The following is a 54145-nucleotide window of genomic DNA, read 5'->3' on the forward strand; positions in this document are numbered from 1 at the left end:
GCGGCGGCGGCGGGGGAGGCGGCGGCGGGGGCGGGGGCGGCGGCGGCGGGGGCGGCGGCGGAGCCACACCGAAGTTGTAGGTCAGCGTGCCCATCAGCGAGTGGCTGCTAACCCGATCTTCGAGGCTGTTGCCAGCCAGGTCGACGATGTCGACGCCGGTCGCATTGAAGTAGCGATAGCGCAGGCCCACGTCCCAGTTGTCGCTCAGCGGAGCGCGCACACCGGCCAGAGCCTGCCAGGCGAAGCCGCTGTCCGAATCGTCGAGCGCCGTGATGCCGGAGCCGCCAACGTCGACGCTGGTGCGAGCCACACCGGCGCCACCACCGACATAGCCCTGAAGGCCGTCATCGGGACCGAAGTCGACCAGGCCGTTCAGCATGAACGAAAGGATGCTGGTCGAACCGGGAGCTTCATACTGGCCGGCAGGCACCGAAGTGCCGTCACTCAGCAGACCGCCGAGCGCGCCGACAGTGACGGTGTCGAGATCGGCTTCGCGATAGCTGACTTCGGCCTCGGCACGGAATGCACCGAAATCATAGCCAACGAAACCGCCGAAGTCGTAACCGGGTTCATGATCGAGCGTGACGATGTCGTCGTTCGCTACGCCGCTGCGATCGAAGTCGATATCTTCAACGATCATTACGCCCCCTTCGAGGCCGACGTACCAGGCGTCGTCCTTGGCGAGGGCAGGCGATGCAAGGGCCGTAGAGGCCATCGCCATGCCTATGACGAATTTCCGCATTATAGTTTCCCCTTTTTGCGAATAAGATCCACCGAGTGCAATATCTCTAACTTTTCACCCGAAAGGTGGCAAGCGGGCAATGCCCGCAAACTGTTGCATTTATGCCGCTCTTACGAACTGCTCCGTGCAAATTTACAGAAGATGATCCCTCCATGCGCCCCGAAACGCCGAAAACCGCACCGGGTTCCCGGATCAGATCAGACGATTAGGCCGGCTTGCCGAACGGCCGCCAGCAATGAGTCGACGGCGGCACGAGCTTCACTATCGATCACCGACCCGCCGGTCGGAGAGGCAACCGTCGGCACGCTCGTCCAAACCCTGGAAAAGTGGCGCTTCGCACCGGTCGAAAGATCGTGAACCGCGAGCCCATCCCGGGGGCTCGCGAAGGTCCACCGCGCGCCGTCCCAGCCGGCGATCGCGTCGTCCTGCCCGGCCCATGCATCGACGGCCCCGGCCTCGACGATCCAGCACTCTCCTGCTGCCGGCGAACCGGGCGGAGTGGCCGCCGCGCCCATCACCACCGGGTGCATCAGCATGTCGATCAGCGCGAGGCTTTCGTTCACGAACAGCTCTTTTTGCGCTTGTCCCGCAGGCATGGCTATGTTGCGGACCGCGCAGGCTTTCGGGCTCAGCCGCCGAATACAGGTAAGCCGTCGCCCCGTTCGGCCAGGTCAGCCGCTTGAGCGAGGGTTCGTATTCCGGCCGGTAGTTGGGCGGGCAGATATTCAGCACGCCGCTTTCCCCTTCCACCATGATCGCGCGCGCTTCGCCGAGCGAGGCGGCCACCAGTGCGATGCGCGCCTCGGGATCGAGGATTGCAGCCTGCCGCACCCACTCCGCGCCCGCGCGCGTTTTGCCGAAGCCGCGCCCGGCGCAAATCAGCCAGGTCGACCAGTCGGGATCGGCAGGCGGCAATTGCTCATGCCGCGCCCACAGATACCAGTTGTGGACGAGCACGCCGCGTTCGTTATCCTCCAGCGCGTGCATCAGTTCGACACGCACGCGGTATTCCTGCCGCCGCAACCACTCGAGAAATCCGCTACTCAGCATCGGAGAGGTCGCCATCAGGGGGCGCAATCCGATAGGTGCCGTCTTCGGCCAGCGCGGCCTGCAAGGCTTCCTCGTTGCGCCGCATCGCATCGAGCTTGGCATTCAGCGAGGCGAGCACGCTGGCCTCGTCGCAATTTTCCAGCTTTGCCCGCTTGCGCGCAGCGGTCTCGCGGTGCAGGGCAAGCAGGCGCAGCGCCGCTGCCGTGTCGAACTTCGGCCCGTCGGCCGCCACCCCATTGCGAAGCCGCTCTAGTGTTTCGAGCTCCAGGTTTTCATAACCTTCGAGGAGGGCGGCGGACCAGAGCCGGGCGAACTCGGCATTCTCCCGGCGCAGGCGATAGACCCGGTGGGGCTGCGTGCCTGCGTCTTTCGCGGAGGCGGAGACATTCGACGTTTCGGCCAGCGCCTCCAGAAAGGGCTTGCACCATTTCGGCAGGCCGCCCGAACCGCGAGGCTTCGTCAGCGCAGAGCTACCTGCTGCGACCAGCGCCGCCTTGCACCGGGCATCGAAATCGGGATGGCGCTTGCGACGATCATTGACCGTGCCCCGCGATATTCCGACAGCCCTTGCTGCCCGGTTGATTTTCCCACCTTCACGCAGCTCTCGCAGAAATGGTTCGACCCACTGCGGCTGAGCAGCAGTTGTGTCTGTCATGGCGGCCCTCCCGATCCCGGCGACAGGCGAACGCAAAAGCGGCCCGCCGACCGATGGGGTCGTGGGCCGTATGCTCCAGCCGGGTGGCCAGTGAATCACACTATCGCGATGTTCCGTTTATGTACCCAAACAACGTGACGATGTCAATGAAAAAGTGCCAAATAGGTTCGCGCCGAGATTATTGCCAACAGCGCTCCGCTCGCCTAGTCCGGCGCTTGTCGGAAACGCCTGGGGTCCTGCCAACATCATGCTCATGAAACCGCTGCGCGGTCTGTACGAATGGACCATGGAAAAGGCCTCGCACCCGCATGCGGAATGGTGGCTGGCGTTCTTCTGCTTCGTCGAATCGAGCTTCTTCCCGATCCCGCCGCATCCGCTGCTCGGCCTGATGTGCCTGGCGGAGCCGAACAAGGCGATCCGCTTCTCGATCATCGCCACGCTGTCCTCGGTGGCGGGCGCGCTGCTGGGCTATGCGATCGGCTGGGGGCTTTACGATACGGTCGGCGTCTGGCTGATCGGCTCGCTCGGCCTGACCGAGGCGTTCCCAGTGGCCGCCTGCCATTTGCGCGAATATGATTTCGAGGCGATCCTGATCGCCGGCGCGACGCCGGTGCCGTTCAAGCTGCTGACGATCACCGCCGGCTTCGTCGGCATGAACCTCGTGACCTTCGTGCTCTCCAGCCTGTTCGCGCGCGCGCTGATCTTCATGACCGTCGGCATCCTGTTCCGCGTCTTCGGCGCCCCGATCAAGCGCGTGATCGACAAATACCTCGGCACGGTCACCACGGTGTTCGTCCTGCTGGTGGTCGGCGGCATCCTGGTGCTGACCCAGCTCGGCGGCAGCGAGGACGAAGACCGCGGGCCTTGTGCGAATGCGAGCGAGGTCAGGGCAGGGCGCTGAAGGGACGACCCGGGAGTCCGCTGCATTTTACGGTCCAGCGCGTATCCATGGTAGGATACTGGCGATAACGCCCGATTGGCGACACGGAGATCGCATTCCATGAAAATTCTCGACCGCCTCGACATGATCACCATCGCCCGCATTCTCGTGGCGATCGGCCTGCTGCTGGCACTGGCGAAGTGGTTTCTGGACATGGACCGGATCGGGAACTGGACGCTGGTGTTCCTGATTCCCGGCGTGATCCTGACCTTTCTGGGCAACCGGCGTGCGACGCGCAGCTCTGATGATTAGGCTGTCTGAGCCTGGCAGCATCACGCTTGACTCCTGAGTAACCCCAAGGTTACATGTAACCTGTGAGTTACAAGGAGCAGGCGGTGAACGACGATTTCGAAAAAGCGGAGCGGTTTTCGCAAGGCCGCGCTCTGGCGGCGCCCTTCCTCGGTCTGCTGGTGTTGCTGGCGCAGCAGGGCACGCTCTATGTCTTCGACTGGGGCAGCGACTCGCTGGTGCAGATTTTCGTCTGGCTGGGCTTTGCCATCGTCATGCTGGTCCTGCTGCTGACCGGCGGGGCGTGGATACTGCCTGCGCGCGTGCGGCGCATCGCCGATGACGAAGTTTCGCGCGCCAATCGCCAGGTCGCGATCGTCACGGGCTATATTGTCGCGATGGTGGTCTGCCTGCTGGTCTGGGTGATCTCGCCGTTCGAGCCGCTCCACGCCCAGCGCGCAGCCAATATGATCGTTTCCACCAGCCTCGGTACCGCCTTCGTTGCCTACGGTCTCAGGGAAGCGCTGGGCAATGCCGCTGGAGATTGAGAACAGCATTCGCCGCTATCGCGAGGAAGCAGGGCTGACCCAGGCCGAACTGGCGGCACGCATGGCGGTCAGCCGCAAGACGGTGAACACGGTCGAAAACGGAGTATTCCAGCCCTCCGTGGCAGTTGCGCTGAAATTCGCGGCGGTGCTGGGCCAGCCGGTCGAAGCGCTTTTTGCGCTGCTGGAGGAGGAAGCGCAGCGCTGACGCTGCGCGTGGCGTGAAGCTGGCGATTCACTCAAGCGCGAACAGCCCTAGCGCTGCGCGGTCGGGGATCGCGAGGCTGCCGTAGCCGCGTGTCACCAGCTTGCGTTTCTGCAATTCGCCCAGCGCGGCGTTGGCGGTGGCGCGGGTGATGCCAAGCAACTCGGCGAGTTCCTGCTGGGTGATGGCGACGCTCGCAGGCCCGTCTCCCGGCCCGGCCATATTGGCGAGCAGCCCCGCCATGCGCGCCGGATTGGTCCCGCGCCGCATCCCGGCCAGCTGGCCCAGCGTATCCTGCAACTGCTCCGACAGCGCGCCGAGCAGCGCGCGCATCGAGGCGGGATAATTGCCCAGCGCGTCGAGGAACGCCTTCGCGCCGATCAGCCGCAAGCGGCTCTCCCCGCGCGACACCGCGTCGACGATCCGCGGCCGCTTCGCGAAGACCGCCAGCTCGCCATAGGAATCGCCCGGGCCGAGCAGGGCGACTGCGCGAAAATCGCCGTCGCGCCCGAACTGGCCGACCATGACCGCGCCTTCCTCGATCAGCCAGAAACCGTCGGCCACCTGACCGCGCTGCTGGATGATCTGTCCGTCGGCGAATTGCCGCAGCCGTGCCCCGCGCTTCAGATGCGCCTGAAGCCCCGTATCGAGGCTGGCGAACAGCATCGGTGCGGCCAGCGATCGCCGAGTCGCGGAAGATTGTAAAAATCCCGACATTCTTTCGCTTCGGTAAAGGTTATCCCGGGAATCGACAAGCACACGCAATTTTGTCGGAGACCCGCAATGCCCACCTCCACCCTGGCGATCGTCGCGATCTATTTCGGCTATGCCGCGCTCGAACTGTGGCGCTCGAACCTGTTCGGCAAGGCGGAGCAGACCCGCGACGACGGGATCGTCGAGGCGGTCAGCATGACCGTGCTGCTGGCAATCACCCAGCCCGCGGTATTGTTCGCGGCCGGCGCCATCGCCGACCTGATCGCCCCAAGCTATGCGGGCGCGCTTTCGGGACTGAATGTTTTCGCCGCGATCGCGCTGTTTCTGGTCGCGGACGATATGCTGCAATACTGGTGGCACCGCGCGAGCCATTCGACGCACTGGCTCTACAACCTCCACCGCGCGCATCACAACGCGCGCTACATGAGCGTGCGGCTCGTCTACCGGAACAACGTGATCTACTACGCCCTGATGCCGAGCCTGTGGATGTCGGGCGTGCTGATCTGGCTCGGGCTAGGCTGGGTCTATGCAGGCTATATCGTGGTAAAGCTGCTGGTGATCACCGGCGCGCATTCGGATGTCGTTTGGGACAAGCCGCTCTACCGGATCGGCTGGCTTTCGCCCGTCATGTGGGTGGTGGAGCGCACGATCTCGACCCCCGCCACGCACCACGCCCACCACGGTCGCCATGCGGACGATCCGGCGGTGCAGTACAAGGGGAATTACGGAAACCTGCTGTTCTTCTGGGACGTGCTGTTCGGCACCGCGAAGATCACGCGCACCTATCCGCAGAGTTACGGCGTGGAAAACCTCGCCCCGGCGACGCTGGGTCAGCAATTGCTGTGGCCGATCTTCCCGGAGAACAAGGGCGAGATGTCCGAACCGGTTGGAGAGGAGGCGGCACCAGAGGCCGCCTGACTAGCGGCCCGGCCGGACGGACGTCGCCTCCGGCCGGGCCATACAGCAATCAGCCTTCGAATTTGGTCTCCAGCGTGATCTCGGCATTCAGCAGCTTCGAGATCGGACAATTGGCCTTGGCATCGGCGGCCAGCTCCTCGAACTTCGCCTGGTCCATTCCGGGCACCTTGCCCGTGGTGGACAGCGCCGATTTGGTCACCGTGAACCCATCGCCGTCCTTTTCCAGGCTGACTGCGGCGCTGGTGGTGACGCTGCCATCGGTATGGCCTGCTTCCGCCAGCTTGAACGACAGGGCCATGGTGAAGCAGCTGGCATGGGCCGCCGCGATCAGTTCTTCCGGGTTGGTTCCGGGTTTGTCCTCGAAGCGGGTCTGGAAACCGTAGGGCTGAGCGGCGAGCGCGCCAGAGCCGGTAGAGACGTGGCCCTTGCCGTCCTTGCCGAGGCCTTCGTAAGTGGCGCTGCCGTGTTTCGTGATGGTCATGATTGGGAAACTCCTTTCGCCCTCCCTAGCGAGCGGCAGGGGATAGGGTTCCGCCTCTTCCTGCATGATCATCCGCACCTTCATCCTGCAATTTAGAAGACCGGCCAAAAGAAAAGGGCGACCGCGATGGCCGCCCTTTTTGCAGTGTTCGATCAATCGTCGTCGCGGCGGCGATCCCGGCGCCTCTCGCGCCGATCGCGGCGTTGGTCCCTGCGTGCCTCCTGTCGGCGATCGCGCCGGGCTTCGCGCCTGGCATCCTGTCGGCGGTCCTGTCGAGCCTCGCGCCGAGCCTCCTGACGGGCACGCTGCCGGGCCTGCTGGCGAGCTTGCTGACGCTGCTGCTGGCGGACGCGTTGCCGCGCTTCCTGGCGTGCCTCGCGGCGGCGTTCCGCGCGTTGCTGCTGGCGATAATCCCTGCGTGCTTCCTGACGGCGTTCGCGGCGGACTTCGCGGCGACGTTCGGCTCTGCGCTCCTGCCGGTAATCGCGCCTACGATCCGCACGACGTTCGGCGCGGCGTTCCCACCGGTCCCAATTGCTGCGCAGGCGGCGCTGGTCGCGGATCTGGGCACGGCGGGCCAACCAGTAGCGTTGCTGGCGCGCATTCCAGCGATGGCGACGGCGGTCCCGGTCGTACACGTAGTATCCGGTGCCCGGATAGTAGAAGTCGTCGTACCAGCCGTAATAGCCGTCGGTATAATAGCGATCGTCGTAATAGCCGTCGCCGTAATATCCGGCGCTACCGACCGACAAGCCGCCATAGGATCCGACGCTGCAGGCGCCGAGCAAGGTGGTGCCGGCGGCCACTGCCAGCGCTGTTCGTTTGGATAGTCCCATCCCGTAATCTCCTGAATTCGTTGGAGACGGTCTAGGGGGCGGGCATTGAACGCGTTGTGAACCCGCGGTCAGGCGCGGTTCATGCGGGCCGAACGGCTCAGATAATGCCGACCTGCTTGCCTGCTTTCTCGAAGATCGAGAGGATCTCTCCGACCTCCTCCTCGCTGTGTTCGGCGCAGAGCGAGCAGCGCAGCAGGGTCATATTGGCAGGCGTCGCCGGGGGTCTGGCGAGGTTCACGTAAAGCCCGCCTTGGATCAGCGCCTCCCACATCGCGGCGCCCTGCTGGAGGTCGGGCATGATTACTGCGATGATCGCGCTCTGCGGTTCTTCGGTGCCGAGCTTGAAGCCGAGGTCCTTCAGGCCCTTGTGCAGCGCCTTCGAATTCTCCCACAGATGCGCGCGCTTGTTCGATCCGTGCATCAGCTTGCGGATCGAGGTGCAGGCGGTCGCCACTACGCTGGGCGGCAGCGAGGCGGTGAAGACATAGGGGCGACAGACGAGGCGCATGATCTCGAACTTGGGATGGTTCGAAACGCAGAACCCGCCGACCGTGCCGACGCTCTTGGAGAAGGTTCCGATGATGAAATCGACATCGTCGATCACGCCCGCATCCTCGACCACGCCGCGGCCGTTTTCGCCTATGAAACCCATCGAATGCGCTTCGTCGACCAGCACCATGGCACCATATTTCTTGGCGACCGCGACCATTTCCTTCAGCGGCGCGACATCGCCGAGCATCGAGTAGACGCCCTCGAGGATCACCAGCTTGCCCGCGCCTTCGGGAATGCGCTTGAGGCGCTTTTCCATCGCCTCGATATCGTTGTGCTTGAACGGCACGACTTCGGCCTGGCCGAGCGCGCAGCCGTCCCAGATGCTGGCATGGCTGTCGATGTCGAGGACAATGTAGTCGCCCTTGCCGGCGATAGTGCTGATAATGCCGAGATTGGCCTGATAGCCGGTCGAGAAAACCATCGCATGGTCCATCTCGTAGAAGTCCATCAGCGCCTGCTCGACTTCCTTGTGGCCCTGGTATGTCCCGTTCAGCACACGGCTGCCAGTGGTGCCGGTGCCGAAATCGGACAGCGCCTGCTTGCCCGCCTCGACCACGTCGGGGTCGAAGGTCATGCCCATGTAGTTGTAGGTGCCGAGCAGAATGGTATCGCGCCCGTTGCAGATTGCACGGGTGGGCGACAGGACCTTTTCCATGACCAGGTTGAAAGGGTCTTCCTGCCCGCTGGACAAAAGCCCTTCGCGTAGAGCGATCACGTCGTCGAACTTCGAGAAAAGGTCCTTGCCCTCGCCCTCGAGCGCCTGCGGTTGGTCCGGCTGGCTGATACCTTCGCTCATCAGTCGGCCTGCAGCTTGGTCACGGCGTCCACCAGCTGGCCGTAATTCTCGATTTCGGCCTGCTGGTTCATCGAGATGATGATGTCGAATTCGTCCTCGATCTCGGCCACGAAATCCATCACCGTCAGGCTGTCGAATTCGAGATCGTTCTGGAAGGTCGTCTCGTCCATGACTGCGATGCCCTTCTTGTTGAACGGCTCGATCAGAGAGCGGATTTTGGTGTCGACTTCGGCGCGGTCCATGCAGGTGGTCCAGTTCTGTTGGTGGGCAGCGTCAATGCTGCAAGATAGACGCGCGGCAAAGCGGTCTAAGGGGGTCTTTGTCAAGGTTTCGGGCGCGCCGGAAGACGCGGATCAATCCGCAATCAGGCCGCGCACCTTGGCCATGAACGGCGTGATCGAGACCGGTTTGGCCAGGTAATCCGCCGCACCCGCCTCGCGAATACGTTCCTCGTCGCCCTTTCCCGCATAGGCAGTGACGGCGAGCACGGGGACCTCCGCCATCGCCGTGTCGCGTTTCAGCTGGGCGATCAGGTCGACCCCGCTGATATTCGGCAGCTGGATGTCCATGATGACGAGGTGGGGGGTGAATTTCTTCGCCGTCGCCACCACGTTGGATCCATCGGCGACGGGAACGACTTCATAGCCGTTGGCTTTGAGGACATCGCAGAACAACTTGCGATTGAGATCGTTGTCCTCGACAACCAGAATTCTCTTAGCCACGCGGCGTTGCCTCCTTGCCTTGCGGCCGCGCCATATGGAAAACGACAGGACGTGACAATCATTCGCGAGACATCGAACAGACATGGCGAAACCCGCGCCCCCGAAGTGCTGGCGCTGGAAGCGCTCGGCTGGGCGCTGGCCGACGAAGCACGGGCGGACCGGCTGCTATCGCTGACCGGCCTGACCCCGGAGCATCTGCGCCACGGGATCGAGGATCGCGCCGTTCAGGCCGCCGTGCTGGAATTCCTAGCCAATCACGAACCCGACCTCGTGCTGGCGGCGGATAATCTGCAGACCACGCCCGAAGCCCTCATCGCTGCACACAGGGAGCTGTCCGCGTGAGCCGCCCGCTGATCATCTCCGACTGCGACGAGGTCCTGCTTTATATGGTCTCGCCTTTCCGCGACTGGCTTGCCCAAACGCAGGGCGTCGAATTCCGCATGGAGGGCAACGACTTCGGCAGCGCGCTACGCTGGCAGGATAGCGGCGAGGTGCTCCCGCAAGAAGAGATCTGGCGCAAGCTGGGCGGATTCTTCGATACCGAGATGCACCGCCAGACCGCGATCCCCGGCGCGATCGAAGGCCTCAACGCACTGGCCGACCACGCCGATGTGGTCGTGCTCACCAATCTGGTGGACAAGCGGCAGGAGATGCGCCGCGAGCAGCTCGCCGATCACGGGCTGGAAGCGCGGGTGTTTACCAACCAGGGTCCCAAAGGGCCGGCGCTTCAGGCGATCCTCGACGAATACCGGCCGAGCAAGGCGATCTTCATCGACGATCTGGCGCAGCACCACCGCTCGGCGCGCGAAACGCTGGACGACATCACGACCCTCCATCTGTGCGGCGAACCGATGATCGCGCCGCATATCGACTGCGCGCACAAGTCGGGCCACGCCGACGCGCGGATCGATACGTGGGAGCATGCGCTGCCGTGGCTGATGGAACGACTGGAAAAGGAGCCTGCATGAGCATTGCCGAACGCCTCGAGGAACTGAAGATCATCCTGCCGGAAGCTGCCGCTCCGGTGGCCAGCTACAAGCCGCTCGTCGTTCATGGCGGGGTGGCATACGTCTCGGGCCAGCTGCCCTTCGTTTCGGGTGAGGTCGTAACCGGCAAGCTGGGCGCGGAAGTCGATCTTGAGAAGGGGCGCGAGGCGGCCCGCGCCTGTGGGCTGATGATCCTCGCCCAATTGAACGAAGCCGATTTGCTCGAGAAGGTGGAGCGCGTGGTGAAGCTCGGCGGGTTCGTCGCCAGCACACCCGAATTCACCCAGCAGCCGCAGGTGGTAAACGGCGCCAGCGACCTGATGTACGAAGTGTTCGGAGACTGCGGCCGCCATGCCCGTGCCGCTGTCGGCGTGCCGGTTCTCCCGCTCGATGCAGCAGTCGAGGTCGATGCGATCATTGCTCTCAAGGCTTGATCAGCGCTTCGTCCCGCAGCCCGACCTGGCAAGGGTCGGCTGGCTGGCCGAATGGACTTATGCCCATCGCGGGTTGCATGGGGCGGGGCGCGTCGAGAATTCCGCCAGCGCCTTTCGCGCCGCAGTCGCGGCGGGCTTCGGGATCGAATGCGACATCCAGCGCAGCGCCGACGATGTCGCCATGGTGTTCCACGATTGGGACTTCATGCGCCTGATCGGACGGCCTGAGAAATCCGCCAGCCTGACCGCCGCCGAATGGAAGACCCTGAGCTATCTGGAAGGAGAGGAGCCGCCGATCGCTCTCGCCGACCTGCTCGAACTGGTGGACGGAAGGGTGCCGATCCTCATCGAGATCAAGTCGAAGCGCCGCTACGACGTCGGGCGGAGCTGCGAGGCGGTCGCCGAATGCCTCGAAGGCTATGAAGGCCTGCATGCCGTGATGAGCTTCGACCCGCGCGTCTCGCGCTGGTTTCGGAAGAATTGCCCGCAGACGGTGCAGGGGCTGGTCATGCGCGAGGATGACAAGGGCTACACGCAGAAAGCCTGGCAGCGGCGCTTGACGCTATGGGCGGCGAGGCCCGAGTTTCTCGCCTATCATGTCGAGGCGCTCCCCAATCTGATGGTGTCGGCCTTGCGGGAAGCGGGCCTGCCGATTGCGACATGGACCGTGAGCACTCCGGCACTGGCAGAGCGTGCGCAGGCCAATTCAGACGCGCTGATTGCAGAGGGCGAGGGCATCGGGTGAGCGAGGGCGATATGGAGCTTGCCGCTCGCGTTGCGGGCTCGGTCGGGGCGTTCGACAAGGCGGAGTGGAACGCGCTGGCAGGCGACAATCCTTTCGTCAGCTACGAATTCCTGACCGCGCTTGAAGATTCAAGCAGCGTCGGTGCGGGCACCGGTTGGCAGAGCGCGCCCATCGTCGTTTCGGCGGAAGGCGGCCCGCTGCTGGCTGCGATGCCGGCCTATCTCAAGAGCCACAGCCAGGGCGAATACGTCTTCGACCATAGCTGGGCCGATGCTTACGAGCAGGCAGGGGGCAGCTACTATCCCAAGCTCCAGATCGCCGCGCCGTTTACGCCCGCGACTGGGCCTCGTCTCCTCTTAACTGACGACGCGCTTTCGGGGCCGTTACTGTCGGCCGCCGAGCAACTCTGCCTCCAGAACGGCTTCTCCTCCGCCCATGCGACCTTCATCGAGCCGGACCAGCATGCTTTCTTCGAGGATGCCGGCTGGATGCTGCGATCGGATATCCAGTTCCATTGGTACAATCACGGCTTCGCAGATTTCGACGAATTCCTCGCCAGCCTCGCCTCGCGCAAGCGCAAGGATCTGCGCAAGGAACGCGCTGCTGCGCAAGGCGAGGTAGAGATCGTGCGCTTGCAGGGCGCGAAAATCGCTCCCGAGCATTGGGACGCCTTCTGGTATTTCTATCAGGACACCGGCGCGCGCAAATGGGGGCGACCCTATCTGACACGCGAAGCTTTCGACCTCTTCTCGGAGCGAATGGGGGACCGGCTTTTGCTGGTGCTGGCTCTGCAGGAGGGTCAGCCGGTTGCCGGTGCGCTCAATTTCATCGGGGGCGATGCGCTCTACGGCCGCTACTGGGGCTGCTCGCGCGATATCCGCTTCCTGCATTTCGAGCTGTGCTATTATCAGGCGATCGATGCGGCGATCGAGCTGGGCCTCTCGCGAGTGGAAGCCGGCGCACAGGGCGGCCACAAGCTGGCGCGGGGTTACGAACCGGTCGAGACCATTTCAGCCCACTGGATCGCCGATACGGGATTTCGCGAGGCGGTCGCCGATTTCCTCAAGCGGGAGCGGGCGGGCGTCGCGGCGGACCGCAACTATCTCCAGAACCGCACGCCCTTCAGGAAGGGCTGAGCGTCAGGCGACCTTCCGCTGGCCGTCTGCCAGCCACTCGCGGGCGCGGCGCTGCGCTTCGGCGATTTCGCGTGCGGTCATCTCATCGGAAACGTCGGCGCGGCACCAAGCGGCCTCTTCGTGGCCTTTCGATGCGGCGATGTTGAACCATTTGTGCGCTTCGATCATGTCGCAGGTGCAACCGTGGCTCCCGGTCGAGAAAGCCACCCCCAGCGCATAGAGCGCGTCGATATTGCCTTTGCTGTAGGCCTCGAGCGAGCGGGCGATCAGGTTGGTCGCCTCCGCGCCCTGTTCGATCCTGCCAGCGCCACCTTCGATTCCGATAAGTGCCATCGTTATTCCCCCATTTCTTCTCCGGCCCCCTGCCGGTTTCCATGGGTTCGCGAATTATGGTCAATAAAAGGTTAACGGACACGCGAATAACTGCGCGCCGCAAGACGACGAGTGCGCTTTTGCACCGCCTGATCGGCGAACGGCGGATACGTCGGGATTGCTGCTTGTGTGCATAGGGGCGCTTGCCTATAGGCCGCGCCCATCGGGACGGCGAGGCACCGGAAACATCCGGGCCTGCAGGACGACGGCGATCCGAGTGCAGTATTTGGGTGAGAAAGCGAATGGCCTCACTGGCTAACAGCGACACGGAAAAAAGGCTCGCGGAAGCGAAGGCCGCGATCGGCGCAAACTATACGCCGAGCGAAGACGAAGAATACATGTCCGAGCGCCAGCTCGACTATTTCCGCGTGTTGCTGCTCGACTGGAAGAAATCGATCCACGATGCTGCTGGCCAGACCTTGCAGTCGCTGCAGGACGGCCCGATCCGCGAACCCGATCTCAATGATCGTGCCTCGTCGGAGACCGACTGGGGTATCGAACTCAGGACTCGCGATCGCCAGCGCAAGCTGATTTCCAAGATCGACTCCGCCCTCCGGCTGATCGACGCAGGCGAATATGGCTATTGCGCGGTGACCGGCGACCCGATCGGCCTGAAAAGGCTGATTGCGCGCCCGGTAGCAACCATGACCGTCGAAGCGCAGGAAGCGCATGAACGGCGCGAAAAAGTTTCCCGCGACGACTGAGTTTCGCGGCCAATTCTTTGCGGACTGTTAACCGTTGGCGCTTATCCACCATCGACCGGCATCCGATGTCGGCGATCAAGCGCAAAAACGGAGTCGAAACCAGCAATGCAATCGGTGGAAACCAGAAATGTCGGCCGCGACAGCCTGTTTCTTTTTGCAGAACTGGAATTCGAAGGCCGGGCCGATTCGGTCCGGGTGAAAGTGCGTAATTTGTCTGCCGGTGGCATGATGGCAGAAGCCCCGATTTCGACAGCTCGCGGCGAACGGCTCACTATCAAATTGCGCAATCTGGATGCGGTGAAGGGCACCGTCGCCTGGGTTCAGGGGGACCGTTTCGGGGTCTCTTTCGATACCGAAATCGATCCCCGCGTCGCGCGCGCTCCCGTCGGTAGCGCGGAGGGAGCCAGCAGTCCGCGGTTTACCCGGCCGATTGCCGCCGTTCCCAAGCATGGCGATGGGCCGCTGCGGGTCGTCTGAGCGGGTCCGTCACTTCCCATCAGGCCGCGCGAAACTCGCGGCTGACGCAATGATCTCTCCCTGCTAGGCGGAAGCGATGCGCTCCGTCTTCGCTCTCTTTGCGACAATTCTCCTCGCGGCTTGTTCGAGCGGGATCGATGACGGTGTCGTCGATGTCGCATTTATTTCGAGCGAGGAGGAACTGGACGCCGAAGGGCTGCGGCTCGGGCCCGCCGCGCAACATGTTCGCGCTGCGCAATCGCAAGGTCTGGTCACCCTGTCCGCCAACGGGGCGGTCGTTCCGGCGATCGCCGAACGCTGGATCGTCACCGACGACGGATCGAGCTACATCTTCCGCATTCGCGAATTCGACCTGCCCGACGGAACCCGCCTGACCGCTCAGGCGGTGCGCGACAATCTCGCCTCGACCCTGCGCCGGCTCGAAGGCACCTCGCTCGGGCTCGACCTTGCAAAAATCCGCGAAGTGCGCGCGATGACCGGGCGGGTCATCGAAATCAGGCTCCGTGGTTCGATGCCGGACCTGTTGCAGCTCCTGGCCCAGCCGGAACTGGGCTTGGTGCTCGACGGGGCGCAGGCAGGGCCGATGAGGGTGCGTGGCGAGGATGGCGGCGTGCTTCTGGAAGCGATGCCGCCCGAAAGCCGCGGCCTCCCGAGCCAGCCGGATTGGGACGAAGGGCTTGCGGCGGTGAAAATTTCTGCCGTCGATGCTCGCGCGGCGACCCAGGGTTTCGCCGAGGGGCGTTACGAGCTGGTTCTGGGTGGTCATCTGGCGTCGCTGCCGCTGGCGGATGTCGGACCGCTCAGTCGCGGCACGATCCGGCTCGACGCAGCGCTCGGCCTGTTCGGCCTCGACGTCCAGCGTCGCAGTGGCTTTCTTGCCGAGGCTGACAATCGCGAAGCACTGGCCATGGCCATCGACCGGTCCACGTTGATGAGCGCTTTCAATATCGGCGGCTGGATTCCGACGACGCGGATCGTATCGCCGGGCCTGCCGGGCGATACGGGCACGGTGCCGGAACGTTGGGAGGGGCAGTCCATCGACGAGCGTCGCGGAACGGCGTCCGCCCGCGTCCAGCAGTGGCGCGCTGGTGGAGAGGACGCGCCGACGGTGTCGATCTGGCTGCCGGAAGGCCCCGGCTCCGACCTGCTTTTCGAAGCGCTGGCGCGGGATTTCGCGATGATCGGAGTGGCCAGCACGCGCAGCGCGAACCGGCGCGAGGCTGACCTTGCCCTGCGCGACCGGGTGGCTCGCTACGGCGCAGCGCGCTGGTTCCTCAACCAGTTCAACTGCCGGGTTTCCGCCGCGGTATGCCTCGAAGATGTCGATTATCTCGTCGGGCTGGGGGTCGATGCGCGCAATCTGGCCGAAGAGGAGTCCTATCTCGCCGAAGCCGAGACGGCATTGCTCGCGGCCAATACCTACATCCCGCTCGGTGCGCCGATCCGGTGGTCCCTTGTGCGCGGCGAGGTCGACGGGTTCCTGGAAAACCGCTGGAACGTCCATCCCTTGTTCCCGCTCACGCGCGCTCCCATCTAGAACGCATGGCCGATGGACCTGAACCCCTGCGCCCGATGGGCATCGAACTGCCGACGGGCAACGACCCCGTGTCGATCCGCAAGCGGATCGAAGCGATGGAACACCTGCTCGAACGCAGCTTTACCATCCCGGGCACGAAATACCCTGTCGGACTGGACTCCATCATCGGACTTGTCCCGGTCATCGGCGACGTGGTCACGGCTGCCATGGGAGCCTACATCGTCTGGGAAGCCCGCAATCTCGGCATTCCGAAGTGGAAGCTGTGGCGCATGGCCGGCAATATCGCGTTCGACAGCGCGGTGGGGGCTGTCCCCCTCGTCGGCGACGCCTTCGACCTCGCATTCCGGTCGAACACACGGAACCTGCGAATCGTGAAGAAGCATCTCGACAAGCACCATCCGCACACCATGGTGATCGACCGGTAGTTTCGCCCCCACAGTTTCGCACGCCGCGAATGCGCGCTAGGGCGAAGGGATGGCGCAAGACGTTACCTATTCCGGCTATCTCGATCTCGACCGCATTCTGGCGGCGCAGCATCCCGCTTCCGATGCGCATGACGAAATGCTGTTCATCATCGTCCATCAAGCCAGCGAATTATGGCTGAAACTTTGCCTGCATGAGCTGGAGGAAGCGCGTGCCTGCATCATCGCAGACCGGCTGCGCCCGGCTTTCAAGATGCTCGCCCGCGTGGCGCGTGCCCAAGGGCAGCTGATCCAGAGCTGGGACGTGCTCAGCACCATGACCCCGCATGACTATTCGACCATCCGCCCGCATCTCGGGAGCTCCAGCGGCTTCCAGAGCGCGCAGTACCGGATGATGGAATTCATGCTCGGCGGCCGGAAGCCCGACATGGTGACCATGCACGAGGCGACCCCGGAGGTCGCGGCGGAACTGCGCGAGGAACTGGCGCGCAAGAGTATCTATGCCGAAGCGGTAGCCCTGCTGGCGCGGCGCGGCTTCGAAATACCGCAGGACGTACTCGACCGGCCGGTGGACGAGGCGTGGGACCATTCTCGCGAGGTCGAAGCCGCGTGGGCGGAAATCTATCGCGATCCGCAGGAGCACTGGGATCTCTACGAGCTGGCCGAGAAGTTGGTCGATCTCGAATACCACTTCCAGCGCTGGCGCTTCGGCCATTTGAAGACGGTCGAACGCATTATCGGCTTCAAGAAGGGCACCGGCGGGACGCCCGGCGTGCCTTATCTGGCAGGCGTGCTGAAGGCCGCCTTCTTCCCGGAACTGCTCAGTGTGAGGACGGCGATATGAGTTCGTGGCGTAGCAAGCGGCGGATCTGGGACATCTCGCAGACGCTCCGCCCGGGATTGCCCGTCTGGCCCGGCGATACCGACTTCGCCTTCGAGCGGACGTGGAAAATGGAGGACGGATCGCCGGTCAACGTCGGGCGGATGACCATGAGCACCCACTCGGGCACGCATGGCGATGCGCCGCTGCATTATTCCGCCGATGCGCCGGACATCGCGAGCGTGGAACTCGACCCCTATATCGGCGAGTGCCTGGTCGTGGATGCGACCGGCGTAACCGGGGGTGAGGTCGGTGTAGGCGACTTGCCGCACATCGAGAGCGCAGACCGCGTGCTGTTCCGCACCTTCGAGCGCTTCCCGCACGATGTGTGGGACAGCAGCTTCACGGCAATTGCCGCCGAAACCATTGAGTGGCTCGCGCTGCAGGGCGTCAAGCTGATCGGGACCGACGCGCCGAGCGTCGATCCGCAGGACAGCAAGACGATGGCGGCGCACAAGGCGGTGCTGGAGCACGACATGCGCATCCTCGAAGGGTTGGTGCTCGATGACGTGCCGGAAGGGCGCTACGAGCTGGTGGCGCTCCCGCTGAAAGTGGCGGACGGCGATGCGGGCCTTTGCCGCGCGATCCTGCGGGAGCTGACCGAATGATCGAGCGCGCGCGCATTCTCGACGCGGGCGATCCGCTGGGTCGGTATCGCGAGCGGTTCCACGTGCCGGACGGCGTGATCTATCTTGACGGCAATTCGCTCGGCTGCCTGCCGAAAGCGACGCCGGACCGGCTGGACGAAGTGGTGCAGGGCGAGTGGGGCGAGGGCCTGATCCGCAGCTGGAACAAGGCCGACTGGATCGACCTGCCCCAGCGTGTCGGCGCGAAGATCGCTCCGCTGCTCGGCGCGCAGGCCCATGAGGTGATCGTCGCCGACAGCGTCTCGGTGAACCTGTTCAAGCTGATTAGCGCCGCGCTGATGATGCGGCCCGGCCGCAAGGTGGTGCTGAGCGAGCCCGGCAATTTTCCAACCGACATCTACATGATCGAAGGGCTGGAGGCGCAGGGATTGGCCGAGCGGCGGCTGGCATCGCGCGAGAACCTGATCGACGCGCTGAACGACGACGTCGCACTGCTGCTGCTGACCCATGCCCATTACAAGACCGGCGAACTGTTCGACATGGCCGCGCTGACCGAAGCCGCGCACCAAGCGGGCGCGCTGGTGCTGTGGGACCTGTCGCATTCTGGCGGCGCGCTCACGGTCGATCTGAATGCGTGCGGAGCGGATTTCGCCGTCGGCTGCGGTTACAAATACTTCAATGGCGGCCCCGGCGCACCGGCCTACGCCTTTATCGCCGAGCGGCATCACGGCGATGTACGCCAGCCGCTGAGCGGATGGATGGGCCATGCCCGTCCGTTTGCCTTCAGCGACGATTACGAGCCCGCACCGGGGGTTGATCGCCTGCTGTGCGGCACACCCGGCATCCTCGGCCTTGCGGCGCTGGAGGTCGGGGTAGACCTGATTGCCGAGATCGGCATCGAGCGGCTCCATGCGAAGTCACAGGCCTTGTCCGAGTTTTTCCGGCAGTGTCTCGCCGAAGCGGACCTCGATCTGGATCTCGTGAGCCCGACCGATCCTGCGGAGCGCGGCAGCCAGCTATCCTTCCGCCACCCGGAAGCCTACGCCATCTGTCAGGCGCTGATTGCGCGCGGGGTGATCGGCGATTTCCGCGATCCCGACATCCTGCGCTTCGGCTTCGCGCCCGCCTATCTGCGGTTCGCGGACATGGCCGAAGCCGTGTGGCATCTGGCGGAAGTGCTCGACAACGACGATTGGCAGCGCGCGGAATTTCGCGAACGGGCTGCTGTCACCTGAGCCGCAACGCTCGCTTCATCGCAATCGCACATTTCGGATTTGACCGACCTCCTTATTTTCGCCACAATTGCGCGACCTGCCATTTGGCAGAATCAAGGGGATACCTCATGAAATTCAACCACGTAACTCTCGTCGCTTCGGCTGTCGCATTCGCAGCGCTCGGCGCCTGCGCCGAAAGCGAGCAGGAAGCTCAGGAAGATCTGGTCGAACAGCAGGCCGAATCACAGGAAGACCTGCTTGAAGAACAGGCCGACCTCGCCGAAGCGCAGGGCGACGAAGCAGCTGAAGAAGCTCTCGACGCCGAAGCCGACGCCATGGGCGAAGCCGGCGACGCAGCGGAAGACGCCGTCGACGAAGGCGCGATGGACGAAACCGGCATGTAATCGGCTGGCCTGCTGGAATATTACCAGCGGGAATTCAGGCGGCGCCAGTCTTCGGACCGGCGCCGCCTTCTTTTCGAGAAAGGAGGACGAAGCGACGGTTCAGCTTGGTTTCTTGCCGATGCTGGCCCGGTACTCCTCGATTGTCATCGCATCCTCGTAGCCCTCCTCGCCGGGTCCAATGCAATCGCCTGTGACTACGACATTGCCGAACATTCCGCCCTGTACTTCCGCAGTGGGAGCAGCAATGCGCGCATCTACGCCCTTCGCTTCGCAAAGATCGGCCAGCTTGTTGCTTGCCTGATTGGTTGCCATCGACACGCAGCCGCACAAGGCTGCAATCGCCGGTACGAGACCGGCCATAAGCAATCGATTCATAGAGACTGTTTCCCGGCACCGGATTTGGTGCAGGCCGTTAAATACTATCGTTATTTATGCCGGATAAGCCGGAATCGCATCGTGATCGCGAATACACTGAACTGCGACCAAAAGATCACTCTTCCAGCTCGATGTCCCAATAGAGCCAGTCTCGCCAGGTCTCGTGCAGGTAATTCGGCGGAAATTGCTTGCCGTGCTGTTGCAGCTGCCAGTGCGTCGGCCGGATCGGCTTGGCATAGAGCTGCATGTTCGCCTGCTGCGGTGTGCGCCCGCCTTTCTTGAGATTGCAGGGCGCGCAGGCGGTGGCGATGTTTTCCCACGTAGTCTTGCCGCCCAAGCGGCGGGGGATCACGTGATCGAAGGTCAGATTGCCCATGTCGCCGCAGAACTGGCAGCTGAAGCGATCGCGCAGGAATACGTTGAAGCGGGTGAAGGCGGGAAATTCGCTCGGCTTCACATATTGCTTCAGCGCGATAACGCTGGGGATCTTCATGTCGAGATTGGGCGAATGGACCTCCCGCTCGTAGCTGGCGATCACATCGACCCGGTCTAGGAAGATCGCCTTGATCGCGGTTTGCCAGGGCCACAGGCTGAGCGGGTAGTAGGATAGGGGCGTGTAATCGGCATTCAGGACGAGGGATGGACACGACTGCAGATTGCGCGTCGGATCCTCGGCACTACTTCGAAACCTCGCGGCCCGTTCCAGAAGTTCGGCCCTGAACATGCGACACGCTCCTCCCGATGGATCTGAAAATGCACTTGCATCGGGAAGCGTCAAGACTGTTACAGACAGGCTATCCACAAACTTGTCCCGAGGATCGCCGCTTTGGCCGTCACGCGCTTCGCCCCCAGTCCCAATGGTCCGCTGCATCTTGGCCATGCCTATTCGGCGATCATCGCGCACGATCTGGCGAAGGAGAGGGGCGGGAAATTCCTGCTGAGGATAGAGGATATCGACGGCACGCGATCGCGCCCGGAACTCGGCGACGAGTTCCGCCGCGACCTCGAATGGCTCGGGCTCGAATGGGATGAGGTGCCCGCGCAATCGACCCGCCTGGAAACCTATGACAAGGCTGCTCGAGAACTGCTGGAGGCAGGACTGCTCTATCCCTGCACCTGCACACGAGCTGAAATTGAAGCCTTGAAACCACGGCTGGGACCGGAAGGCCTCGTGTATCCGGGCACCTGCAAGGGCCGCCTGCTCGATCCCGTAAAACCGGCGGCGCTGCGCCTCGATGTGGACTGCGCAATGGCGCGCGCCGGCGATCTTGACTGGGAAGACGAACTGGCCGGACGCACGACGGCCGACCCGCGCGAAGCCGGCGATGTAGTGATTGTACGCAAGGATGCACCCGCCAGCTATCACCTCGCCGCGACGCTCGACGATGCGGCGGACGGCGTGACGCTGGTTACGCGCGGTCAGGACCTGTTCCCTGCAACCCACATCCATCGTCTGCTTCAAGCGCTGCTGGGCTTGCCAGTGCCTAGTTGGCACCACCATGGTTTGCTGATGGACCAGAGCGGCAAGAAGCTCGCCAAACGGCGCGGCTCGCCATCTCTCGCGGACCGCAGAACGGGCGGGGAGGATGGACTGTTGCTTGCCGAGCAACTGCGCTTGCACCGTTTTCCGGCTGGTATTTCGCTCGCCAGCACCTAAGTCATAGGCACTATGAACACATTCCTCGCCATCGTCCTCGTCGTCCTCATGATCCTCGTCGTCGTCAGCCTCGTGCGCGGCATCGTGGCCTTCCTCAAAAGCACGAAGGTCGATCTCGAAAGCGGCGAGCAGGTCGATGCGACCGAGATGCAGCTGGCGCAGAACCGCGCGATGTTCGCCCGCGTGAAATACCAGGCGCTGGCCATCGCGGTCGTCGCGATCATCCTCGCCATCGCGAACTGAGCGCGGCCAACCCCTCGCGATATGGTCAAGCTCAACAAGATCTACACGCGCACCGGTGACGACGGGACGACCGGTCTCGTTGACGGATCGCGCCTTCCCAAGCACGATGCACGCATGGAAGCGATCGGTGTCGTTGACGAAGCCAACAGCGCGTTCGGCCATGCAGCCGTAGCGCTGGCGCAGAGCGGCCATGCCGACGATCTGTTCCGTATCCAGAACGACCTGTTCGACCTCGGCGCCGATCTGGCGACGCCTGCTGCCGATGACGACGATTTTGCACCATCCGAGATGGTGCTGCGGATCGTCTCATCGCAAGTTGAATGGCTGGAACAGGCGATCGATACTGCGAACGAACGGCTGGAACCCTTGACGAGTTTTGTCCTTCCCGGCGGCAGCGAAGCCGCAGCGCGGTTGCATATTGCGCGAGCCGCCGTGCGGCGCGCCGAACGGGCGATGACTGCCATGGCCGCCGAAGTTCGCACCAATCCCCAGGCGCTCGCCTATATCAATCGCCTGTCGGACTATCTCTTCGTTCTCGCCCGCGTTGCCAATCGCGACGGGGCGGACGACGTCAAATGGGTGCCTGGCCAGAACCGCTGAAACGCGGCTAGCCAGCCCCTGCCGCCTTCGCTAGTGCAAGCACTTTGCTGCAAGTGCGAAGGAATTTTCGATGAGCAAGACGATCGGCATTATCGGCGCCGGACAGATGGGGTCGGGGATCGCCCAGACGGTGGCCGCGCATGGCATGCAGGTGCTGCTGGCGGACGTCGGCCTCGAAGTCGCCGAGAAAGCCCATGCCGGGATCGACAAGGCACTCGGCAAGCTGGTCGGCAAGGGCAAGATCGAGATTGCCGATGCCGAAGCGACGCTGAAGCGGATCAAGCCGGTGGGCGACTACGCGCCGATGTCCGATGCAGACATCATCATCGAGGCGGCGACCGAGAAGGAAGAGATCAAGCAAGCCATCTTCGAAAAGGCGGGCGAAGTGCTGGCGCCCGATGCGATCATGGCCTCGAACACCAGCTCGATCCCCATCACGCGCATGGCGAATTATTCGTCCGACCCGGCGCGCTTCATCGGCCTGCACTTCTTCAATCCCGTCCCGGTGATGGGCCTGATCGAGGTCATTCCCGGCCTCGCCACTGCGCAGACCACCACCGACCGTATCACCGCCTTCGCCGAAGGGCTGGGCAAGCAGGTGGTGCTGAGCCAGGACGAGCCCGGCTTCGTGGTAAATCGCATTTTGCTGCCGATGATCAACGAAGCGGTCTTCGTGCTCGGCCAGTCGACGGCTGGGATCGAGGATATCGACAAGGGCTGCCGGCTCGGCCTCAATCACCCGATGGGGCCGCTCCAGCTGGCCGATTTCGTCGGGCTGGACACCTGCCTCGACATCATCATGGTGCTCTACAAGACGACGCGCGACGCGAAATACCGTCCCGCCCCGCTGCTGGTGAAATATGTCGAAGCCGGCTGGCTCGGCCGCAAGACCGGACGCGGGTTTTACGACTACTCGGGCGACGAGCCTGTCGCGACGAGGTAGTTTGTTGGGTGCGCCTTCGACATCCGTCGAAGGCTTGCGGCTGTTCCATCCCACTCCCCCTCCCGGCCACCCAAACAGTATAGTGCCGTGGGTGGCCGGGAGGGGGAGTGGGATGGAACAGTCAAGGTCAGGACGGATGTCCGGCCCGCACCCAACAAAAGCGGAACCCCCGCCCCCGCCGCGCCGTTGACCCTGCAAAGGAGATCACCCGCGATGAGCGATACCACCAAGACCAACACCCCCGTCGGCGAAAGCAAGGAGGCGCGCATGGCCGATCTCGCGCCCGAGATGCACAACGACGAGCAGGACGATCACCGCAACCAGGCGCAGGAAGTCGCCGAGGAAGCGCAATCGACCACTACCGAGACCACCTCGCCGACCGAAAGCGTCAAGGGCGACAACAAGTCAGGCCTGATGGGCGATTCGACGCAGGACACGATCGATCATATGCGCGACATGGAAAGCTCGGGCCGGATCGACATGGACGCCTACAAGGGCGAGCCGAACCATGACGACAATGTCGACAAATACGGCAAGGACAACAAGCCGGATGGCCTGCAGGGAGACGGCACCTAACCGTTGTCGGTCATCACCCAGAGACCGATGCTGAGGACAACCGAGCCAGTTGCCACGGCATAGGCCATCGCGCGGAAGTTCACGGTCGAGATGGCCTCGAATTTATGCGTATCCAGGCGGGCCAGCGTTTTGCATGCCCGCCTTTCTGCTTTTACCGCAAGCCACCCACCACCGAGAATGAACACCGTCGCGATGAGCTTGGGCATCCATGACGGGTCCCATGCGCCGAACAGCGCCCTGAAGCCGAGGCCGATGCCGATCGCGGCGAACGCCGTCCGCATCCAGCCGGCAAATGTGCGCTCCATCGCCATGATATTGCGATCTTCGGCAAGGTCCGTGCGGAACTCTGCCCACTCGGTGTTCTTGTCGGGTTTTTCCGGGGGGTCGTCCTGCGCCATGCCGGTATAAGCGGTGGACGGCGAGCAAGGTTCCGCTAGCGGACTTCGGGAGCGGTAACGACCAGAGGCTGTGTGTCGTTGATCAAGTGGCTTTCATCGACAGGGCGCGGCTCCACAACTTGCGGCGCTTGCGGTTCGGGCGGGGTTCCCCAGTCGCTCCCCGCATCCGAAGCTGCATACCATGCATCCAGCGCGGCATCGTCTTGCCTGCTGGGTCGGGGTGCCGCAGACGGGGCCTGCGTTACCTTCATGGCGTCTTGCGGAGCAGGTTCGTAAGCGGAGGCACTTGCAGGACCATTCCCCGAAGCGTCCACCTGCTGAGCAAGCAGACCCGGATCGTCCTCCCCGCCGATCATTACGGCGACGAACCAGAGGAACAAGCCGATCATCAGCAACTTCTTGCCGTGCGTCGTGAGTAGACCGTCTTCCATCGTGCGCAATATTACAGCGCCGGAAGTTAAGGCTTGGTTGAACCTCCCAGCGCCTTGAGTTCGTAGAGCTTGTCCAGGGCCTCGCGCGGACTGAGCGTGTCGATATCAAGCACTTCGAGCGCGTCGCGCAGCGCATCGTCCGGCTCGTTTTCGGCCTGCAAGCTTGCGGCGAACAGCGGTAATTCCCCCAGTCCTGCGGCGAGCCCGCCGGTCTCCGCGCGGCCCTTTTCCAGCTTGGCGAGAACCGCCTTGGCGCGTTTCAGCACAGGTTGGGGTACGCCCGCCAGACGTGCGACATCGAGGCCGTAGCTGCGATCGGCGGCGCCGGCGGCAAGTTCGTGCAACAGCACCAGGTCGCCTTTCCACTCGCGCGCCCGCACATGGTGCAGGCTGAGCGCGTCGCAGGTGTCGGCAAGGCGGCTGAGCTCGTGGTAATGCGTCGCGAAGAGGCAGCGGCAGCGCAATTGCTCGTGAACTGCCTCGACCACCGCCCATGCCAGCGCCATGCCGTCGTAAGTGGAAGTGCCCCTGCCGACTTCGTCGAGAATGACGAAGCTGCGCTCCGTGGCCTGCGAAAGGATCGCAGCCGTCTCGACCATTTCGACCATGAAGGTGGAGCGCCCGCGCGCAAGGTTGTCGCTCGCACCGACGCGGCTGAACAACCGGTCCGCCAAACCGATGCGCGCGCTGCTCGCCGGCACATAGCTGCCCGCCTGCGCCAGCAGCAGGATCAGCGCGTTCTGGCGCAGGAAGGTCGATTTGCCGCCCATGTTCGGGCCGCCGATCAGCCAGAGCCGGTCGTCCTCGCCCAGCGAGCAATCATTGGCCACGAACCGCTCGCCGGATTTCGCCAGCGCCTGTTCCACCACAAGATGACGTCCACCGACGACTTCGAGGCAGGGAGTGTCGAGCATTTCGGGGCGGGCCCAGTCGCCCTCGACTGCGCGTTCTGCCAGCCCTGCGGCAACATCGATCCGGGCGAGCGCGGCGGCGGTAGCAGCGATCGCCTCGCGCGCGGTCACAACCTCGCCGACCAGCTCCTCGAAATGCGCGTCCTCCGCCGCCAGCGCATGCGCACCGGCCTCGGCAATGCGGGTCGCTTCCTCATGCAGGCCGATGGAGTTGAACCGCACTGCGCCCGCCATCGTCTGACGGTGGGTGAAGCCGCTGTCCGCCGCCATCAGCTTGTCGCCATGCTTGGCTGGCACCTCGATGAAATAGCCGAGCACCTTGTTGTGCTTGATCTTGAGCGAGGCGGTGTCAGTTTCCTCGCGATATTTCGCTTCCAGCGCGGCGATGGCCTTGCGTGCATTGCCGCTGGTCTCGCGCAGCGCGTCGAGCGCATGGTCGTAGCCGCTCGCGATGAAACCACCCTGCTGCCGCTCCGTCGGCGGCGAGGGAACAAGGGCGCGATCGAGATGGTCGATGAGCGCCGAATGGCCACCCAAGGCCACTAGCGCATCGCGCAGGAGAGCGGGCAGGTCCGCGCTCGCTTCCAGCATCCCGCGCACGCGGCGCGCTTCGGACAGGCCATCGCGAATCTGGCCGAGATCGCGCGGGCTGCCCCGCCCGGCAACCAACCGCCCCAGCGCGCGACCGATATCGGGAGCCTGCCGTAGCAAAGCGCGCAGGTCGGCTCGCAGCAGCGGGTCGATGTGGAAATGATGGATGGCGGCATGACGCGCCTCGATCTGTCCACGCTCCGCCAGCGGCGCTGCAAGGTCTTCCGCCAGCTGGCGAGCGCCTGCGCCGGTGACGCAGCGATCGATGCAGGCGATCAGGCTGCCCGCCCGCCCGCCACCCTGCGCCTCGAGGATTTCCAGACTCGCGCGGGTTGCCGCATCCATCGCCAGATGCGCGCCCGATCCGCGCGCCACGGGCGGGAGCAGGAAGGGCAGGTCGCCACGCCCAACATGGTCGAGATAAGCGATGAGGCCGGCAGCGGCAGCGAGCATCGGGCGCGTGAAGTCTCCCAGCCCGTCGAGCGTAGCGACGCCGTGGATGCTCTTGAGCCGCGCTTCGCCGTCCTCGCTGCGAAAGTCGGCGCGCGGGCGGGCGATCACGCCTTCGGTGCCGTCTCCCCAGTCCTCCGGCGCAACCACTTCGCTAGCACCCAGCCGCGCCAGAGCGGCATCGAGCGCATTAGCTTCGCACTCTTCCAGCTCCATGCGACCGGTCGAGATGTCGCAGCTTGCCAGCCCTACGCCGTCGCGCACCGGAGCAACCGCGACCAACAAGTTCGCGCGCCGCGGTTCGAGCAGTGCTTCTTCGGTCAACGTGCCCGCGGTCACGAAGCGCACGATATCGCGCGCGACCAGCGCCTTGGATGTCGGCGTTCCTTCACGCTTGGCGCGGGCCTTGGCCTCGTCGGGCGTTTCTGTTTGCTCGGCGATGGCGACGCGGCAGCCACCCTTGATCAGCCGCGCGAGATACCCTTCCGCCGAATGCACCGGCACGCCGCACATCGGCACGGGTTCTCCGCCGTGCTCGCCGCGGCTGGTCAGCGCTATGTCTAGGATGCCTGCCGCCACCTTCGCATCCTCGAAGAAGAGCTCGAAGAAATCGCCCATGCGATAGAACAGCAGCGCATCGCCTGCCTCGCGCTTGAGCGCGAGATATTGCTGCATCATCGGGGTGGGCTGGCCGGACATGCCCCATGCCGTAGCTTGTGCGCTTCCGATTCGGGAAGCGGCGGAGCGGCAGGTTTCCCCTACCGCTAGGCGGACAAGCAGGTTAGGGGCGGGGCAACTGGCAACGAGGTCTGCATGTCCGAAGACGATACGAGCGCATTCAAGCGGCGCGAAGCGCTGTTCTACCACGAGACGATCCGCCCCGGTAAGATCGAGATCATCGCCTCAAAGCCGATGGCAACGCAGCGCGACCTCTCGCTTGCCTATTCGCCGGGCGTCGCCGCGCCGGTGGAAGCGATTGCGGAGAACCCGAAGGACGCCGCGCGCTACACCGCCCGCTCAAACCTCGTCGCGGTGATTTCCAACGGCACGGCCATTCTCGGCCTCGGCAATCTCGGCGCGCTGGCGTCGAAGCCGGTGATGGAAGGCAAGGCCGTGCTGTTCAAGCGCTTCGCCGATGTCGATTCCATCGACCTCGAACTCGACACCGAGGATCCGGAGAAATTCATCGAGGCCGTCGCGCTGATGGAGCCGAGTTTCGGCGGCATCAATCTGGAGGACATCGCCGCGCCCGAATGCTTCATCATCGAGCAGGCCCTGCGCGAGCGGATGAACATCCCGGTGATGCATGACGACCAGCACGGCACCGCCATCATCTCCGCGGCTGGACTGATCAATGCCTGCCACCTCACCGGGCGCAAGCTAGACGATGTGAAGATGGTTGTGAACGGCGCGGGCGCCTCGGCACTCGCCTGTACCGCGCTGATAAAGTCGGTCGGGGTGCGGCCGGAGAACGTCATCGTCTGCGACCGCTCCGGCCCGATCTATCCGGGCCGCGAGGGCGTGGACCAGTGGAAGAGCGCTCACGCGACTGAGACCGAAGCGCGCAGCCTGGAAGAAGCGCTGGAAGGCGCCGACGTCTTCCTCGGCCTGTCGGCGGCCGGTGCGCTCAAGCCCGAGTGGGTCGAGAAGATGGCCGAGCGCCCGATCATCTTCGCCATGGCCAATCCGGTGCCCGAAATCATGCCGGAGGACGCCAAGGCCGTGCGCCCCGATGCGATCATCGCCACGGGCCGGTCGGACTATCCGAACCAGGTCAACAACGTGCTCGGCTTTCCCTTCATCTTCCGCGGTGCGCTCGACGTGCAGGCGACCGCCATCAACGAGGAAATGAAGGTTGCTGCTGCCCGCGCCATCGCCGAACTCGCCCGCGAGCGCGTGCCCGAGGAAGTCGCGGCGGCCTATGGCGTGACGCACCAGTTCGGCGAGGAATACATCATCCCCGCGCCCTTCGATCCGCGTCTCATGGAAGTGGTGTCGAGCGCCGTCGCGAAGGCGGCCATGGACAGCGGCGTCGCGCAGGCGCCGATCGAGGATTTCGAAGCCTACCGCCACCAGTTGAAGGCGCGCCTCAATCCGACGACGGGCGCGCTCACCAATATCTACGCGCAGGCCAAGGCCAATCCGAAGCGCATGGTGTTTGCCGAAGCCGAGGAAGACGTCGCCCTGCGCGCGGCGATCCAGTATCGCGAATTCGGCTATGGCGAACCCATCCTCGTCGGGCGGACCGAGAAGGTGCTTGAAAAGCTGCGCGAACTGGCGGTGGACGATCCGGACGACTGGATCATCGAGAACTCTGCCGTGTCGGACAAGGTGCCGGCAATGGTCGACTTCCTTTACAAGCGCCTCCAGCGCCGGGGCTATACCGAGCGCGACGTGGGCCGCATGGTCAACCAGGAGCGTAATGTCTTCGCCGCGCTGCTGGTGGCGCTTGGCCATGGCGACGCGATGATCTCCGGCCTTACGCGTACCTTCGCGCAGACCGCGCGCGAGGTGGGCCGCGTGCTCGATCCCAAGCCTGGGGCGGTGCCCTTCGGCATCCACATGATGATCGGCAAGAATTCGACCGTTTTCCTCGCCGATACGACCATCAACGAACGCCCGACTTCCGAGCAGCTGGCGCATATCGCCAAGGAAACGGCAGCGGTGGCGCGGCGCATGGGCCACGAACCGCGCGTCGCCTTCCTGTCCTATTCGACCTTCGGCAACCCGTCGGGCCAGTGGCTCGACAATATCCGCGATGCGGTGGCGATCCTCGACGCCGAAGAGCCGGGCTTCGAATATGAGGGCGAGATGGCACCCGATGCCGCGCTCAATCCGACGGTCATGAAGCTCTATCCCTTCAGCCGCCTGTCCGGCCCAGCCAATGTATTGATCATGCCCGGCCTGCAGTCTGCCAATCTCTCGGCCAAGCTGCTGCGCGAACTGGCGGGCCAGACCACTGTCGGGCCGATGATGATCGGGATGGAGAAGCCCGTCCAGATCGCTCCGATGACCTCCATCGCGCCCGATGTGCTCACTTTGGCCGTGCTGGCGAGCGCGGGCGTGGTCGGCTGATCCGGTGATCGCTTCGCAGCGCCATCGCTTCAGCATCTCCGACGAGGTTCATTACTTCAACTGCGCCTATATGGCGCCGCTCTCGCACGAAGTGAGCGAGGCTATGGTGGCCGCGGCGCGGCTGAAAGAGCAGCCCTGGACATTCCGCCCGGCAGACTTCTTCAGTGTGGCGGAAGACTTTCGCTCCGGAGCCGCTGCGCTGGCGGGCGTGCCGGTTGACAGTGTCGCGATCGTCCCGTCGGTGAGCTATGGCCTCGCCGTGGCCGCCAAGAACCTGCCGATGGCGAAGGGCCAGCAGATCGTCACGCTGGCCGACCAGTTCCCGTCCAACGTCTATGCGTGGCAGGACCTCGCCAGCAGGACCGGGGGCGAGGTGATCGCCGTAAAGCGGCCTTCGCAATCCTGCTGGACCGAGGCTGTGCTCGACGCGATCGGACCGGACACCGCCATCGTCGCCGTGCCCAATTGCCACTGGGCCGATGGGCGCGTGGTCGATCTGGTCGCAGTCGGCGAGACATGCCGCGAGCACGGCGCGGCGCTGGTGCTCGACCTCACCCAATCGCTGGGCGCGATGCCGCTCGATTTCGAGACGGTGCAACCCGATTTCGCAGTCGCCGCCTGCTATAAGTGGCTGATGGGGCCCTACGGGATCGGCATGCTCTATGTCGCTCCGAGGCATCATGGCGGGCAGCCGATCGAGCACAATTGGATCAATCGCGGCGGATCGGAAGACTTCTCCCGGCTGGTCGACTACCGGAACGATTTCCAGCCCGGGGCGCGGCGCTTCGACATGGGCGAGAAGTCCAATCCCCCGCTGCTTCGCGGTGCGCGCGCCGGAATCGATTTCCTGATGGAATTCGGGGTGGACCGGATCGCCGAGGCTTTGGCGGAGCGAACGAGCGCAATTGCCGAAGACGCTGCCAAGATCGGTCTTGCCTCCGCTCCGATCGGCACCCGCGCAGCACATTTCCTGTCGCTCGAATTTCCGCACGGCGTACCCGAAGGCCTTACCGAGCGGCTGGCGGAGAACAACGTGCATGTGTCGCTACGCGGAGCATCGCTCCGGGTGACCCCACACCTCTACAATACGCAAGCCGACCACGATGCACTGCTGGCGACGCTGGCGGAGTGTCTCGGCTAGAAGGCGAGTTCTTTCCCGCTGTAATCGACATAGCGGAAGCCGCCGCCGCCCGCGCCCTCGATCACATCGGCCAAGCCGCTGACGCTTTCATCTATCGTCAGCGTCGCATTGGGTCCGCCCATGTCGGTCTGGACCCAGCCGGGATGCAGCGCGAGCACTTCGATATTGCGTGGTCCGGCATCCTGCTCCGCAATGCCCTTGGCCAGCATGTTGAGCGCGGTCTTGCTGGTGCGGTACAGCTCGTAGCCGCCCGAACTGTCGTCGATCGAGCCCATGAGCGACGACATGAAGGCCAGCGTCCCACCCTCGGCGATCTTCGGCAGCAGCACCTTCGCCAGATGCGCGGGGCCGAAGGCGTTGGTCATCATCACATCCGCCACTTCGTCGCGGGTCGCCTGTGCGCTGTCCTGATGCTTCGCTCCGGTGATGCCGGCGTTGATAATCACTGCGTCGAAGGACCCGTTGACACTATCGAAGGTGGAAGGATCGGTGACGTCCAGCGTGGCAATCTTGATGCTCTCTACGTCGTGAAGCTCGTCGCTTTTCGATCGTTCGGTCGCGGCAACGGTCCATCCGCGCGAGGTGAACTCCCTTGCGAGGCCAAGGCCGATGCCGCGCGATGCGCCGACGATAAGGATGGTCTTGCTCATATCGTATCTCCTATGCCGGATGGACCAGCGTCTTGAGGTTCATGAATTCGTGCAGGCCGAACTCGGCCAGTTCGCGCCCGTGGCCCGACCGCTTGATGCCACCGAACGGCGCTTCGATCTTCGAGCCGTTGACCGCGTTGAAGGTGGTCATGCCTGCTTCGATGGCATTCGCGAAATGCTCTTTCTCGTCATCGTCGTTCGTGAAAACTGCAGAGCCGAGGCCGTAGGGAATGGCGTTGGCGATGGTCGTCGCCTCGTCGATGTCCTTCGCCTTGTAGAGCTGGCCGACCGGACCGAAGATTTCGTCGGTCCCGGTTTCGCTGGCGAGCGGCACTTCGGTCAGCAGGCCGGCAGTCATCCACGCGCCGGGCCGGTCGAGCTTCTCCGCGCCGAACAGCAGGGTGCAGCCCTCCTGCTTCGCCTTGGCGACCTGCTCCAGCACCGTGTCGCGCTGGCTTTCGCTCGATAGCGGGCCGAGATCGGTGTCTTCCTCCATCGGATCGCCGAGCTTCGCATTTTTCAGCGCCGCAATGAAGCGATCCGCAAAATCGTCGTAGATGTCGGCGTGGACGATGGTTCGCTTGCCGCAGATGCAGGACTGGCCGTTGTTCTGGATGCGGGCGGTCACGGCATCTTCTACCGCCTTGTCCATGTCCGCAGAGGGCATCACGATAAAGGGATCGCTGCCGCCCAGTTCCAGCACGACTTTCTTCAGGTTCTTGCCTGCCCGCTGGGCCACGGCGCTACCCGCGCCTTCGCTCCCGGTCAGGGTCGCGGCGACGATGCGGTCGTCGTCGATGACCGAGCCGATCGGGTCGGAGGAAACGCACAGGTTCTGGAACAGCCCCTCTGGGCCACCGGCTTCCAGCACCAGTTCCTCCATGCGTGCGGCAATGCCCTGCACAATGCTCGCATGTTTGAGCACACCGACATTGCCCGCAAGGATCGTCGGCGCGAGAAACCGGATGACCTGCCAATAGGGGAAGTTCCACGGCATCACTGCGAGAACCGGACCCTGCGGCAGCCAACGGCCTTCCGCGCGTCCGCCGTCGGACAGGTCCCAGAATTTCGAATCCAGCATCGGCGGGCCATGCTCGGCATAGTAATGCAACAGGCTCGCGCATTTCTCGACCTCGGCGCGCGCCTGCGTGATCGGCTTACCCATCTCGGTAACGGCGAGCTTCGCCAGTTCGTCCGTGTTTGCCTCGTAGAGATCGCCGAGTTTCGAAAGGACTGCGGTTCGCCTGTCGAGCGAGCTTGTGCGCCAGTCGCGATATGTGCGGGCCGCGGCTTCGAGCTTCGCATCGATGCCGTTTTCATCGAGCGTTTCGTATTCGGCGATGGTCTCGCCTGTTGCTGGGTTGGTGGTCGTAATCATGGGAGCGGCTCCGATCGGGTTCGCCCTATCAATCGCCGCCTACCCGGTGTCGTTCCGGGCTACCTTCGGCGAAAGCGGAAATACCAGACCTCGTGGCCATAGACCGTGCGGGCCTTGTGTTCGTAGCGGGTTTCGGGCCAGCTGGAGGGGCGATTCTGCCAGCTGGCGGGTCCTTCGACGATCCACTCGAACTCGTCGGTGAAGCGGCGCATGACCATCAGGGCATGACGCAGGTATACCGGATGATCGGTGCCGAAGCGGAACTCGCCGCCCGGCTTCAGCTTGTCGGCGAACATACGTACCGGACCGTCGTTCATCATGCGGCGCTTGGCATGCTTGTTCTTCGGCCAGGGATCGGGATGCAGCAGGTAAAGCATGGTAAGCGCGCCGTCGGGCACGCGCGCCAGCACCTCCAGCGCGTCGCCGTGATGGATGCGGACGTTGGCGAGCGTCCGTTCGCGCACATGGGTCAGGGCTTGCGCCACGCCGTTGAGGAATGGCTCTGCACCGATGAAGCCATGGTCGGGGAGCAGGTCGGCGCGCTCGGCCATGTGCTCGCCGCCGCCGAAGCCGATCTCGAAATGCAGCGGGCGGTCGAAGCCGAACAGCGCTTGGGACGTGACCGGGCCTTCCGCCGGGGGGCTGATCTGCGGCAGCAGCTTGTCGACCAGCTCCTGCTGGCTGGCGCGCAGGGGCTTGCCCTGGCTGCGGCCGTAAAGCCGGTTGAGCGTGGTCGGATCGCCTTCCTTGTATGCAGACATGGGCCGCGCGTTAGCGGTGCCTGCGCGGCGGGTCCAGATATCCGCTAGGCGAAGAACGCCCAGATCGCGAAGGATGTCGCTATGCCCACGCCGATGTTCATCGGAACGCCGATCTTAAGGAAGTCCGCGAAACGGTAATTCGCCGCGCCATAGACCAGCGTGTTGGTCTGGTAACCGATCGGGGTCGCGAAGCTGGCGCTGGCGCCGAACATAACCGCCACGATCAATGCGCGCGCGTCCACTCCGGCACTTTCCGCCAGACCGATCGCGATCGGCGTCATGATGACCGCAATCGCGTTGTTGGTCACCACTTCGGTCAGGATGCTGGTCAGCGCATAGACGATCAGGATGAGGACGAGGGATGAGCTTGCTCCGAGATAGGGTTCGATCGCGGCCACGATGAGCTCGATCGAACCGGCATTCTCCAGCCCTTTGCCGAAAGCCAGCATGGCGAAGATCAGGACCAGCGTATTCCCGTCCAGACTGCCCCACGCGTCGCTCGGTTCGACGCAGCGGGTGAGGAGGACGACGGCCACGCCGCACACGGCAAGCGCCTCGATCGGCAGGCCGAATACTGCCGCGCCAACAACCACGGCGGCGAGAGTGGCGATCGCGATGGGCGCCTTGTCGCGCCTGAACGAACGTGCGCTGGTGGCACCTACATGGGTGAGCTGCATATTGCCCTGCAGTGCCTGGGCGGCATCGCTGCCGGCAGCGATCAGGAGCCGGTCGCCGGCGCGCACCCTTGCTTCCGCCAGCGTCGGGCCGGGAATATGGCGAGGGCGCGACAGGCCGAGCACGCGTACGCGCAGGCGCGAGAGCAGCGGAATATCCGCAAGCCGCTTGCCGACGATGGGATGCGATGACGAGATAACGGCTTCGACGATGCGGAGGTCGGCTGGGCGGTCGGTACGGGACGTCGTGACGCCACCTCCCACGCCCACCAATCCGGTGCGGAAATCGGGGGCCTCGGCGAGGGAGTTGATTTCCTCCGGACTGGCACTGACGATCAGATGGTCCTCGGCCTGCAGCACGTGTTCGTCGAGATTGTGGCGCCGCATTTCGGAGCCGCGCCGAATGCCGACGATCTTGACCTGGGGCCGACGGCCGATGTCGGTTTCTGCCAGCTGCCGTCCGACATAGCGGCTCTTGCCCTCAAGGATGAGGTGGGTGAGGTAGAGGTCGCTTTCCCGCTCGTCGTCCTCGATCCGCTTGCCGCGATTGGGCAGCAGGAAGGGGCCGAGTATCAGCAGAGTGGCAAGGCCGGAAACCAGCGCCACGGCGCCGACTGCGGAAATCTCGAATATGCCGAAGGGGCGCTGACCGGCTTCCTGCGCGACGCCGTCGACCAGCAGGTTGGTCGAGGTGCCGATCAGCGTCATCGTGCCGCCGAGAATGGTGATGTAGGAGAGCGGGATCAGCAGCCGGGTGGCGGCCACCTTCAGCACCTGTGCCAGCTTGCGCACCACGGGGATCATCACGATGACGACCGGGGTGTTGTTCATGAAGGCCGAGGCGAGCACGGTGCCGGCGCCGATCTCCGCGACTGCCGTCTTCGGGCTGCGCGATGTGCGGCGGATAACCCAGCCGGATACCCACTCCAGGGTTCCGGTCCGCAGCAGCGCGCCCGAGAGAATAAACATCGCTGCAATCGTGATCGGCGCGGAATTGGCGAATGTGCCGAGCATGTCTTTCGCCGGCAGATAGCCCAGTGCGATCATCAGCGCGGCCGAGGCGATGGCGATCACGACCGGCGGCTGGCGCTCAAGCAGGAAGGCGACGAAGGTAGCGGCCAGCAGCAAGCAGCCGATCTGGGCCGAGTAATCCGAGAGAATCGCCATACGGCCCGATGCACCTTCGCATGTTGTCGGCGCCAAATCGCAGAGAACATCAGGGCTGCCAAGATAGATTGCGCAGCATGCAAGATACGAAAACGCCCGGCGGCCAGTGGCTGCCGGGCGTCCTCGCTATTCCCGTCCAGGAGTATTTCGTGTCAGGCGGCTTCCGCCTCTTCGTTCGGGTCGCGCAGAACATAGCCGCGGCCCCATACGGTCTCGATATAGTTCTCGCCGCCGCATGCGTGGCTGAGCTTCTTGCGCAGCTTGCAGATGAAGACGTCGATGATCTTGAGCTCGGGTTCGTCCATGCCGCCATAAAGGTGGTTGAGGAACATTTCCTTGGTCAGCGTGGTGCCCTTGCGGAGCGAAAGCAGCTCCAGCATCGCATATTCCTTGCCGGTCAGGTGGACCCGGGCGCCGTCGACTTCGACGGTCTTGGCATCGAGGTTCACGGCGAGCTTGCCGGTGCGGATGACCGACTGACTGTGGCCCTTCGAGCGGCGCACCACGGCGTGGATGCGGGCAACCAGCTCTTCGCGGTGGAAGGGCTTGGTCACGTAATCGTCGGCGCCGAAGCCGAAGCTGCGGATCTTGCTGTCCATCTCGGCGATGCCGGACAGAATCAGGACCGGGGTCTGCACTTTGGCGACGCGCAGCTTCTTGAGCACGTCGTAACCATGCATGTCGGGCAGGTTCAAATCGAGCAGGATGATATCGTAATCATACAGCTTGCCCAGATCGAGGCCTTCTTCGCCAAGATCGGTCGAATAGACATTGAAGCCTTCGGTCGTGAGCATGAGCTCGATCGCCTTGGCGGTGGTCGGTTCGTCTTCGATCAGCAGTACACGCATGGGAAATCCCCCGTTGGTCCCTAGTGTCCGGTAACCCCTCGCTAAGAGGTGTTGACCTGTATTAACCACACAAGGTCTGAAGGGAAAAGGTTAACAGCGGGTAAAGCGCGTTAACTTTTTTGGCTGTGGCATTAACGCGTCACAGATTCTTAAGCTTTTTTTGGCGCCGCCGCTGAGCGGAGGATCCGATGCCTATGGCTTCGCGGTATTTGGCGACCGTGCGCCGGGCGAGGTCGAAGCCTTCCTCGTTCAAGGTGTCGGCCAGCTTCTGGTCGGACAGGACCTTCTTCGGGTCTTCGCTGTCGCACAGCGCCTTGATGCGGGCCTTGATCGCTTCGCTGCTGGCGCCTTCGCCATCGGCCGCCGCTACGCCGCTGGAGAAGAAATACTTCAGCTCGAAGGTGCCGCGCGGGCAGGCGAGGTACTTGTTGCTGGTCACTCGGCTGACCGTGCTTTCGTGCATCTCGATCTCTTCGGCGACCTCCCGCAAGGTCAGCGGGCGCATGGCGGTGACGCCTTCGCGGAAAAAGCCTTCCTGTCGTTTCACGATCTCTGCCGCGGTCTTCAGGATCGTCCGCTGACGCTGGTCGAGGGCGCGGATCAGCCAGTCGGCTTCGCTCAATTGCTCGTTGAGCCATGCGGTCGAAGCCTTGTCGCGCGCACCGGCCTTGAGCTCTAGATAATATTCGCGGTTCACGACGAGGCGCGGCAAGCTCGCCTCGTTGAGCCTGATGTCCCAGCCTTCGCTTTTCGGATTGAGCAAGACATCCGGGACGATCGCCGCCTCGCGCCCACCGCCATAGCGGCAACCGGGCTTGGGATCGTAGGATCGCAGTTCGGCCAGCATATCGGCGAAATCCTCGTCGTCGACGCCGCAAATGCGTTTGAGGCGCGCAACATCGCCTGCGGCAAGGCGATCGAGATTGTCGATCAGCGCGGCCATGCAAGGGTCGTAGCGATCGGCTTCCTTCGCCTGCAGCGTCAGACATTCCGCCAGGCTGCGTGCGCCGACTCCGGTCGGGTCGAGCGACTGGACGAGCAGCAGCGCATCCTCGACGTCCTCCTCGCTTGCGCCGAGTTCCTGCGCGATCCTGCCCAGATCGGTGTGGAGGTATCCTGCCTCGTCGAGCTCGCCGATGATCCGCAGGGCGATCAGCGCTTCGGTCTGCGAATAGGACGCCGCGCCGACCTGGTCGGAAAGGTGCTCGGCCAGCGTCGGGCCGTCGGAAGAGCGGTTTTCGAGGTCCGGCAGCTCGTCGCCGGACAAGGCTCCGGCGCTGGCGGCGCGGCCCCAGTCCCCGCCATCGCCGGGGGCCGCTTCGGGGTCGAGTGCGCGGTCGGAGACGTCGAGCGCTTCGGTGCCACCCATGTCCGGTGCGCTGTCGTGCTCTTCCGGACGAGCGGAAGTGTCCTCGCCCGCTTCGCGCCGCACTTCGCCCATTTCGAGCAGGGGATTGGACTCCAGCGCCTCGCCGACGAAGGTTTCGATTTCCAGATTGGACAGCGCGAGCAGCTTGATCGCCTGCTGCAATTGCGGCGTCATCACCAGCGACTGGGTTTGCCGGAGGTCGAGGCGAGGGGTCAGCGCCATCGGAAGTCCTCAGGTTAGCGCGCGGCCTTCGACAGGCTCAGGCTGAGCGGGCTTTGCGCGGCCTCTATGTGCCACACCCGCTCATGCTGAGCCTGTCGAAGCACACGCGCTGGTCCTGCCGCACTCACAGCGTAAAATTCTCGCCCAGATATAGTCGCTTCACGTTTTCGTCAGCGACCAGCGCCTGCGGCGTTCCCGCGAACAGGACCTGGCCACCGTAGATGATGCAGGCCCGGTCCACGATCTCCAGCGTTTCGCGCACATTGTGGTCGGTGATGAGTACGCCGATACCGCGCGTCTTCAGATCTTTGACAAGGTCGCGGATGTCGCTGATCGAGAGCGGGTCGATCCCGGCGAAGGGTTCGTCGAGCAGCATGATCGACGGCTTGGCCGCCAGCGCCCGGGCAATCTCGCAGCGGCGGCGCTCGCCTCCGGACAGCGCCATGGCCGGGCTGGTGCGCAGCCGCGTGAGGCCGAATTCGTCAAGCAGGCGTTCGAGTTCGGCAGCGCGCGTATCGGCATCGGGCTCGACCATTTCGAGCACGCAGTTGATGTTCTGCTCCACCGTCATGCCGCGAAAGATGCTGGTCTCCTGCGGCAGGTAGCCGAGGCCCAGGATCGCGCGGCGGTACATCGGCAGGTTGGTGACGTCCTGCCCGTCCATCAAGATGCGCCCGGCATCGGGGCGAACGAGACCCATGATCGAATAGAAGCAGGTCGTCTTGCCGGCCCCGTTCGGACCGAGCAGGCCCAGCACCTCGCCCTTGCCGACGCTGAGCGAAATGTCGGTCAGGACGGCGCGCTTGTCGTAGCTTTTGGCGATGGAAACGACTTCGAGGCCGCCCTGCGGGATCGGCGGGGCGGCGTCGTGAACCGGGTCGGCAACGGTGGCGGGATCGATATCGGCCATGTTGCGCGCCATACGCAGACAGATCGCAGGTGAAAACCCTCGGACGCGTCTTCTTCGACGAATTGGCAGGAATCCTGCATGGACGACTTCCATGCCGATCCGGAACGGATTTGCGCACGTTCGTTGCGTGCGCTTGCCAGCCCGCAGTAAATTTGAAACAATACGACTCGGTTAGAGACATTCGGGGAGAGTGCCGTGAACAAGGCGCTACACGACGATCACGACGCACACACCGGCCGCCGCGCGTATCTGCGGGACTGGCGCAAATCGATGAGCGACAATGTCGCGCTCGCTTTGCTGGTTTACACCGGTCTCCAGATTTTCGTGACCGTCCATGCGATGAAGCAGGGCATGAGCTCGATCGCCCCGTATCTCCTCCTGGTCGCTCTTGTTGTCGGCATCATTCCGTTCTGCCGCAAGTTCGAGCATCGCTGGACACGCCTCTCGGATGAGGACGCGCATGATCCGGCACTGTCCGGCGCTTTTCGCCGCGACCAGATCGCGCTGTGGGCGCTGGCGATCGTCACGCCGCTGGCGCTGACCGCTTTCTTCCGGCTCATTTTCGGCTGAGCGAGGCAATCGCTCCGCGCGGGCTGGCAGTTGCCACGCCATGCGCACATGCCTACCTGCAAACGGATGACTATTATCCGTAAGCCTTCGCAATGATCGATAGCGCCGCCGCGGTTGCGCGCTGCCAGGAACTCGTCGACCTCGCCCGGGCACGCGGTGCCGACGCCGCCGACGCTGCCTGCCGCGCCGGAGCATCGGAAAGTGTATCGGTCCGACTGGGGGAACTGGAAGAGGTCGAGCGCTCCGAAAGCGAGGAGATAAGCCTGCGGGTTTTCGTCGGCAGGCGATCGTCCTCCATCCAGACCAGCGACTTCGCGCCCGAAGGCCTCGCCATCCTTGCCGAGCGCGCGGTGGAAATGGCGCGGCTGGCTCCGGAGGATCCCTATGGCGGGCTCGCCCCGGAAGACCGGCTGTTCAGCGGCGAGGCCACCGATCTCGAGCTGCTCGATCCGGACGATCCTTCGCCCGAAGAGTTGCGCGCTGCGGCAATGGCAGCAGAAGATGCCGCCCGCGCGGTGAACGGCGTAACCAATTCCAACGGGGGCAGTGCCGGTGCCTCGCGCAGCGTATTCGGCCTCGCCACCTCGAACGGCTTTGCGCGCGGCTATGCCAGCGGATCGCACACGCTCTCCGCAAGCGTGGTTGCGGGCGAGGGCGGCGGTATGGAAACCGATTACGCCTATCGCACGCAGCGCTTTCGCTCTGATCTCCCTGGAGCGGAGGAAATCGGCCGCGAGGCGGGCGAGCGGGCGGTGCGCAAGACGGGCTCCACCTCCATGCCCTCGCGCAAGATGCCGGTCGTGTTCGAACCGCGAGTCGGCAATGGCGTGCTCGGCCACTTGCTCGCCGCGATGAGCGGGCCTGCGATCGCACGCAAATCCAGCTTTCTCATCGGGCGCGAGGACGAGCAATTGTTCGACAGCGCCATCCGCGTACGCGAGGAACCGTTCCGCAAGCGTGGCCTGCGCTCGCGCTATTTCGATGGCGAGGGCGTGCCTTGCAGCGAGCGTCTCTTGGTCGAGGACGGGAAGATCGGTGGCTGGTTGACCAATGTCGCATCGGCCAACCAGCTCGATCTCGACCTGACGGGCCATGCCGGACGCGGCGGAGGCGGGGCGCCGGGTGTATCGGCCAGCAATATCATGCTCGATCCCGGCACGGTCTCGGTCGAAGATCTTATCGCCGATATCGAGGACGGCCTCTTTGTCACCGGGCTCTTCGGCCAGGGCGTCAACCTCGTGACCGGCGATTACAGCCGCGGTGCGAGCGGCTTTCGCATACGGGGTGGCGAGATTGCCGGTTCGGTATCGGAGATCACGATTGCCGGTACGCTGCCGGAGATGTTCCGCGCGCTGATCCCCGCAAACGACCTCGAACTGCAACGCGGCATAGATGTGCCGACCTTCCGCATCGACGGCATGGCGGTCGCGGGAGAGTGATCATGCGGCTCCTCTTCCTCCTCATGCTGCTGATCGCTGCTCCGCTGTCCGCGCAACTCGTCGAGCCTGCGCCGAGCGAGGAGCCGCAGCCCACGCCGACGCAAACGATTGCCGCGACGCAAGGCGCGGGCGACGACGACCGCATCGCGAGCCGCATCTCCGGCATCTTCGCCGCGCTGCCAGCCTTCGAGCAAGTGTCGGTCGAGGTGAACGAAGGCGTCGTTGCTCTGTCAGGCACCGTGCCTGCCGAAGAGGATGTTGCCCGCGCGGAGGAGATCGCATCGCGCGTTGCGGGCGTGGTGACAGTCGAAAACGGGCTGGAGCGCGACGTCTCGCTGGCGGCAGGCACGGCGGGACTTACCAGCCTTGCCGATCGGTGGAGCGATCTGGTCAGGATGCTGCCGCTGATTGCCGTCGCGCTGCTGGTGTGGGCGGGGATCGTACTGCTCGGCTATCTGATCGCGGGCCTCGGATCGCTCTGGCACCGGATCGCGCCCAACGGCTTCCTTGCCGAGCTGATCGCAAGCGCCATCCGCTTCATCGTTGTCGTCGGCGGGCTGGTGATCGCGCTGGACATGATCGGGGCGACGGCGCTGCTCGGCGCGGTGCTGGGCGGGGCGGGCGTCATTGGCCTGGCGCTGGGTTTCGCCATGCGCGAGACGGTCGAGAACTATGTCGCTTCGCTGATGCTGAGCCTGCGCCAGCCCTTCCGCGCCAACGACCACGTGCTGATCGACGATCTCGAGGGCCGCGTCATCCGCCTGACCAGCCGGGCAACGGTTCTGATGACGCTGGACGGCAATCACCTGCGTATTCCGAACGGTCAGGTCTTCAAGGCGGTCATCACGAATTACACCCGCAATCCGCAGCGCCGCTTCGAGTTCGACCTTGGCGTAGATGCGGACGACGACGCACGGGCCGCGCGAAAGCTCGGCCGTGATACGCTGGCGGAGCTGGACTTCGTGCTTGCCGATCCACCGCCCGAAGCGCGGATCATCGAAGTGGGCGATTCCAATGTTGTCATTCGCTTCCTCGGCTGGATCGACCAGGGCCAGACAGATTGGTGGAAAGCGCAAACCATCGCGATCCCGGCGGTAAAAACCGCGCTCGAGGATGCCGGATTCGGCCTGCCCGAGCCGATCTATCGCCTTCGCTTCGACCCGCGCTCCGCCAGCGTACCGTTCGAGAGCGGCACGGCGTCGACTGAAACGAAGGCGCGCGGCGAGCAGCAGAAGCCCGTCCGCCAGATTACCGTGACCGAAGCAGACGAGGACGTCCGCCCGACAGACGAGATCGCGCAGATGGTCGATGCGGAGCGGCGCCAGGGCGGGACCGAGCAGGAAAAGGACCTGCTCGATCATTCGCGTCCTGTCGAGTAGCGCCTACTTGTCGTTTTCGTAACGCTCGATGCTTTCCAGCACGATCCGGCGCGCTTCGGCGGCATCGCCCCAGGCACCGATGCGGACCCACTTCTCTTTTTCGAGATCCTTGTAGTGGGTGAAGAAGTGCTCGATCTGCTGGAAGATGATGCTCGGCAGGTCCTTGGTCTCGCCGACATCGGAATAATAAGGGAAAGTCGTGTCGACCGGCACGCAGATCAGCTTCTCGTCGCCGCCATGCTCGTCTTCGAGGTTCAGCACCCCGATCGGCCGGGCGCGCACGACGCAGCCGGCAATGAAGGGCGAGCGGGCGATGACCAACGCATCCAGTGGGTCGCCATCGGGGCTGAGCGTGTGGGGCACGAAGCCGTAGTTCGCCGGATAGCGCATCGGGGTGTGCAGGATCCGGTCGACGAACAGCGCGCCGCTGTCCTTGTCGAACTCGTACTTCACCGGTTCGCCGCCGGTCGGCACTTCGATGATGACATTGAGACTTTCGGGCGGATTGTCGCCCACGGGGATCATGTCGATGCGCATTCTGGCTCTCTAATCTATTTCAGGTCGTTGCAGCCCCTCTCCCCAGAAAGACTTCGCGGGGGCCTCTAGCGGCGGGCGGGCGACTACGAAAGAGCCAATCCGATTCAAATTGTGGCTGCGCCGCCGGACTTCTTTTTCTCCGTCGCTCGTCCCTCCGCGCTTCTGCGAGAAACCGAACGGCGCGACGATTGCGGAATGCCTGCCGAGCGACTAATCGCGCGCCATGTCGAAAACACCCCAAGCCATCCGCGGAACGCAGGACATATTCGGACCCGACGCGGAAGCCTTCGCCTTCGTGGTCGAGACCTTCGAGCGCGTGCGCAAGCTCTATCGCTTCCGTCGGGTGGAGATGCCCGTGTTCGAGAAGACCGAGGTGTTCAGCCGCGCGATCGGCGAGACGACCGATGTGGTCTCCAAGGAGATGTACAGCTTCGAGGATCGCGGCGGCGACAGCCTGACGCTGCGCCCCGAATTCACAGCCGGGATCGCGCGCGCCTATCTTTCGAACGGCTGGCAGCAGCATGCGCCGCTGAAGGTCGCGACACACGGCCCGCTGTTCCGCTACGAGCGGCCGCAGAAGGGCCGCTATCGCCAGTTTCACCAGATCGACGCGGAAATCATCGGTGCCGCCGAACCGCAGGCGGACGTGGAACTGCTCGCGATGGCCGACCAGTTGCTGAAGGAGCTCGGCATCGATGGTGTGACGCTGTACCTCAACACGCTGGGCGACGGCGACAGCCGCGAAGCCTGGCGCGCGGCGCTGGTCGAGCACTTCCGCGCGGTGAAAGACGAACTTTCCGAGGATTCGCAGGAGCGGCTCGAGAAGAACCCGCTCCGCATCCTCGACAGCAAAGATCGCCGCGACCAGCGGTTCGTAGCGGATGCGCCTAAGATCGACCAGTTTCTGTCCGGCGATGCACGCGCGTTCTTCGATGCGGTGACGAGCGGCCTCGATGCTGCGGGCGTGAAGTGGACGCGGGCCGAAAGCCTGGTGCGCGGACTCGACTATTACCGGCACACGGCATTCGAATTCATTCCCGACGAGGGCAGCGAGGCGGCGTCGAAGCTCGGCTCGCAGAGCACGATCCTGGGCGGCGGCCGCTACGACGGGCTGATGGAAAGCCTTGGCGGCGCGCCGACACCCGCGGTGGGTTGGGCTGCGGGGATCGAGCGCTTGGCGATGCTGGTTGGAGACCGGGTCGAGCCCAAGGCGGACGTGATCGTCGTAGTGGAGAACGATGACCTCATCGACAGTGCCATCGCAGCCATCGCCAGAATTAGAGCGGGCGGGCATCCCGCTGAACTCATGGCGACCGGTAGTCCGCGCAAGCGGTTCGACAAAGCTGTGAAGGCCGGGGCAAACAAGATCGTCGCTTTCGACATGCGCGATGGCGCCGAGCATGTCCGGATCAAGGCTGATGACGAAGAAACGGCGTCACTCGTGAAGCTGCTCGGCTGACCCATGACCATCCCAGCCGAACGCCTCGACCAGATCGCCCATCGCTTCGCCGAGCTCGAGGCGCGCATGGCGTCGGGCCAGCTTGAGGGGGAGGAATTCGTCCAGGCATCGCGCGATTATGCCGAGCTGGAGCCGGTGGCGAAGGTTGCCGCCGAGGTTAAGGCCGCGCGCGAGGAGATTGCGAGCCTCGAGGAGATGCTCGCCGATCCTGAAATGAAAGCGATGGCGGAGGAGGAACTCGGTAGCCTGCGCAAGCGCCTGCCCGAAGCCGAGCGCGAACTGGCCGTCGCCATGCTGCCGCGCGATTCGGCCGACAACAAGCCTGCCATGCTCGAAATCCGCGCTGGCACCGGCGGGGACGAGGCGGCGCTGTTCGCAGGTGATCTCTACCGCATGTACGAGCGCTTCGCCGCCGAGCAGGGCTGGAAGGTCGAACCGGTCAGCATGAGCCCCAGCGAAGTCGGCGGCTTCAAGGAAATCGTCGCCAACGTCACCGGCAGCGGCGTGTTCGCCAAGCTCAAGTTCGAAAGCGGCGTCCACCGCGTCCAGCGCGTGCCCGAGACCGAGAGCGGCGGGCGCATCCATACCTCCGCCGCCACCGTGGCGGTGCTGCCGGAGCCGGACGAGGTCGATGTGCAGATCGATCCGGGCGACCTCAAGATCGACACCTATCGCGCCAGCGGAGCGGGCGGCCAGCACGTCAACACCACCGATTCCGCGATCCGCATCACGCATGAGCCGACCGGCCTCGTCGTTACCTGCCAGGACGGGCGCAGCCAGCACAAGAACAAGGAAAAGGCGATGCAGGTCCTGCGCGCGCGGCTCTACGAGCAGCAGCGCGAGGCGACGCAGGGCGCCGAGGCCGAGGCGCGCAAGGCCATGGTCGGCAGCGGCGACCGCTCCGAACGCATCCGCACCTACAACTTCCCTCAGGGGCGCGTGACCGACCACCGCATCGGCCTGACGCTGCAAAAGCTGCCACAGATCATCGCCGGGCCGGGGCTTGGCGAACTGGTCGACGCGCTGATCGCCGAGGACGAGGCCAAGCGCCTCGCGGCGATGGCGGAGTGAGCGTCGGCGACGCTGTTCGCGACGCGGCACAGCGCCTCTCTGCCACCAGCGACACCGCACGGCTGGATGCCGAACTGCTGATGGCGCATGCGCTCGGCACAACGCGTTCGGACTTGCTGATGAAGTATATGCGGGACGAGGCGCCTGCCAGCTTCGATGCTTACCTCGAGCGGCGCTCGGCAAATGAACCCGTGGCTCATATTCTCGGGCGGCAGGAGTTCTTCGGGCTCGACTTCGCCGTCACGAAAGACACGCTGATCCCGCGTGGCGACAGCGAGACCATCGTGCAGGCCGCTCTCGATCATGCGAGGCTCGATGCGCGGGTGCTGGACATGGGCACCGGGAGCGGCGCGTTGCTGCTGGCTTTCCTCGCCGAGCGCCCCGCCGCGACGGGCATGGGGATCGATCTATCGCCTGCCGCCCTGGCCGTGGCGCAAGGGAACAGCGAAGCGCTCGGCCTCGCCGATCGAGCGGACTTTCGCGTCGCAAGCTGGCTGGACGATGGCTGGGCCGACGATCTCGGCAAGTTCGACCTGATCCTGTGCAACCCGCCCTATGTCGAGGACGATGCCGAGCTCGATCCCGATGTGCGCAACTACGAACCGGCCTCCGCCTTGTTCGCCGGACCAGAGGGGCTTGACGACTATCGCGCCGTCGTCCCCCAACTTGGCAAGCTCTTTTTGCCGGACGGCATCGCCGTGCTCGAAATCGGCTGGAAACAGGCGGACGCGGTGTCGGCTATCGCCCGCGAATCGGGGTTCGAAACCGAGCTGCGCAGGGACCTCGCGGGCCGCCCCCGGGCATTGATTCTCAGATAGGGGTTGGCAAAGCCGATTCGACCCTTTACCTCTGGCCACAGGCCAGTGGTGCGCGGCATGTCCGACCCGGTGACCTAAGCCCCGACATATGCAGTTCCGGTGCGCGGCCCTTAAAGCCTCGCATACCATGCAGGAAAACGGGGCACGCGCCATGCGACAAGCGCGGGCGCGCAAGGGGCAAGGCGGCCATAGGCGGACCGGGGGTCCGCGCCGCGCCATGAATGAGGATTACCTACCCTTGAACAACAATCGCAATAACCGTCGTCGCGGTCGCAACAACCGTAACCAGGGCGGCGGCAACTCGGCCAACCGGATCGACAGTCGCGCGCGGGGCAATGCGCCCCAGCTGCTCGACAAGTACAAGAAGCTTGCCCAGGACGCCCAGCACAATGGCGACCGCGTGCAGGCGGAATATTACCTCCAGTTCGCCGACCACTATTTCCGCGTGATCGCCGACAACAAGGCACGGCAGGACGAGCAGAAGGCCAAGCGCCAGGACGATCGCGGCCAGAACCAGTCGGACGACGACGATGGCGACGACAATGACGATCGCCGCGACAACAACCGCCGCCAGCGCTCGCGTCGTGACGATCACGACGAGGGCGGCCGGAAGGATCGCGGGGACAAGGCCCCCAAGCGCTCGCGCAAGAAGGACGCCGAGGACGACACCAACTCCTACGAGCCTGACGAGAATCCCTTCGTTCGCCGCGACGCCGAGGACGATCAGCCCAAGAAGCGCCGGGCTCCGCGCAAGGCCAAGAAGAGCGAAGAAGGCCAGGCCGGTAGCGAAGGCGAGATCGACGCGACCGTGCTGCCGCCCTCGATCAGCGCCGCCGACGAAGGCGAGGCCAAGCCCGCGCCGCGCCGTCGCCGCAAGAAAGATGCCGACGAAGAGGCCAACGCCGCCTGATCGCGCTTGATCGGCGGGACCGATGGAATAGGGCGAGACCGATGGATTCGCTTCTCGGTTTTGCCCGCCGTCATCCCAACGTGACGCTGCTGCTGCTCGGCGCGCTGGCCGCGCTCGGCTACCCGCCGCTCGGCCTGTGGCCCATCGCGATTGCCGCTATGGGCGCTTTCGCTCTCATGGTGGCCGACAGTCCGAGCGTGGGCATCGCTGCCAAGCGCGGCTGGCTGTTCGGCGTCGCGCATTTCACCGTTACCAACAACTGGATCGCGACGGCTTTTACCTATCAGGCGGAAATGCCGCCCGCGCTCGGGTGGCTCGCGGTGCCGCTGCTGTCACTCTACCTCGCGGTCTATCCTGCGATCGCCGCGGGTCTGACGAAGGCGCTGGTCCGCAGAGGTTCGGGTCCCGCCTTCGCGCTGGCATTGGGTGGCAGCTGGATCCTCGGCGAATGGCTGCGCAGCTGGGTTTTCACCGGCTATTCCTGGGGGCCGTTCTCGCTTGCACTGATGGGGCCGTGGGACCGCCCAGGAATTGGCGCGCTGTTGCCCTTCGCGGGGACTTATGCCCTCTCGGGCATGGCGGTCTGCGCTGCCGCGCTGCTGGCAATGCTGGTGGTTGCGAAGCGCTGGGTCCCGCTCGCCGTGGCAGCTGCGGTGATGGTCGCAGGCATGTATCTGCCTGCCGGTGCGAGCCGCGAGGGCTATCTCCCTCTGACGCTCGTCCAGCCAAATTTGCGGCAGGAAGAGATCGACGACGCATCGAAATACGAAAGCCAGTTCCAGACCATCGCCGGTCTCAGCACGCCGCAGCGACCGGTCAGCAAGCGGCTTGTCCTGTGGCCCGAAAGCGGCGTGCCGGACTATCTGCGCGACGGCTATCCGCAGCGCTATTACGACCGCATGACTGCGGGAGCGAACCCGGTTTTCGCCCGGTCTCGCATTGGAAGCACCATCGGCGAGGGTTCGCTTTTGCTGACCGGCGCGCAAGATCTCGAACTCGAGGAGGTGGGCGGCCTGCGGCGGGCCACCGGTGCCTACAATGTAGTTCTCGCGATCGACGGACAGGGCGAAATCCTCGACAGCGCTGCCAAATCGCACCTCGTGCCCTATGGCGAATATCTTCCCATGCGCGCCTTGCTGGAGCCTCTCGGTGCGAGCCGGTTGGTTGCAGGTACGATCGACTTCCTGCCGGGGCCCGGGCCGCAGAGTCTGGATCTCGGCAGCTACGGCAAGGCAGGTATCCAGATCTGCTACGAGATCGTCTTTTCGGGCGAAGTGACCGATCGCGACAACCGGCCCGACTATATCTTCAACCCGTCGAACGACGGATGGTTCGGCGCCTGGGGCCCGCCCCAGCATCTCGGCCAGGCGCGGATGCGTGCGGCGGAGGAGGGGCTGCCCGTGCTCCGCTCCACCACCACCGGGATCAGCGCGGTGATCGACGCGCGCGGGGTGGTGCGCGAGCATATCGGGCGCAATATCGCGGCGCGGGTCGATACGCTGGTGCCGCCCGCGCACGAGCCAACCTGGTTTGCGCAGCTCGGCCATTGGCTGACTCTTGTATGGGGGCTGCTGCTGTGTGCCGGATCGCTGGTTGTAATGCGGCACCGGCGCGGCTAGGTCGACGCAAGCACATAAAGACATCTTTATATCGGGACGATCGGCTGCATGCGTAAAAGTTATCTCTTTACTTCTGAAAGCGTTTCGGAAGGCCATCCCGACAAGGTTTCCGACCAGATTTCCGACGCCATCGTCGATCTCATGCTCGGCAAGGATCCCGAAGCGCGCGTGGCTTGCGAAACGATGACGACGACCCAGCGCGTGATCCTGTCCGGCGAAATTCGCTGCGCTCCGATGTATGACAACAACAATCCCGACTGGGCCGACAATGGCGGCTGGGCTCCCGGCGCGAAGGACGAGATCGAGCAGGCGGTGCGCCAGACCGTCCGCGAGATCGGCTACGAGCAGGACGGGTTTCACTGGAAGACCCTGACCTTCGAAAACCACCTCCACGGCCAGTCTTCGGAGATCGCCCAAGGCGTCGATTCCAGCGGCAATAAAGACGAAGGCGCGGGCGACCAGGGCATCATGTTCGGCTTCGCCTGCGACGAAACGCCCGATCTCATGCCGGCGACGCTCGACTACAGCCACAAGATCCTCGAACGGCTCGCAGCCGACCGCAAGAGCGGCGCAGCGCCCTTCCTCGAACCCGATGCCAAAAGCCAGCTTTCGCTGCGCTATGAAAACGGAAAGCCGGTCGCCTGCACCGCCATCGTCGTCTCGACGCAGCACGGCAAGGGCTATCACGAGGGCGAGAAAGAGGCCGAGCTCAAGGCCTATGTCCAGAAGGTCGTCACCGAGATCCTGCCCGAGGGCTGGATTTCCGGCGATACGGAATGGCACATCAACCCCACCGGCGCCTTCGAGATCGGCGGCCCCGATGGCGACGCAGGCCTGACAGGCCGCAAGATCATCGTCGATACCTATGGCGGCGCGGCTCCGCATGGTGGCGGCGCCTTCAGCGGCAAGGACCCGACCAAGGTCGACCGCTCGGCCGCCTATATCACGCGCTATCTGGCCAAGAACATCGTCGCCGCCGGCCTCGCCACGCGCTGCACGATCCAGCTCAGCTATGCGATCGGCGTGTCGAAGCCGCTATCGCTCTATGTCGACACTCATGGCACTGCTGCCGATGGCGTGTCCGACGAAGCTCTCGAGAACGCGATCCGGGGAATCGAAAAGCTCGGTGGCCTGACCCCGCGCGGCATTCGCACGCATTTGGGTCTCAACAAGCCGATCTATCGCGAAAGCGCAGCCTACGGCCACTTTGGGCGGCAGGCCGATGGCGACCGTTTCCCGTGGGAGCGCACCGATCTGGTCGAGGATCTGAAGGCAGCGCTAGGCTGAGCTAGACGTCGTGCTGTCCCTTACGTGGACTCGGCGCGTCTAGGGCCAGTTCGGCCTCGGAGAAGGTGAAGGGGCTGCGCACGCCCGGGATGCCGCCGAGCTCGATCTGCATCTGCCGCGCCTGCACCTGCGGGTCGGCGAAGACCGCATCGATGGCGTTGATCGGGCCAGCCGGAATGCCATCCTCCGCGCAATCGCTCAGCAATTCGGCGCTCTCCCACTTGGCCGTTTCCGTGGCGATGATCTCGTCGAGTTCCGCGCGATTGCCGAGCCGGGCCTCGTTCGTTGCGAAACGCACGTCGCCCAGCAGGTCGTCCCGCCCGAGCAGGGTGAGCAGCTTGCGGAACAGGCCGTCGTTCGCCGGCGCGAGCACGACCTCGCCGTCGGCGGTCGGGAAGACGCCGTAGGCGCTCACCTGCGCATGTTCATTGCCCATGCGCGGCGGGTTTTCCCCGGTGCTGAGGAAATGCGTCGCCTGACTGGCAAGCAAGCCGACCGAACAATCGAGCAGGGCCATGTCGACATGCTGGCCGCGCCCCGTCCGCTCCCGCATGGCGAGGGCAGCCTGAATGCCGATCACCGAATAAAGGCCACAAGTCAGGTCCGAGATCGAGATTCCCATTTTCATCGGCTGGCCCTGCGGTTCCCCGGTCAACGCCATGAAGCCGGCCATCGCCTGAATGACGAAATCGTAGCCCGCTTCGTGCGCGCGCGGGCCAGTCTGGCCGAACCCGGTAATGGAGCAGTAGACCAGCCGCGGATTGGCCTTCGCCAGCTTATCGTAATCGAGCCCGAATTTGGCCAGCGCGCCGGTCTTGAAATTTTCCAGCACCACGTCGGCGCTGCCTGCCAATTCCCTCACTCGATCGAGATCGCTCTCGTCACGAAAGTCCGCAACGATGCTACGCTTGCCGCGATTGGTCGCATGATAATAGGCCGCTTCGCGATCGCCATTCTCCCGCTCGATCCACGGCGGCCCCCATTTGCGGGTGCCATCGCCATCGGGACTTTCCACCTTGATGACGTCCGCGCCGAGATCGGCGAGGACCTGCCCGGCCCAAGGCCCTGCCAGCACGCGGGCGAGTTCGAGGACCTTCAGCCCGGCGAGCGGAGCCTTCGGATTGCGCGGGGTATCGAGCCACATGGGCGTCCCGTGCGGGGCTGTGCGCGCCCGGTCAAGTCACTCCATGCCGACGCTGGCAGCGAGCGAGCCGACAGCATCGAGAAACTCCTCGCGGAAATCCTGCACCACCTGTCTGCTCGACCGCACCTGCTCGACGAGGCCGACCCCCTGTCCGACGAAATAGCTGACGAGCTCTCGGGCTTCCGCGTTGCCCGCTGCCGCCTCGCGTTCGATGCGGGCGAAGGCGGGTTCGGATACCATGCCCATGAGCGGCATCGGCAGCGTGCCGGGGCCGTCGTTCGCGTCCCAGGCATCGTGCCATGCGGACTTGAGCTGGCGCGCGGGCTTGCCGGTGCGGCTGCGCGAGCGGACCGTATCGCGGCTGCGCGCGGCGACCATCTTGTCGCGGAAGGCCTCGCTGGTTTCCGCTTCCGGCGTCGCCAGCCAGACCGAACCGGTCCACGCGCCCTGCGCGCCCGCCGCCATCATCCCGGCCATCTGCCCCCCGGTCATGATGCCGCCAGCCGCCAGCACCGGGATGTTATGGCCGGCCCGTGACAGCGCGCGGACCACTTCGGGGATCAGCACCAGCGTCGATACTTCGCCGCAATGGCCGCCGGCCTCGCCGCCTTGCGCAACAATGATATCGACGCCTGCCTCGGCTTGCCGGATCGCATGCTCTTTGGCACCTACCAACGCCGCGACCGGCACGCCCCGCGCCTTGCCTTCCTCGATCATCGCGGGCGGGGCGATGCCGAGAGCGTTGGCGATGAGTTTGATCGGGTGGCGGAATGCGACTTCCATCAGCGCCAGGCCGTTCTCGGGCGTGATCCCCATCCGCTCCTTCAGGATCGGCATCTCGGCCTCGGGCGCGATGCCGTATTGGCCGAGCATCTCGTTGACGAAGCCCTGGTAGGACGGATCGATCGCCGCAGCGCGGCTCTTGTTGTCGGCCAGCTCGCGCACGCTGGCATCGACGACCTCCGGCACCAGCACATCGACGCCGTAAGGGGCGCCATCGACATGCGCGTCGATCCAGGCGAGTTCTTCCTCCAGCTGGTCTGGGCTGAAGCGCGTCGCTCCGAACACGCCGAACCCGCCCGCCTTGCTGACCGCCGCCACCACATCGCGGCAGTGGCTGAACGCAAATAGCGGAAACTCCGCCCCGGTCATTTCGCACGCGCGGTTCATCGGCATCTGTTCTCTCCCAATTTCTCGGGACAGAGAGTGCGAGATCGGGCCGAGGCTGGCAAGTCCCGTTGCGTTACGAAACGTATTCAGCAGTCGTCTTCGCCGCGACTTCGTCTGCCGTTACGCCCGGTGCGAGCTCGATCAGCTTGAAGGGGCTATCGTGATCAGGACGCTGGAACACGGCGAGATTGGTCACGATCATGTCGACCACGTTAGTGCCGGTCAGGGGCAGGGTGCATTCGGGAATGAACTTCGGGCTGCCGTCCTTGGCGATGTGGTCCATCACCACAATGATCTTCTTCACCCCGGCAACGAGGTCCATCGCGCCGCCCATACCCTTGATCATCTTGCCCGGTATCATCCAGTTGGCGATATCGCCGTTCTGGGCCACTTCCATCGCGCCGAGCACGGTGAGGTCGATGTGGCCGCCGCGGATCATGGCGAAGCTCGCCGCACTGTCGAAATAGGCGCTGTGGTCTAGTTCGCTGATGGTCTGCTTGCCGGCGTTGATGAGATCGGCGTCTTCCTCGCCCTCGTAAGGGAAGGGGCCGATGCCGAGCATGCCGTTCTCGCTCTGCAGCGTGACATGCATGCCATCGGGAATGTGGTTGGCGACCAGCGTCGGAATGCCGATGCCGAGATTGACGTAATAGCCGTCTTCCAGCTCCTGCGCGGCGCGGGCCGCCATCTGGTTGCGGTCCCAGCCGATCTTTTCTGCGGTCTCGCTCATGCTTATTCGCTTTCGTTCATGATATTCGGTGCGCTGGACGCGTCGGAAGGCATCCAGCGGGTTTCCGGTGGGAAGACCTCGTCCAGCGAGCCTTTCTGCCATGCCCCGTAAACGGGGTTGGGCATGAGGAACCAGCCATTGCCCCAGAGCTGTGCGTATTCTCCGCGCGCGACCATGGCGCGGCGGGCCTGGATCGCATCCTCGTCGGCATTGAAGACGTCCGCGAAGTCGCCGAGATTGTCGCCTGCCAGCGCGATGACGCAGAACCGCTCGGCGATGGTCGCGCGGCGGCCGTCCTTGCGGCTGCCCATGGCGTCGTCGCCGCGCAGGAAGAGGTTGTCGAGATGGACGGCAGGTCCGGCGCCGACGGCCTCGATCGCGGCGGCGGTCCCGGCAGCATTCTCGCTGTTGCGGTTGGTATTGAAAATCACCGTGATCCCGGCTTCGCGCAGGCGGCGAAGGCCGGTGACGGCACCCGGCACCGGCGCGGCGATCCCGGCACCGCCGTCGGCCCATTGCGCCCATTCCTCGGGCACGAAGGGCTTGCCGGAATAGGCCGCCCAATACTCGTAGCCATTGTTGAGCAGCACCGTCTCGTCGACATCGAAAACGGCGGCGAAGGGCTTCATCGTTCCGTCGGCAGCGACGCAGGACGGGGTGCCGATGCCGCCTTGTGCGTCCGGCAGGCCCATCGGCACCGATTGCGGGACCTTGCGCTGGCGGCTGACGGCGATCGCATAGTCGGCCAGCTGGCGCCATGTCTGGATCGAAGCACCGGCTGCTTCGCCCGAGGCATAGAGCCAGCGCATGCCGTCCGGCGCGGCGCGTTCTCCTGCCGGGAGAGAGGGCGTGACATCGGCCGCGACTTGCGGCGCGACCGGTTCCGCGACCGTCGTGGCGCAGGCGGGCAGCGCCAGTGCCGCGGCCGTGACGAGCAGGTTCCGCATCATGCCGTCTCCCGCTCGCGCGTGGTGACGAATTCGATCTTCTTGTCGTAGGGCGCGCCCACGATCATGCGCTGGACGTAGACGCCGGGCAAATGGATGCAGTCCGGATCGAGGCTGCCGGTCGGCACGATTTCTTCGACTTCGACGACGCAGGCCTTCCCGCAGGTCGCGGCGGGCAGGTTGAAGTTGCGCGCGGTCTTGCGGAAGACGAGGTTGCCGGTTTCGTCCGCCTTCCATGCCTTGACGATGGCGAGATCGGCGAAGATGCCGTGCTCGAGGATATATTCTTCCATCTGCCCGTCCCGGTTGGCGAATTCCTTCACCTCCTTGCCCTCGGCCACCTGCGTGCCGACGCCGGTCTTGGTGTAGAAGCCGGGGATGCCCGCACCGCCGGCGCGCATGCGTTCGGCGAG

62 protein-coding genes and 1 pseudogene (1 of these 63 cut by a window edge) are annotated in these 54145 nt (G+C 64.3%); 34 read left to right on the plus strand and 29 right to left on the minus strand.

Features of this window, described 5'->3' with window-relative positions:
• The 4 genes and pseudogenes from P8R33_RS13905 to P8R33_RS13920 all read right to left on the minus strand — a co-directional run.
• On the minus strand, window positions 1-742 hold a 742-nt coding region (locus P8R33_RS13905), incomplete at its 3' end, for an outer membrane protein (RefSeq protein ID WP_278329575.1).
• A gap of 197 nt (window positions 743-939) precedes the next feature.
• Window positions 940-1338, minus strand: coding sequence for a DUF2793 domain-containing protein (locus P8R33_RS13910; protein WP_347569054.1), 399 nt, complete (start codon window positions 1336-1338; stop codon window positions 940-942).
• 10 nt (window positions 1339-1348) lie between these two features.
• A pseudogene (locus P8R33_RS13915) lies at window positions 1349-1894 on the minus strand (terminase large subunit domain-containing protein); the annotation flags it as partial.
• Window positions 1782-2447 carry a hypothetical protein gene (locus P8R33_RS13920; protein WP_278329576.1) on the minus strand — a complete coding sequence of 222 codons (666 nt, stop codon included), beginning with the start codon at window positions 2445-2447 and terminating at the stop codon, window positions 1782-1784. The gene P8R33_RS13920 and the pseudogene P8R33_RS13915, both read right to left, overlap by 113 nt.
• Before the next feature lie 247 nt (window positions 2448-2694).
• On the opposite strand from P8R33_RS13920, the gene P8R33_RS13925 reads away from it, so the two are divergent.
• The 4 genes from P8R33_RS13925 to P8R33_RS13940 all read left to right on the plus strand — a co-directional run bounded on the left by P8R33_RS13925 (window position 2695) and on the right by P8R33_RS13940 (window position 4368).
• Complete coding sequence (locus P8R33_RS13925) at window positions 2695-3348, plus strand: YqaA family protein (RefSeq protein ID WP_278329667.1); 654 nt, start codon at window positions 2695-2697, stop codon at window positions 3346-3348.
• Between the two features lie 99 nt (window positions 3349-3447).
• On the plus strand, window positions 3448-3639 hold the full coding sequence (locus P8R33_RS13930; protein WP_278329577.1) for a hypothetical protein: 192 nt from the start codon (window positions 3448-3450) through the stop codon (window positions 3637-3639).
• An 83-nt stretch (window positions 3640-3722) separates the two neighbouring features.
• Window positions 3723-4163, plus strand: a complete 441-nt coding sequence (locus tag P8R33_RS13935) for a hypothetical protein (RefSeq protein WP_278329578.1) — start codon at window positions 3723-3725, stop codon at window positions 4161-4163.
• Complete coding sequence (locus P8R33_RS13940) at window positions 4147-4368, plus strand: helix-turn-helix transcriptional regulator (protein ID WP_278329579.1); 222 nt, start codon at window positions 4147-4149, stop codon at window positions 4366-4368. Before P8R33_RS13935 ends, P8R33_RS13940 begins: the two co-directional genes overlap by 17 nt.
• A gap of 27 nt (window positions 4369-4395) precedes the next feature.
• Here the strand turns inward: P8R33_RS13940 and P8R33_RS13945 are convergent, their stop codons facing one another.
• The gene (locus P8R33_RS13945; RefSeq protein ID WP_278329580.1) at window positions 4396-5031 is read right to left on the minus strand and encodes a Crp/Fnr family transcriptional regulator; all 636 of its coding nucleotides are present in this window, start codon (window positions 5029-5031) and stop codon (window positions 4396-4398) included.
• 117 nt (window positions 5032-5148) lie between these two features.
• Between P8R33_RS13945 and P8R33_RS13950 the strand changes: the two genes are divergently transcribed.
• Entirely contained in the window at window positions 5149-5997 is an 849-nt protein-coding gene (locus tag P8R33_RS13950; RefSeq protein ID WP_278329581.1) for a sterol desaturase family protein, read from the plus strand.
• A gap of 49 nt (window positions 5998-6046) precedes the next feature.
• Here P8R33_RS13950 and P8R33_RS13955 read toward each other — a convergent pair whose 3' ends face one another.
• The 5 genes from P8R33_RS13955 to P8R33_RS13975 form a co-directional block, all read right to left on the minus strand.
• The gene (locus tag P8R33_RS13955; RefSeq protein WP_278329582.1) at window positions 6047-6478 is read right to left on the minus strand and encodes an OsmC family protein; all 432 of its coding nucleotides are present in this window, start codon (window positions 6476-6478) and stop codon (window positions 6047-6049) included.
• 152 nt (window positions 6479-6630) lie between these two features.
• Window positions 6631-7314 carry a hypothetical protein gene (locus tag P8R33_RS13960; RefSeq protein ID WP_278329583.1) on the minus strand — a complete coding sequence of 228 codons (684 nt, stop codon included), beginning with the start codon at window positions 7312-7314 and terminating at the stop codon, window positions 6631-6633.
• 97 nt (window positions 7315-7411) lie between these two features.
• Window positions 7412-8662 (minus strand): serine palmitoyltransferase, encoded by a 1251-nt coding sequence (gene spt, locus P8R33_RS13965; RefSeq protein WP_278329584.1) that lies wholly within the window; start codon window positions 8660-8662, stop codon window positions 7412-7414.
• Entirely contained in the window at window positions 8662-8904 is a 243-nt protein-coding gene (locus tag P8R33_RS13970) for an acyl carrier protein (protein ID WP_278329585.1), read from the minus strand. Before P8R33_RS13970 ends, spt begins: the two co-directional genes overlap by 1 nt.
• A gap of 111 nt (window positions 8905-9015) precedes the next feature.
• Window positions 9016-9384 carry a response regulator gene (locus P8R33_RS13975; protein ID WP_278329586.1) on the minus strand — a complete coding sequence of 123 codons (369 nt, stop codon included), beginning with the start codon at window positions 9382-9384 and terminating at the stop codon, window positions 9016-9018.
• Between the two features lie 51 nt (window positions 9385-9435).
• Between P8R33_RS13975 and P8R33_RS13980 the strand changes: the two genes are divergently transcribed.
• From P8R33_RS13980 to P8R33_RS14000, 5 genes are read left to right on the plus strand one after another with little or no spacing between them, the layout of a single operon-like run.
• Window positions 9436-9726 (plus strand): DUF3572 domain-containing protein, encoded by a 291-nt coding sequence (locus P8R33_RS13980; RefSeq protein WP_278329587.1) that lies wholly within the window; start codon window positions 9436-9438, stop codon window positions 9724-9726.
• On the plus strand, window positions 9723-10352 hold the full coding sequence (locus tag P8R33_RS13985) for an HAD family hydrolase (RefSeq protein ID WP_278329588.1): 630 nt from the start codon (window positions 9723-9725) through the stop codon (window positions 10350-10352). Before P8R33_RS13980 ends, P8R33_RS13985 begins: the two co-directional genes overlap by 4 nt.
• Complete coding sequence (locus tag P8R33_RS13990) at window positions 10349-10804, plus strand: RidA family protein (RefSeq protein ID WP_278329589.1); 456 nt, start codon at window positions 10349-10351, stop codon at window positions 10802-10804. Before P8R33_RS13985 ends, P8R33_RS13990 begins: the two co-directional genes overlap by 4 nt.
• Window positions 10779-11549, plus strand: coding sequence for a glycerophosphodiester phosphodiesterase family protein (locus P8R33_RS13995; protein ID WP_278329590.1), 771 nt, complete (start codon window positions 10779-10781; stop codon window positions 11547-11549). Before P8R33_RS13990 ends, P8R33_RS13995 begins: the two co-directional genes overlap by 26 nt.
• A gap of 11 nt (window positions 11550-11560) precedes the next feature.
• On the plus strand, window positions 11561-12685 hold the full coding sequence (locus tag P8R33_RS14000) for a GNAT family N-acetyltransferase (protein ID WP_278329591.1): 1125 nt from the start codon (window positions 11561-11563) through the stop codon (window positions 12683-12685).
• 3 nt (window positions 12686-12688) lie between these two features.
• On the opposite strand, the gene P8R33_RS14005 is transcribed toward P8R33_RS14000, so the two are convergent.
• The gene (locus P8R33_RS14005) at window positions 12689-13018 is read right to left on the minus strand and encodes an SEL1-like repeat protein (protein WP_278329592.1); all 330 of its coding nucleotides are present in this window, start codon (window positions 13016-13018) and stop codon (window positions 12689-12691) included.
• A 281-nt stretch (window positions 13019-13299) separates the two neighbouring features.
• Here P8R33_RS14005 and dksA point away from each other — a divergent pair, with 281 nt between their 5' ends.
• The 8 genes from dksA to P8R33_RS14045 all read left to right on the plus strand — a co-directional run bounded on the left by dksA (window position 13300) and on the right by P8R33_RS14045 (window position 19282).
• Window positions 13300-13761, plus strand: coding sequence for an RNA polymerase-binding protein DksA (gene dksA / locus P8R33_RS14010; protein ID WP_278329593.1), 462 nt, complete (start codon window positions 13300-13302; stop codon window positions 13759-13761).
• A 105-nt stretch (window positions 13762-13866) separates the two neighbouring features.
• On the plus strand, window positions 13867-14238 hold the full coding sequence (locus P8R33_RS14015) for a PilZ domain-containing protein (protein WP_278329594.1): 372 nt from the start codon (window positions 13867-13869) through the stop codon (window positions 14236-14238).
• A 76-nt stretch (window positions 14239-14314) separates the two neighbouring features.
• The gene (locus P8R33_RS14020; RefSeq protein ID WP_278329595.1) at window positions 14315-15775 is read left to right on the plus strand and encodes an ABC transporter substrate-binding protein; all 1461 of its coding nucleotides are present in this window, start codon (window positions 14315-14317) and stop codon (window positions 15773-15775) included.
• A gap of 5 nt (window positions 15776-15780) precedes the next feature.
• Window positions 15781-16200: a DUF4112 domain-containing protein gene (locus tag P8R33_RS14025; protein WP_278329596.1), complete on the plus strand. Its 420-nt coding sequence runs from the start codon at window positions 15781-15783 to the stop codon at window positions 16198-16200.
• A gap of 49 nt (window positions 16201-16249) precedes the next feature.
• Window positions 16250-17041 carry a tryptophan 2,3-dioxygenase gene (locus P8R33_RS14030; RefSeq protein WP_278329597.1) on the plus strand — a complete coding sequence of 264 codons (792 nt, stop codon included), beginning with the start codon at window positions 16250-16252 and terminating at the stop codon, window positions 17039-17041.
• Entirely contained in the window at window positions 17038-17685 is a 648-nt protein-coding gene (gene kynB, locus P8R33_RS14035) for an arylformamidase (protein WP_278329598.1), read from the plus strand. The genes P8R33_RS14030 and kynB overlap by 4 nt, the downstream gene beginning before the upstream one ends.
• On the plus strand, window positions 17682-18899 hold the full coding sequence (kynU, locus tag P8R33_RS14040) for a kynureninase (protein WP_278329599.1): 1218 nt from the start codon (window positions 17682-17684) through the stop codon (window positions 18897-18899). Before kynB ends, kynU begins: the two co-directional genes overlap by 4 nt.
• A 107-nt stretch (window positions 18900-19006) precedes the next feature.
• Window positions 19007-19282 carry a hypothetical protein gene (locus P8R33_RS14045; protein WP_278329600.1) on the plus strand — a complete coding sequence of 92 codons (276 nt, stop codon included), beginning with the start codon at window positions 19007-19009 and terminating at the stop codon, window positions 19280-19282.
• A gap of 99 nt (window positions 19283-19381) precedes the next feature.
• Here the strand turns inward: P8R33_RS14045 and P8R33_RS14050 are convergent, their stop codons facing one another.
• Both P8R33_RS14050 and P8R33_RS14055 read right to left on the minus strand, forming a co-directional pair.
• A complete protein-coding gene (locus P8R33_RS14050; protein WP_278329601.1) occupies window positions 19382-19657 on the minus strand; it encodes a hypothetical protein in 276 nt (91 codons plus the stop codon).
• A 115-nt stretch (window positions 19658-19772) separates the two neighbouring features.
• Complete coding sequence (locus P8R33_RS14055) at window positions 19773-20381, minus strand: HNH endonuclease (protein ID WP_278329602.1); 609 nt, start codon at window positions 20379-20381, stop codon at window positions 19773-19775.
• 102 nt (window positions 20382-20483) lie between these two features.
• Here P8R33_RS14055 and gluQRS point away from each other — a divergent pair, with 102 nt between their 5' ends.
• The 5 genes from gluQRS to P8R33_RS14080 all read left to right on the plus strand — a co-directional run bounded on the left by gluQRS (window position 20484) and on the right by P8R33_RS14080 (window position 23676).
• On the plus strand, window positions 20484-21314 hold the full coding sequence (gluQRS, locus tag P8R33_RS14060; protein ID WP_278329603.1) for a tRNA glutamyl-Q(34) synthetase GluQRS: 831 nt from the start codon (window positions 20484-20486) through the stop codon (window positions 21312-21314).
• Window positions 21315-21326: 12 nt separating this feature from the next.
• Entirely contained in the window at window positions 21327-21557 is a 231-nt protein-coding gene (locus P8R33_RS14065; RefSeq protein ID WP_278329604.1) for a hypothetical protein, read from the plus strand.
• Between the two features lie 21 nt (window positions 21558-21578).
• On the plus strand, window positions 21579-22157 hold the full coding sequence (locus P8R33_RS14070; RefSeq protein ID WP_278329605.1) for a cob(I)yrinic acid a,c-diamide adenosyltransferase: 579 nt from the start codon (window positions 21579-21581) through the stop codon (window positions 22155-22157).
• Between the two features lie 70 nt (window positions 22158-22227).
• Complete coding sequence (locus P8R33_RS14075) at window positions 22228-23100, plus strand: 3-hydroxyacyl-CoA dehydrogenase NAD-binding domain-containing protein (RefSeq protein WP_278329606.1); 873 nt, start codon at window positions 22228-22230, stop codon at window positions 23098-23100.
• A gap of 213 nt (window positions 23101-23313) precedes the next feature.
• Window positions 23314-23676, plus strand: a complete 363-nt coding sequence (locus tag P8R33_RS14080; protein WP_278329607.1) for a hypothetical protein — start codon at window positions 23314-23316, stop codon at window positions 23674-23676.
• On the opposite strand, the gene P8R33_RS14085 is transcribed toward P8R33_RS14080, so the two are convergent.
• From P8R33_RS14085 to mutS, 3 genes are read right to left on the minus strand one after another with little or no spacing between them, the layout of a single operon-like run.
• On the minus strand, window positions 23673-24074 hold the full coding sequence (locus P8R33_RS14085) for a YidH family protein (protein ID WP_278329608.1): 402 nt from the start codon (window positions 24072-24074) through the stop codon (window positions 23673-23675). The two genes, P8R33_RS14080 and P8R33_RS14085, sit on opposite strands and share 4 nt — an antisense overlap.
• Window positions 24075-24109: 35 nt before the next feature.
• The gene (locus P8R33_RS14090) at window positions 24110-24505 is read right to left on the minus strand and encodes a hypothetical protein (protein ID WP_278329609.1); all 396 of its coding nucleotides are present in this window, start codon (window positions 24503-24505) and stop codon (window positions 24110-24112) included.
• Window positions 24506-24531: 26 nt separating this feature from the next.
• The gene (gene mutS / locus P8R33_RS14095) at window positions 24532-27156 is read right to left on the minus strand and encodes a DNA mismatch repair protein MutS (RefSeq protein WP_278329610.1); all 2625 of its coding nucleotides are present in this window, start codon (window positions 27154-27156) and stop codon (window positions 24532-24534) included.
• Window positions 27157-27270: 114 nt separating this feature from the next.
• On the opposite strand from mutS, the gene P8R33_RS14100 reads away from it, so the two are divergent.
• A complete protein-coding gene (locus P8R33_RS14100; RefSeq protein ID WP_278329611.1) occupies window positions 27271-29532 on the plus strand; it encodes an NADP-dependent malic enzyme in 2262 nt (753 codons plus the stop codon).
• A gap of 4 nt (window positions 29533-29536) precedes the next feature.
• Window positions 29537-30673, plus strand: a complete 1137-nt coding sequence (locus P8R33_RS14105; protein ID WP_278329612.1) for an aminotransferase class V-fold PLP-dependent enzyme — start codon at window positions 29537-29539, stop codon at window positions 30671-30673.
• Here the strand turns inward: P8R33_RS14105 and P8R33_RS14110 are convergent.
• The 7 genes from P8R33_RS14110 to lptB all read right to left on the minus strand — a co-directional run bounded on the left by P8R33_RS14110 (window position 30670) and on the right by lptB (window position 38652).
• Window positions 30670-31323 carry an SDR family NAD(P)-dependent oxidoreductase gene (locus tag P8R33_RS14110; RefSeq protein WP_278329613.1) on the minus strand — a complete coding sequence of 218 codons (654 nt, stop codon included), beginning with the start codon at window positions 31321-31323 and terminating at the stop codon, window positions 30670-30672. The two genes, P8R33_RS14105 and P8R33_RS14110, sit on opposite strands and share 4 nt — an antisense overlap.
• A 10-nt stretch (window positions 31324-31333) precedes the next feature.
• Window positions 31334-32701 (minus strand): NAD-dependent succinate-semialdehyde dehydrogenase, encoded by a 1368-nt coding sequence (locus P8R33_RS14115; protein WP_278329614.1) that lies wholly within the window; start codon window positions 32699-32701, stop codon window positions 31334-31336.
• Window positions 32702-32760: 59 nt separating this feature from the next.
• Window positions 32761-33462 carry a tRNA (guanine(46)-N(7))-methyltransferase TrmB gene (gene trmB, locus P8R33_RS14120; protein WP_278329615.1) on the minus strand — a complete coding sequence of 234 codons (702 nt, stop codon included), beginning with the start codon at window positions 33460-33462 and terminating at the stop codon, window positions 32761-32763.
• Window positions 33463-33506: 44 nt separating this feature from the next.
• Window positions 33507-35303 carry an SLC13 family permease gene (locus P8R33_RS14125; RefSeq protein WP_278329616.1) on the minus strand — a complete coding sequence of 599 codons (1797 nt, stop codon included), beginning with the start codon at window positions 35301-35303 and terminating at the stop codon, window positions 33507-33509.
• A 152-nt stretch (window positions 35304-35455) separates the two neighbouring features.
• Entirely contained in the window at window positions 35456-36151 is a 696-nt protein-coding gene (ctrA, locus tag P8R33_RS14130) for a response regulator transcription factor CtrA (RefSeq protein ID WP_050601718.1), read from the minus strand.
• A 139-nt stretch (window positions 36152-36290) separates the two neighbouring features.
• Window positions 36291-37742, minus strand: a complete 1452-nt coding sequence (gene rpoN / locus P8R33_RS14135) for an RNA polymerase factor sigma-54 (protein ID WP_278329617.1) — start codon at window positions 37740-37742, stop codon at window positions 36291-36293.
• Between the two features lie 124 nt (window positions 37743-37866).
• Entirely contained in the window at window positions 37867-38652 is a 786-nt protein-coding gene (gene lptB / locus P8R33_RS14140) for an LPS export ABC transporter ATP-binding protein (RefSeq protein ID WP_278329618.1), read from the minus strand.
• Window positions 38653-38847: 195 nt separating this feature from the next.
• Between lptB and P8R33_RS14145 the strand changes: the two genes are divergently transcribed.
• The 3 genes from P8R33_RS14145 to P8R33_RS14155 all read left to right on the plus strand — a co-directional run bounded on the left by P8R33_RS14145 (window position 38848) and on the right by P8R33_RS14155 (window position 42040).
• Window positions 38848-39222 carry a hypothetical protein gene (locus P8R33_RS14145; RefSeq protein WP_278329619.1) on the plus strand — a complete coding sequence of 125 codons (375 nt, stop codon included), beginning with the start codon at window positions 38848-38850 and terminating at the stop codon, window positions 39220-39222.
• A 92-nt stretch (window positions 39223-39314) separates the two neighbouring features.
• The gene (locus tag P8R33_RS14150; RefSeq protein WP_278329620.1) at window positions 39315-40661 is read left to right on the plus strand and encodes a TldD/PmbA family protein; all 1347 of its coding nucleotides are present in this window, start codon (window positions 39315-39317) and stop codon (window positions 40659-40661) included.
• A 2-nt stretch (window positions 40662-40663) separates the two neighbouring features.
• Complete coding sequence (locus P8R33_RS14155) at window positions 40664-42040, plus strand: mechanosensitive ion channel family protein (RefSeq protein ID WP_278329621.1); 1377 nt, start codon at window positions 40664-40666, stop codon at window positions 42038-42040.
• A gap of 3 nt (window positions 42041-42043) precedes the next feature.
• Here P8R33_RS14155 and ppa read toward each other — a convergent pair whose 3' ends face one another.
• Window positions 42044-42577 carry an inorganic diphosphatase gene (ppa, locus tag P8R33_RS14160; protein ID WP_278329622.1) on the minus strand — a complete coding sequence of 178 codons (534 nt, stop codon included), beginning with the start codon at window positions 42575-42577 and terminating at the stop codon, window positions 42044-42046.
• A 223-nt stretch (window positions 42578-42800) separates the two neighbouring features.
• On the opposite strand from ppa, the gene hisS reads away from it, so the two are divergent.
• The 6 genes from hisS to metK all read left to right on the plus strand — a co-directional run bounded on the left by hisS (window position 42801) and on the right by metK (window position 49741).
• Entirely contained in the window at window positions 42801-44036 is a 1236-nt protein-coding gene (gene hisS, locus P8R33_RS14165; RefSeq protein ID WP_278329623.1) for a histidine--tRNA ligase, read from the plus strand.
• A 3-nt stretch (window positions 44037-44039) separates the two neighbouring features.
• The gene (gene prfA, locus P8R33_RS14170; RefSeq protein WP_278329624.1) at window positions 44040-45107 is read left to right on the plus strand and encodes a peptide chain release factor 1; all 1068 of its coding nucleotides are present in this window, start codon (window positions 44040-44042) and stop codon (window positions 45105-45107) included.
• The gene (prmC, locus tag P8R33_RS14175; protein WP_278329625.1) at window positions 45104-45925 is read left to right on the plus strand and encodes a peptide chain release factor N(5)-glutamine methyltransferase; all 822 of its coding nucleotides are present in this window, start codon (window positions 45104-45106) and stop codon (window positions 45923-45925) included. Before prfA ends, prmC begins: the two co-directional genes overlap by 4 nt.
• A gap of 238 nt (window positions 45926-46163) precedes the next feature.
• Window positions 46164-46835 carry a DUF4167 domain-containing protein gene (locus tag P8R33_RS14180; RefSeq protein ID WP_278329626.1) on the plus strand — a complete coding sequence of 224 codons (672 nt, stop codon included), beginning with the start codon at window positions 46164-46166 and terminating at the stop codon, window positions 46833-46835.
• 41 nt (window positions 46836-46876) lie between these two features.
• Window positions 46877-48454, plus strand: a complete 1578-nt coding sequence (gene lnt / locus P8R33_RS14185) for an apolipoprotein N-acyltransferase (protein WP_278329627.1) — start codon at window positions 46877-46879, stop codon at window positions 48452-48454.
• 48 nt (window positions 48455-48502) lie between these two features.
• Window positions 48503-49741: a methionine adenosyltransferase gene (gene metK, locus P8R33_RS14190; protein WP_278329628.1), complete on the plus strand. Its 1239-nt coding sequence runs from the start codon at window positions 48503-48505 to the stop codon at window positions 49739-49741.
• Between the two features lies 1 nt (window position 49742).
• Here metK and P8R33_RS14195 read toward each other — a convergent pair whose 3' ends face one another.
• The 5 genes from P8R33_RS14195 to P8R33_RS14215 all read right to left on the minus strand — a co-directional run.
• Complete coding sequence (locus tag P8R33_RS14195; RefSeq protein ID WP_278329629.1) at window positions 49743-50885, minus strand: CaiB/BaiF CoA transferase family protein; 1143 nt, start codon at window positions 50883-50885, stop codon at window positions 49743-49745.
• 36 nt (window positions 50886-50921) lie between these two features.
• Window positions 50922-52061: a nitronate monooxygenase gene (locus tag P8R33_RS14200; protein ID WP_278329630.1), complete on the minus strand. Its 1140-nt coding sequence runs from the start codon at window positions 52059-52061 to the stop codon at window positions 50922-50924.
• 67 nt (window positions 52062-52128) lie between these two features.
• Window positions 52129-52785: a CoA transferase subunit B gene (locus P8R33_RS14205; protein WP_278329631.1), complete on the minus strand. Its 657-nt coding sequence runs from the start codon at window positions 52783-52785 to the stop codon at window positions 52129-52131.
• Between the two features lie 2 nt (window positions 52786-52787).
• Entirely contained in the window at window positions 52788-53735 is a 948-nt protein-coding gene (locus tag P8R33_RS14210; RefSeq protein ID WP_278329632.1) for an HAD family acid phosphatase, read from the minus strand.
• Window positions 53732-54145, minus strand: partial view of a CoA transferase subunit A gene (locus tag P8R33_RS14215; RefSeq protein WP_278329633.1) — the 3' portion only. Its footprint extends 309 nt past the window's final position; the window shows 414 of its 723 coding nt (coding positions 310-723); its start codon lies off the right edge, out of view; it ends in the stop codon at window positions 53732-53734. The genes P8R33_RS14210 and P8R33_RS14215 overlap by 4 nt, the downstream gene beginning before the upstream one ends.

It is taken from the genome of Qipengyuania flavescens, assembly GCF_029688735.1.
In the GTDB taxonomy this organism is placed as follows: domain Bacteria; phylum Pseudomonadota; class Alphaproteobacteria; order Sphingomonadales; family Sphingomonadaceae; genus Qipengyuania.

What these genes read in the sequence shown, in the direction of transcription:
- P8R33_RS13910 (WP_347569054.1), bottom strand. Translation starts at nt 1,338, where the DNA reads ATGCCTGCGGGACAAGCGCAAAAAGAGCTGTTCGTGAACGAAAGCCTC.
- P8R33_RS13920 (WP_278329576.1), bottom strand. Translation starts at nt 2,447, where the DNA reads ATGACAGACACAACTGCTGCTCAGCCGCAGTGGGTCGAACCATTTCTG.
- P8R33_RS13925 (WP_278329667.1), top strand. Translation starts at nt 2,695, where the DNA reads ATGCTCATGAAACCGCTGCGCGGTCTGTACGAATGGACCATGGAAAAG.
- P8R33_RS13930 (WP_278329577.1), top strand. Translation starts at nt 3,448, where the DNA reads ATGAAAATTCTCGACCGCCTCGACATGATCACCATCGCCCGCATTCTC.
- P8R33_RS13940 (WP_278329579.1), top strand. Translation starts at nt 4,147, where the DNA reads ATGCCGCTGGAGATTGAGAACAGCATTCGCCGCTATCGCGAGGAAGCA.
- P8R33_RS13945 (WP_278329580.1), bottom strand. Translation starts at nt 5,031, where the DNA reads ATGCTGTTCGCCAGCCTCGATACGGGGCTTCAGGCGCATCTGAAGCGC.
- P8R33_RS13950 (WP_278329581.1), top strand. Translation starts at nt 5,149, where the DNA reads ATGCCCACCTCCACCCTGGCGATCGTCGCGATCTATTTCGGCTATGCC.
- P8R33_RS13955 (WP_278329582.1), bottom strand. Translation starts at nt 6,478, where the DNA reads ATGACCATCACGAAACACGGCAGCGCCACTTACGAAGGCCTCGGCAAG.
- P8R33_RS13960 (WP_278329583.1), bottom strand. Translation starts at nt 7,314, where the DNA reads ATGGGACTATCCAAACGAACAGCGCTGGCAGTGGCCGCCGGCACCACC.
- spt (WP_278329584.1), bottom strand. Translation starts at nt 8,662, where the DNA reads ATGAGCGAAGGTATCAGCCAGCCGGACCAACCGCAGGCGCTCGAGGGC.
- P8R33_RS13970 (WP_278329585.1), bottom strand. Translation starts at nt 8,904, where the DNA reads ATGGACCGCGCCGAAGTCGACACCAAAATCCGCTCTCTGATCGAGCCG.
- P8R33_RS13990 (WP_278329589.1), top strand. Translation starts at nt 10,349, where the DNA reads ATGAGCATTGCCGAACGCCTCGAGGAACTGAAGATCATCCTGCCGGAA.
- P8R33_RS13995 (WP_278329590.1), top strand. Translation starts at nt 10,779, where the DNA reads ATGCGATCATTGCTCTCAAGGCTTGATCAGCGCTTCGTCCCGCAGCCC.
- P8R33_RS14000 (WP_278329591.1), top strand. Translation starts at nt 11,561, where the DNA reads ATGGAGCTTGCCGCTCGCGTTGCGGGCTCGGTCGGGGCGTTCGACAAG.
- P8R33_RS14005 (WP_278329592.1), bottom strand. Translation starts at nt 13,018, where the DNA reads ATGGCACTTATCGGAATCGAAGGTGGCGCTGGCAGGATCGAACAGGGC.
- dksA (WP_278329593.1), top strand. Translation starts at nt 13,300, where the DNA reads ATGGCCTCACTGGCTAACAGCGACACGGAAAAAAGGCTCGCGGAAGCG.
- P8R33_RS14015 (WP_278329594.1), top strand. Translation starts at nt 13,867, where the DNA reads ATGCAATCGGTGGAAACCAGAAATGTCGGCCGCGACAGCCTGTTTCTT.
- P8R33_RS14020 (WP_278329595.1), top strand. Translation starts at nt 14,315, where the DNA reads ATGCGCTCCGTCTTCGCTCTCTTTGCGACAATTCTCCTCGCGGCTTGT.
- P8R33_RS14025 (WP_278329596.1), top strand. Translation starts at nt 15,781, where the DNA reads ATGGCCGATGGACCTGAACCCCTGCGCCCGATGGGCATCGAACTGCCG.
- P8R33_RS14030 (WP_278329597.1), top strand. Translation starts at nt 16,250, where the DNA reads ATGGCGCAAGACGTTACCTATTCCGGCTATCTCGATCTCGACCGCATT.
- kynB (WP_278329598.1), top strand. Translation starts at nt 17,038, where the DNA reads ATGAGTTCGTGGCGTAGCAAGCGGCGGATCTGGGACATCTCGCAGACG.
- kynU (WP_278329599.1), top strand. Translation starts at nt 17,682, where the DNA reads ATGATCGAGCGCGCGCGCATTCTCGACGCGGGCGATCCGCTGGGTCGG.
- P8R33_RS14045 (WP_278329600.1), top strand. Translation starts at nt 19,007, where the DNA reads ATGAAATTCAACCACGTAACTCTCGTCGCTTCGGCTGTCGCATTCGCA.
- P8R33_RS14050 (WP_278329601.1), bottom strand. Translation starts at nt 19,657, where the DNA reads ATGAATCGATTGCTTATGGCCGGTCTCGTACCGGCGATTGCAGCCTTG.
- P8R33_RS14055 (WP_278329602.1), bottom strand. Translation starts at nt 20,381, where the DNA reads ATGTTCAGGGCCGAACTTCTGGAACGGGCCGCGAGGTTTCGAAGTAGT.
- P8R33_RS14065 (WP_278329604.1), top strand. Translation starts at nt 21,327, where the DNA reads ATGAACACATTCCTCGCCATCGTCCTCGTCGTCCTCATGATCCTCGTC.
- P8R33_RS14070 (WP_278329605.1), top strand. Translation starts at nt 21,579, where the DNA reads ATGGTCAAGCTCAACAAGATCTACACGCGCACCGGTGACGACGGGACG.
- P8R33_RS14075 (WP_278329606.1), top strand. Translation starts at nt 22,228, where the DNA reads ATGAGCAAGACGATCGGCATTATCGGCGCCGGACAGATGGGGTCGGGG.
- P8R33_RS14080 (WP_278329607.1), top strand. Translation starts at nt 23,314, where the DNA reads ATGAGCGATACCACCAAGACCAACACCCCCGTCGGCGAAAGCAAGGAG.
- P8R33_RS14085 (WP_278329608.1), bottom strand. Translation starts at nt 24,074, where the DNA reads ATGGCGCAGGACGACCCCCCGGAAAAACCCGACAAGAACACCGAGTGG.
- P8R33_RS14090 (WP_278329609.1), bottom strand. Translation starts at nt 24,505, where the DNA reads ATGGAAGACGGTCTACTCACGACGCACGGCAAGAAGTTGCTGATGATC.
- mutS (WP_278329610.1), bottom strand. Translation starts at nt 27,156, where the DNA reads ATGTCCGGCCAGCCCACCCCGATGATGCAGCAATATCTCGCGCTCAAG.
- P8R33_RS14100 (WP_278329611.1), top strand. Translation starts at nt 27,271, where the DNA reads ATGTCCGAAGACGATACGAGCGCATTCAAGCGGCGCGAAGCGCTGTTC.
- P8R33_RS14110 (WP_278329613.1), bottom strand. Translation starts at nt 31,323, where the DNA reads ATGAGCAAGACCATCCTTATCGTCGGCGCATCGCGCGGCATCGGCCTT.
- P8R33_RS14115 (WP_278329614.1), bottom strand. Translation starts at nt 32,701, where the DNA reads ATGATTACGACCACCAACCCAGCAACAGGCGAGACCATCGCCGAATAC.
- trmB (WP_278329615.1), bottom strand. Translation starts at nt 33,462, where the DNA reads ATGTCTGCATACAAGGAAGGCGATCCGACCACGCTCAACCGGCTTTAC.
- P8R33_RS14125 (WP_278329616.1), bottom strand. Translation starts at nt 35,303, where the DNA reads ATGGCGATTCTCTCGGATTACTCGGCCCAGATCGGCTGCTTGCTGCTG.
- ctrA (WP_050601718.1), bottom strand. Translation starts at nt 36,151, where the DNA reads ATGCGTGTACTGCTGATCGAAGACGAACCGACCACCGCCAAGGCGATC.
- rpoN (WP_278329617.1), bottom strand. Translation starts at nt 37,742, where the DNA reads ATGGCGCTGACCCCTCGCCTCGACCTCCGGCAAACCCAGTCGCTGGTG.
- lptB (WP_278329618.1), bottom strand. Translation starts at nt 38,652, where the DNA reads ATGGCCGATATCGATCCCGCCACCGTTGCCGACCCGGTTCACGACGCC.
- P8R33_RS14150 (WP_278329620.1), top strand. Translation starts at nt 39,315, where the DNA reads ATGATCGATAGCGCCGCCGCGGTTGCGCGCTGCCAGGAACTCGTCGAC.
- P8R33_RS14155 (WP_278329621.1), top strand. Translation starts at nt 40,664, where the DNA reads ATGCGGCTCCTCTTCCTCCTCATGCTGCTGATCGCTGCTCCGCTGTCC.
- ppa (WP_278329622.1), bottom strand. Translation starts at nt 42,577, where the DNA reads ATGCGCATCGACATGATCCCCGTGGGCGACAATCCGCCCGAAAGTCTC.
- hisS (WP_278329623.1), top strand. Translation starts at nt 42,801, where the DNA reads ATGTCGAAAACACCCCAAGCCATCCGCGGAACGCAGGACATATTCGGA.
- prfA (WP_278329624.1), top strand. Translation starts at nt 44,040, where the DNA reads ATGACCATCCCAGCCGAACGCCTCGACCAGATCGCCCATCGCTTCGCC.
- lnt (WP_278329627.1), top strand. Translation starts at nt 46,877, where the DNA reads ATGGATTCGCTTCTCGGTTTTGCCCGCCGTCATCCCAACGTGACGCTG.
- metK (WP_278329628.1), top strand. Translation starts at nt 48,503, where the DNA reads ATGCGTAAAAGTTATCTCTTTACTTCTGAAAGCGTTTCGGAAGGCCAT.
- P8R33_RS14195 (WP_278329629.1), bottom strand. Translation starts at nt 50,885, where the DNA reads ATGTGGCTCGATACCCCGCGCAATCCGAAGGCTCCGCTCGCCGGGCTG.
- P8R33_RS14200 (WP_278329630.1), bottom strand. Translation starts at nt 52,061, where the DNA reads ATGCCGATGAACCGCGCGTGCGAAATGACCGGGGCGGAGTTTCCGCTA.
- P8R33_RS14205 (WP_278329631.1), bottom strand. Translation starts at nt 52,785, where the DNA reads ATGAGCGAGACCGCAGAAAAGATCGGCTGGGACCGCAACCAGATGGCG.
- P8R33_RS14210 (WP_278329632.1), bottom strand. Translation starts at nt 53,735, where the DNA reads ATGATGCGGAACCTGCTCGTCACGGCCGCGGCACTGGCGCTGCCCGCC.